Here is a 53,824-nt window from a genome sequence, read left to right on the forward strand (position 1 = left end):
AAAACACAAAACACAAAAAAGAAAAAGAAAAAAGAAGAGCCACGGACTTACAGTCCGTAGTTCTTCGGGTTGAACACGTCCACCTTCTCGGAGTACTCCTTGATGCACTCGTCCATGAAGGCGTCCATGGAGTCTGGGAAGCTCGCCAGCTCCTCGAGTGCCTTGTCGAGCGCCTTCCTCTCGAACTTCGTGAGCTTCAGCTCGCCCTTCTTGTTGGCCTCGTCCACAATCTTTGCGGCGGTCTCGCCCGCAGCCTTTGCCCTGAGGTAGACGTCGTTGCCATTCTCGACGATTGCCTGCCCAACTTTGAAGGCGTTGAAGTATGCGAGCACATAGGGCTGCGGGTCCCTGTACAGGTCGGCTGCCACGTACAGGTCTCTGAGCACCTTGTCCTTGCCCGTCTGCTTTGCGGCGTTCATCAGGGCGACCTCGTATCCGAGAGCCTGTGCCCACACCTGCACCGTGGAGCCACCGAACTCGGAGTGATACTCCACGGACTCGTTGGACCACAGGTCACAGCACTGTGCAATCAGGTTGCCCATGACGTCCGCGTGGGCGCACGTGGCGTCCTTGCCCTCCTGGGCGTGGGGCACACCTGCCACGGCCTTCACGATTGGACCCTCGTATCCACAGTCCTTGCCAGGTCCCTTGGCGCCACACTCGTAGCACACGAGCGTCCTGCCAGCTGCGATGGCCCTGGCGATGATGGCATACACGTGGGGCAGGTTGTTGTCCAGCAGACCGCCAGCCACGAACATGCACGTGTTGGCACCAGAGCAGTTGGTCTCACCGCCGGGTATGCAGCTCGTGCCCGCCTTGTTCACGGTGTCCACTATCTGGCTCCACACCCACTCCATGTCGATGCTGCCCAGGCAGCCGATGCCGAACAGGATGCCCTTGAGGTCCTGCCTGGCCACTGCATAGTCCAGAATCTCCTTGCCGCCCACGGTCTCACAGGAGATGTTGGACGCACCCGCCTTGGCACATGCCTCCACGGTAGCAATCATCTTGTTGGGGTAGTCGTGCTCTGCGTCCTCTCTCAGGCCAGCGGGTGCCAGCTCATCACGCCTGATGTCACCCGGTGTGTGCCTGAGAGCGAGCTTGATGCCATACTCCTCGTTGAACTTCTTCATCAGCTCGAACTGCTTCTTGGTGACCGCCTCGCCCCATGATGGGTCGTTGGTCATCTGGAACACGTGCTCTGTCTCGAGCTGCATGGTGGGAAGTCCAATCGTGACACACCTCTCGAGGATGTCCTTGGTGATGTGTCTGTACTCGTTCACAAGCTTCATCTTGGAGGCCTCAGAGCCGGGCCTTGGTGCGTAGTTGGTCTCTGGCACCACGTATCCTGCACCAAGCTCCAGGTCCAGTCCGTAGTTCTTGATGGGGTTCGGAGCCTCTCCGAACACCATGTCGTCTGGGTTGGTGTAGGCCATCTTGGTGTATCTCATCTTTACAGCCATAGTTCCTCCTCCCAATGGTTTTTTACAGGGGAGTGGTGGAGTTTATTCTGATATAAATGTTATCAATTGTAAGGATTTCACTCTGATTTTACCCTAAATCTTCCCACCACCAGAGCGCCCCCTACAAAATATTAAAATAGCATATGCCTTAGCGTAATGTGGAGGAAAGCAAATGACTGAGATGACACCTAAGGAGCGAGTGCTTGCCGCACTCCAGAAGAAAGAGGTGGATAGGGTTCCGGCTACCTCAGTGACCCAGACGGGCACCGTAGAGTTCATGCAGAAGGCTGGCGTGTTCTGGCCAGAGGCCCACAAGCACGTTGACCAGATGGTAAAGCTCGCCAAGATGCCCTATCAGGAGGTGGGGCTGGAGACCGCCCGTGTGCCCTACTGCCTGACGGTGGAGGCGGATGCCCTTGGCGTGCCAATCAACTGGGGCAACGAGGAGAGGCAGCCCTCGGTAAAGGAGACCCCATACGAGGATGTGGGCGACATCCCCTATGAGGACTTCCTCGAGAAGGGAAGGGTGCCCGTGGTGCTCAAAGCGGTGGAGCAGCTCCAGGCAGAGGTGGGGGATGAGCTGCCCATAATGGCGGGCGTGACAGGTCCAGTGACGCTCGCAGGACATCTCATGGGCGTGGAGAAGTTCATCAGGCAAAGCATGACTGAGCCAGACGAGGCGGACATGTTCGTGGAGCTGGCCACCGAGGTGCTCAAGATGTACGCCGAGGCGCTCGTGGATGCGGGTGCGGATGTGGTGGTGCCCCTGGACCCAGTGGCATCCCCAGATACCATCATCCCCACCTCGTTCGAAACACTCGCCTTGCCCCATCTCAAGGACCTGCACCGCACCATCCATTCCAAGGGCGCGCTGGCGGTGCTGCACATCTGTGGCAACGTGAAGCAAATTCTCACCCTCATGGCAGAGACGGGCGCTGACGGACTGAGCATCGAGGAGAAGGTGAGCATGGCAGAGGCAAAGAAGATGGTGGGTGACAAGGTGGCCCTCGTGGGCAACGTCTCCTCCATAGACCCACTGCTGCTCGGCGACCCAGAGAAGGTACAGTACGCAGTGATGGATGCACTGGATGGCGGCACAGACCTGTGCGCACCTGGCTGCGGCATAGCGCCCAAGACCCCGACCGCCAACCTTGCCGCCTTTGTGGAGGGAGTGAAGGAGTACTTTGCATAAATTGCAAAAATTGTAAAGAGATAAACTTTTTTTTCCTTTTTTCAAATTATTTTGTTTTACTCAATAAGTAATCTATATATAGGGCTGAGTAAAGATGGGGGTTTGTACCACCATTAAGGAGGAGGAAAACATGGCTGAAGTAGACTTTAGTAAAGCAAACACTGAGATGACCTTGGTGAGATATGACATCAAGGCTGAGAAGGAGGTAGCTCCCGAGGAGTTCGCGGCAGACGTGATGCCCAAGGACCCCATGTACAAGAAGATTGCCGAGGCAATGCTCAAGGGAGATGCTGCAGGTGTGGAGGCAGCCGTCAATGAGGCTCTCACAAAGGCAGACGCACTCGACGTGATCAACAATGCCCTGGTGCCAGGAATGGCAGCGGTGAGCAAGCTGTACGATGCAGGTATCTACTTCCTGCCACAGGTGATGATTGCCGCCGACGCAATGGCAGCGGGCATCAAGGCGTGTGAGGAGAAGATGGGCAAGGCAATGGAGAGGAAGGGCACAGTGGTGTGCCACGTCGCCGAGGGCGACATCCACGACCTTGGAAAGAACATCGTCGTAGCACTGCTCAACGCCAACGGCTTCAACGTGATCGACCTCGGCAGGGACGTGCCAATAGAGGAGGTCGTCAAGGCAGTGGAGGAGCACCAGCCCTTGATGGTCACGGGCACCGCACTGATGACCACCACGATGAACGCCTTCCCGAAGATTGCCCAGAGGCTGAAGGAGAAGGGCATCGAGATTCCATTCGTGTGTGGTGGCGGTGCCGTGAACAGAGAGTTCGTGGAGTCCTACGACATGGGCATCTATGGAGAGAAGGCTGCTCAGGGACCCGTGCTCGCAGAGGCTGCCCTCAAGGGCATGTCCTGGAAGGACATCAGAGACAAGTACGAGGAGCTCCTCGGAGTGTGATTTTGACCGGGTGGGCCTTCCCACCCTTTTATTATAAAGGAGGGGAAATAGTATGCATCCAGCTGCACTACCAGTATTGTTGTTCTCACTTGGATTTCTACCGATAGGCCTTGCCGTTGCCGGCAAGGTTCCAGCTAAGGGCGCCCAGTTGCTGGCCATCTTTGTGGGCATCACCACATTCATCACCGCGTGTCTGCTCTACAGCGGCTTTGGAATGGACGCGCCAGACTACCTCAGCGCCGCTGTGGTGGGCACTGCGGGGGTGACCTTCATCGCCGCAGGGCTTCCAGCGTTTGGCGCTGATGGAAAGTCGATGTCTGCCGTGGACGTGTGGACGGGCATCATGCTTCTCGTGGCTGGCGCCTATGTGATGTCCATCGCAGCTGGCTCCACTGCCACGCTGTATGTGGGGCTCGCAGTGTTCGTCTTCGGTATCCTGTGTGAGCTTGCGGCACTACCAGCGTTCGGCATCGGCGGAGCGAGCTTTGGCTGGCTCATTGTGCTGTTAGTCATCGTGAATACGCTGCTGGCATACGCACTGATGCTGGGCCTGTACTGAGCTGACCCCCAGCTCCTTTTCTCTTTTTTGTTTTACGATGTTAAGCGTATAAAAATGGCATTCTCTTACCCATCTCACGATGGGTGTTTGACAAGATAAAAAATCCTCCAACCTCAATCGAGAACCCAAGAAGAATGGCCATGGAGCGCACTCTCCCGATACTAAAATGAGATGAATGGGTGAGTTTAGCAGCGAACTGCAGTTCCCGTGCGCGCGAGCAGCACAGTACAGTGCAGTACGTGGGCGGGCTTATCTTCTGAGTTCGGAATGGGTTCAGGAGTACCCCCGCCGCTATGGCCGCTAAACTCGAGCCTCAAGCCAAGGTCCGGATTCGAACCGGAGTAACATCGCTCTGCAGGCGATTGCGTAGCCGCTCCGCCACCTTGGCAGATGCTGTTTGCCGCAAAAAGCACAATCTGGATTTCGCCTGAGTTGAGGCAAGAGCAGGCTGGCACGGACTTTAGTAGCCGCGGGCTGAACACCTCGTTGCCTTGGTGCTTACACCCCGGCCCTATCAAACTCGTCTTTTACGAGCGTCCTTACGGGAGTCTCTTTTTGGGTGCGGTTTCGGGCTTAGATGCTTTCAGCCCTTATCCGCTGGTGCGTAGCTGCTCGGCATTGCCCTGCCGGACAACCGATCGACCAGTGGCACCGTTGCCTTGTTCCTCTCGTACTAAAGGCAACTTACCCTCAGACTCCCAACACCCCCAGTAGATAGTAACCGACCTGTCTCACGACGGTCTAAACCCAGCTCACGATCCCCTTTAATAGGCGAACAACCTCACCCTTGGCTGCTGCTGCACAGCCAGGATGGAGAGAACCGACATCGAGGTAGCAAGCCACCGGGTCGATATGTGCTCTTGCCGGTGACGACTCTGTTATCCCCGGGGTAGCTTTTCTGTCATCAATGGCCCTCATCAAGAGGGCACATTGGTTCGCTAGGCCCGCCTTTCGGCTCGTGATTTCTTGCTGTGCGAAATCACGTCAGGCCGGCTTATGCCCTTGCACTCTTCTCAGGGTTTCCGTCCCTGATGAGCCGACCTTTGGGCGCCCTTGATATCTTTTCGAGGGCGTCCCGCCCCAGGCAAACTGCCCACCTACCGTTGTCCTCTATACGAGTTAGGGTCACAGCCTCGGAAGGGTAGTATCCCACGGGCGGCTCCACACCCCCTGACGAGGGTGCTTCTACGCCTCCTACCTATTCTGTACATCCAAGACCGTAACCCAGCAGCAGGCTGCAGTAAAGCTCCACGGGGTCTTCACTTCCCCCTGGGGGTCTCCAGACTCTGCACTGAAATGTGAAGTTCGCCGGATTCTGGCTAGGGACAGTGGGGCTCTCATTGGTCCATTCATGCAAGCCGCCAATTAAGCGGCAAGGTACTACGCTACCTTAAGAGGGTTATAGTTACCCCCGCCGTTTACAGGCCCTTCGTCCCGTTGGACCGGGCTTTCAGGTACCTGCACTGGGCAGGATTCACAGACTGTACTAGTCCTTACGGAGTTGCAGTCTGCTATGTTGTTATTAGACAGTTAGAGCCCCCTGGTCACTGCGACCTGCTCTCTTCAGAGCAGGCACCCCTTCTCCCGAAGTTACGGGGCCAATTTGCCGAATTCCCTTAGCCAAAGTACTCCGACACGCCTGGGCCTTCTCAGCCTGAGACACCTGTGTCAGTTCTCGGTACGGCCACTTGACTGCCCTTTTCACGGGCCCCTGGGGTCAGCCGACTTGCGTCATCACGCATTCACCCCCTTCTCGCCATTACGGCTCTCCGGGGGCTTCGGCGCTTGAACAGGCTGGCAACACCTGCTCGGCCTACCCTGAGGCGTCAGGACTTATCGTCAAGTGGTGCAGGAATATTAACCTGCTTCCCTTTCGGCGCACTCGAGTTACGGTGCACCTTAGGACCGACTAACCCTCGGCTGACGAACATTGCCGAGGAAACCTGGCCCTTTCGGCGGTTGGGATTCTCACCCAACTATGCTGCTACTAATGCCAGGATTCTCGTTTCTGCACGGTCCACAGGACCTCATGGCCCTGCTTCTGCCCATGCAGAACGCCTCCCTACTGAATCGCCTCGCGGCGTCCCATGGTATCGGTGGTCGACTTTAGCCCCGTCAATTTTCAGGGCCCCAAACCTCGACTGGTGAGCTGTTACGCACTCTTTAAAGGATGGCTGCTTCTAAGCCAACCTTCCAGCTGTCTTGGGCTTGGGACACCTTTTATCGTTAACACTTAGTCGACACTGAGGGACCTTAACCATGGGCTGGGTTTATCCCCTTACGGACTGGAAGCTTACCCCCCAGCCCGGACTCCGGACTTCTACGACGACGGCGGCTTTGGAGTTTGACAGGGGAGCGAGGGGTTTCCCCCCCGACTTCCCCAATCCGTGCTCTACACCGCCGACTGCCTCCGTCCAGGTCATGCTGCGACATGTTTCGGGAGGAACCAGCTATCACCGGGCTCGATTAATCTTTCACTCCTAGACGCGGGTCAGAGGAGCGATTTGCACATCAGCACCCTTTCGGCCCTCCACGCGAGTTTCCTCGCGCTTCAGCCTGCCCACGCCTAGATCGCCCGGTTTCGGGTCTTGCCCAAGTGACTTCGGGCACTTTTAGTACCCCGTGCCATGCGGGAAACCCGCTACGCACCTGTCGCTTTCGCTTCGGCTCCCCACTTCCGTGGTTAACCTCGCCACTCAGGCAAACTCCCTGGCCCGTTCTTCAAAACGTATGATGTGACGCTGCAACACAGTGCTCGTACTGCCGCCTCGCGACGGGTTCCTTCGCACTGCTGATCCTTCCACGCCACATCCCACTATCACCAGCTGGTTTCAGGCACTTTTCACCGCCCTTCTTGGGGTACTTTTCAGCTTTCGGTCACCCTACTACTGCGCTATCGGTCTCAAGACGTATTTAGCCTTGGAAGTTGATGTCTCCCAGATTCCCGTGTGAATTCCAACACACGGTACTCAAGACACGGGCTCCACCCTCCAACTTACGCCTACGTGGCTATCACACTCTTTGGCGCCCCGTTCCAGGGGACTTCGGCTTCGTTGGGTGGGGTGTTGAGCCCGGCTTACAACACCACATCTCCACATCCTCATCGGATGCGGATTCGGTTTGGGCTGTGCCGCTTTCACTCGCCGTTACTCACGGCATCCCTATTGGTTTCTCTTCCTGCCCCTACTAAGATGTTTCAATTCGGGGCGTTCCCCCTCCCCGAAGGGAGTGATGCCGTAGCATCAGGATGTCCCATTAGGAAATCCCCGGATCAACGATTCCTTGCATCTCCCCGGGGCTTATCGCAGCTTGGCACGTCCTTCATCGGCGCTTGAGCCGAGCCATCCACCAGCTGGTACAGCTGCCAGACTCCGGTCTCACCTCAACTCAGTGGGCGTCCAGATTGCGCTTATACACGGTCTCCCAGCATCAGCCTTGCAGGCTGAGGCTCGACCCTTCCCAGATGAACTGTTGTTCACCTGGTGCACTATGTATCTCGATGGACTCGCTGGGACTCGAACCCAGGGCCTCTGCCTTGCAAAGGCAGCGATCTTCCAGCTGATCTACGAGCCCCTGAGGTTCGTGCTGCAGTCCATCATGACTGCAAGCCCTGATGACTTTTCGGCTTCCAATCGGACTGCTCACGTTTGTGAGCACTTATAGGAGGTGATCCAGCCGCAGATTCCCCTACGGCTACCTTGTTACGACTTAACCCCACTCGCGGAGCCCAAGTTCGAAGATGGCACGAGTCCACCTCCTCACTTAGACCCCACTCGCATGGTTTGACGGGCGGTGTGTGCAAGGAGCAGGGACGTATTCACCGCGCCATTTTGAGGCGCGATTACTACGGATTCCAGCTTCATGAGGGCGAGTTGCAGCCCTCAATCTGAACTACGGTTGGGTTTAGGAGATTACCTTCCCCTCTCGGGGTCGGTACCCATTGTCCCAACCATTGTAGCCCGCGTGTAGCCCGGGGGATTCGGGGCATACTGACCTACCGTTGCCCACTCCTTCCTCCGCTTTAGCAGCGGCGGTCCCCACAGTGTACCCATCGTCCCGAAGGACATGCTGGCAACTGTGGGCGTGGGTCTCGCTCGTTGCCTGACTTAACAGGATGCTTCACAGTACGAACTGACGACGGCCATGCACCTCCTCTCAGCTAATCCGGTAAGGTCTTCAGCCTGACCTTCATCTCGCTGTCGCCCCCGGTAAGCTTCCCGGCGTTGAATCCAATTGAACCGCAGGCTCCACCCGTTGTGGTGCTCCCCCGCCAATTCCTTTAAGTTTCAGCCTTGCGGCCGTACTTCCCAGGTGGCTCGCTTCACGGCTTCCCTTCGGCACCAGGCACAGTCATGCCATGCCTGACACCTAGCGAGCATCGTTTACGGCTGGGACTACCCGGGTATCTAATCCGGTTCGTGCCCCCAGCTTTCGTCCCTGACCGTCGGACCCGTTCTAGTGAGACGCCTTCGCCACTGGTGGTCCCTCAGGGATCACAAGATTTCACCCCTACCCCTGAGGTACCTCTCACCTCTCCCGGTCCCAAGCCTGGCAGTATCCTCTGGACGCCTGACGGTTAAGCCGCCAGATTTCCCAGGGGACTTGCCAAGCCGGCTACGGACGCTTTAGACCCAATAAAAGTGGCCACCACTCGAGCCGCCGGTGTTACCGCGGCGGCTGGCACCGGTCTTGCCCGGCCCTTGCTATCAGATGCTTTTTAGGCATCTGGACAGCCGATGCTATGCATCGGCACTCGAGGTTCCCTTATCACGGTTTCCCGCATTGTAAAGTTTTCGCGCCTGCTGCACCCCGTAGGGCCTGGATTCATGTCTCAGAATCCATCTCCGGGCTCCTGCTCCCACAGCCCGTACCCGTCGTAGGCTAGTAGGTGCGTTACACCCACTACAACCTGATAGGCCGCAGACCCATCCTTGGGCGGGCGGTTGCCCCTTTGAACCATGGCGCCTTCCAGCCTCCATGGTCTATCAGGTATTATCCCCAGTTTCCCGGGGTTATCCCTGTCCCAAGGGTAGGTTATCCACGTGTTACTGAGCAGTGCGCCATGCTCCCCCGAAGGGGAACATACGACTCGCATGGCTTAGTCGAACCCCGATAGCAGTGGCCTCTGGCAGGATCAACCAGAGTGTGCAGGAATTGGTGGTTACTTAACTCCTTGCCCCTTGAAGGGGTGTCCGATTGGAATTAACCGAGTCATCAGGGCTTGTGTCAGACGGAATAATCACTATTCAGTCTCCACGACATCGCTGTCACACGGCTTTGATGCAGCCCTTCACGAAATGGGTATCCCCAACATCCGGGCTGACGCCGAGCGCCGTGTTCTGAGGGACTATCTATTCTCCCTCATTACTATTTAAGGCTTTCGTTGTGCCACCCCAATAGGGGACACACATCTGTTCATGCCCCCACGGAGGTGGGTGCACCTTCCCCACTACATAATCCTATATAAACTTTGCCTTCGCCCTGGGGCTCAAGCCCAACAGGGGTGATGCTCGTGCTGGTGCTCACGGCAATTGTGCTCTCCCTGCCCATGCCCCCCACGTTCTGGATGGTTGCCCTTGGGTACGTGGTGCTCAGCACAGTATCTCCATGGCGATGCTGCTCGCATTCTCAAAGCAAGAGCGAGCTTGCGAGTGGATGATGCCCCGTCCCACAGGAGCGTGCTCACGAGGTACGATGGTGCGTTCTGGACGTCTTCGTGCTGCTCTCGGCCATCAGCGTTTTATAGTGCGCCTGAGATACAGCATTACGGTGGCAGATGGACTGTGAAAAGCTCAGGCTGGACATGCACGTGCACTCGCACTTCTCTCACGACTCCATCAACAGTGTGGAGCGGCTCTTCAAGTCATATCTCAGCACGGGTGTGATTCCCATCGTGTGCGACCACAACTCCATAGAGGGCTCAGAGAGGCTGCGCTCACTCATGAGAAAGAACCGCATCGAGGTGCCCTGTCCCCTTGCAGAGGAAATCGCAACCGCCGATGGAGAGGTGATAGGGATATTCCTCACAGAAGAGGTGCCGCAGGGGTTATCGTGCGACGAGACGCTCGACATCATCCATGAGCAGGGGGCGCTTGCCCTCGTGCCCCATCCCTTCGATGTGTACAGGAGCAAGGTGATAAGAAGGGAGGTGCTCGAGAGGATGATGCCAAGGATACATATCATTGAGGGGTACAATGCCAGAAACGTCCGCAAGAGGCACAACGCGCGGGCAGTGGAGTTTGCAAGGCTGCACCACAAACCCATCTCGGCAGGCTCAGATGCCCACACCCCCTTAGAGCTCGGGCGAACGTACGTTGAGGTGGAGCCGTTCGATACTCCAGCTGAGCTGCTCAAGCACCTCCCCCACGCAAAGATAGTGTTCAGAAAGACCAGCCCAGCCGTTCACATAATCACCAAGCTCGTAATGATGGTGAGAAGATGAAGCTTTTGTGTGGCTTTTCCATGACGCTCACCCTCGGCAAGGGCAGCGAGCTCATCAAGCCATATCTGCTGAGGAGACACAGAGAAGAGCTCGAGCTTGTGCACATCCCATCGAGGATGCCTCGAGTGCCCTATCCCTCTATGGGCGGGAGGAAAAGCTTTAAATTTCATTAGGTAGTGGGGGGTTGCGCGTGTCCGGATGGTGTAGGGGCCTAGCATAGAGCCCTGTCGAGGCTCTGACCCGGGTTCAAATCCCGGTCCGGGCGCTTTTTACTACTGGAGTGGTGAACAGGGGATTTTGCATATGCTGCTTCTAGGGTAACAGCAGTTGATTACTCTGCCTGCGTAAGAACGTCCATCCCGCAGCACTTATGTGACATATATCATGATGAAGGAAGTTCATCCACTTGGGGGTCAGAGCAACCAGAACATGCTGTGGCCAAAGAAACGCCCCGAACCAGTTGCATAAAATCTTAAATATGTGGGTGCCCATGAGTGCAAAACTGTCAGCAGTGGGCTCGTGGTCTAGCAGGTTATGACACTGCCCTTACAAGGCAGAGGTCGGGAGTTCGAATCTCCTCGAGCCCACTATCCAGTGGTGGAGCATGAACGGCATCGAGATGGCACACATCGCGGAGTACATCGCCCGCTGTGCCGATGGAAAGGTGGTGGAAGTGGGGGTGGGACACAGGCTCGAGGTGGCGAGGCTCCTCACCCGTATGGGAATCGAGGTCGTGGCAACGGACGTGCACCCATCATCCCGTGGAGTGCTCATGGACGACGTGTGCGCCCCGAACGTGCGCCTGTATGAGGGGGCATCAGTGGTGTACTCCCTTCGCCCCCCTCCAGAGCTCTGGGTGCCAATCGCGAGGGCTGCGGCGAGGGTGGGAGCCCAGCTCATAATCAGGCCATTTGGCTCAGAGAGCGTCGACCTTTCTGCCATATATGCAAAAAGGCGTACTGTGAGTGGCAGGGGGATGAGGCTGATGCATTTCACCGAGCCAAAACCTATTTATCGAGCCAGCGTGTGCCCTAATGCATGAGGCTCGACTTCGTTGACAGGGCAGTGCTGGTGTGTGCCCTGCTGATGGTGCTCATTCTCGTGGACACCTACGTGTTCGTGAGAGCGTGAGCTATTTCCACCTCTTGAGGCTCGATAAGGGAGTAAGGGCAGCCCTCGCATATGTGCTGGAGCGTCAGGTGTGGACATATGAGCCTATAGGCAATCCTCTATCGCCCTCTTCACCGCCTCGAGGTGCAGCTCGCACGAGCTGTGAATGCCACCTCGCCCACCCCGCCTTGCCCTGCATGGATAGTAGGACACCAGCAGGGACGCCTCCATGGGAGCCCTGTCCACCTCCACCCCCTTGAGCCCCTGTGCCATGAACCACGTGGAGCCACAGGGTGCACCCCTCACCACCTCCACATGCTCAACCCTTCCATGGGCGATGCTCACCTTGAGCACTGGAGAGCCCACGTGGGTAAGCAGCGCCCTGAGCGCAGGGCTCTTGGTGTGCTCTGGAGTCAGGCTGCAGCATATCTCGTGCACGAGCAGCTCCATCTCATGGGCTGAGGCGATTTTTCCTGCCTCTGAAAAGGGTATGTAGCGATACCCCCCAGCCACCACCACCGCCTGTGCTCCTCCCTCGGCAGCCCTCCTTACCACCTCGAGGTTGAGCTCTGGGCTCAGGGCATACGAAAACACCACGTCCGCCGACATGGGGGGAACGTGCGGTTGCTCGAGCGGGGGGGTATCATGCAGCTCCACCATGTCCACACAAGCCACATCGAGCCTTTTCAGGGTATCGTATGCCCTTTTCCCCCACTTTCCCCTGCACACCACCGCCACCCTCATCCCCGCTCCCTCCTCGAGAACCGCATGAGCTGAGAGAGGGCTCCAAGATGCGTGCCATCGAGCAGATAGCACTCGGCATGCTCCACATCGGCGGCTCCGCTCGAAAACAGGGGACCGAGCAGCTCTGAATCTGGGTCGTTGGCCACTACCCCCCCACACAGCGTGCAGAACGCCGGAACGACCACGAGGGGCGTGTCATGGGCATCCGAGCCCAGTGCAATGGAGAGCACCTCTCCCCTCAGAGTGGTGCGGAGCCAGCATGGAAGGGTGACAGTGCACCCGAGCGAGTCCACAAACCTCACGAGCGGGTGGGTGTGGGCACACACGATGATGTCCGCTCCGAGCAGCTCACTGTTCATCCACGCATGGCCATGCACATAGCCCACGCCATCGAGCACCACGCCCCCCGAGGGGTGCACATCAACACCCTCTGGCACCAGCTGGGCGATGCCCGCATCGTGGTTGCCAAGTACGATATCCACGTGGACAAGCTCGCCGAGCCGCTCGAGCACGGAAGGAAGCTCAGCCTTCTCCAGGGGGCTAACGCCCCCAATGGTGTGCTTCACATCCCCGAGCAGCACCAGCCTGTCAAACCCGTATTTGAGCACATGCTCGAGCCGCTCGAGCAGCTTTGGGGTATGGGAGGGAATGTGAACCCCCTCCCTGCGCAGCTCATACTCTATGCCGATGTGCAGGTCTGCCACCACGAGGGCGCGCTCATTGCCCTCCACCACCAGCGCCCGCTCATCCACCACTGGCTGCAGTTCAGCGGTCATTCACATCCTCGAGCTCTCCTGAGAGATACGCATCGTATGCAGAGAGGTCGAGCAACCCATGCCCACTCAGGTTGAACAGCACCGTCCTCTCATCCCCGGTCTTCTTGCACTCTCTGGCTATGTCAATCACCGCCCTTACCGCATGAGAGGTCTCTGGGGCAATCACGATGCCTTCGCTTCTTGCAAAAATGCTGGCTGCCTCAAAGCACTCGCTCTGGCGGTAGGCGACGGCGTCCATGAGGCGCTCGTGCACGAGATAGCTCAGTATCGGAGCATCGCCATGGTACCTCAAGCCCCCTGCATGAATCCTCGGAGGAATGAAGTCGTGTCCAAGAGTGTACATCTTGAGCAAGGGTGTGAGCCCTGCCACATCCCCGAAGTCATACTCATACCTGCCACGGGTGAGGGTGGGGCATGCGGTGGGCTCCACTGCCACGAAGGTGGTCTCACTGTTGCCCGCAAGCTTCTCCCTCATGAACGGAAGCGCTATGCCCGCAAAGTTGCTGCCTCCGCCCACGCATCCCACCACGTAGTCGGGGTAGTCGTCTGCCATCTCCATCTGGATTGCCGCCTCCTCACCTATGATGGTCTGGTGGAGCAGAACGTGGTTGAGCACGCTGCCCAGCGCGTAGTTGGTGTCCTCGTGGGTGGCGGCATCCTCCACGGCCTCGCTGATTGCCACACCAAGGCTGCCCGGGCTGTCGGGGTCTCTCTCAAGCACAGCCCTTCCCGCGTTCGTCCTAGTGCTCGGCGAGGGTATGCACTCCGCACCCCACACATTCATCAGGTACTTGCGATAGGGTTTCTGCTCATAGCTCACCCTCACCATGTACACGGTGCACGCCATGTCGAACAGCTTGCATGCGAGGGCGAGGGCGCTTCCCCACTGTCCAGCCCCCGTCTCGGTGGCCAACCTTCGTATCCCCTCCTTCTTGTTGTAGTATGCCTGAGCCACGGCGGTGTTGGGTTTGTGGCTCCCCGCAGGGCTCACACCTTCGTACTTGTAGTAGATGCGGGCTGGGGTATCGAGGTACTGCTCCAACCTGCGCGCCCTGTACATCGGAGAGGGCCTCCACAGCCTGTATACCTCCATGACCTCTCGAGGGATGCGGATATACCTCTCGGTGCTCATCTCCTGCTCGATGAGCGCCTTGGGAAATATCGCCATCAGGGCCTCCGGGGAGACGGGCTGGCGCGTCTTCGGGTCCAGCGGAGGGTCGAGCGAGGTGGGAAGGTCAGCGAGCACGTTGTACCATGCATCTGGCATGTCGTTTTCATCGAGCACATACTTTGTTCTGTCCATCAGAACTCCTCACAATGTATATTTATGTTGATTGAGGCACGCTCTCGTACTTGTGCGATATAAAGATAGTGGTCATCCAATACCCCATTTCACAACACTTAAATGCGTTCTCGGCATTGGTATGCCGAAATGATAGTATTCTCCAAGCTACTCGCAGACAGAGCCACCGTGTGGGAGGCGCTGAGGGCAAAGGCGGGTCGCCAAAGGAGAAGCGATTTGCTGAGGTTCTCATCTGTGAGCTCCCCGGTGGTGATGTGGAACATTACGAGGGCGTGCAACCTCGGATGCAGACACTGCTACATCGATGCCACCACACCCCATCCAGAGGAGTGGACACTCGAGGAGGGGCTTGCCTTCATAGACGAGCTTTCAGCAATGCACGTGCCCATAGTGATCCTCACGGGTGGAGAGCCCCTCATGAGCCCGCACCTGCTCGAGTATGCCCGCCATGCCAAGAAAAGAGGTCTCAGGATGGTGATATCGAGCAATGGCACCCTCATCACTCCAGAGGTTGCCCAAGAGCTGAGGAAGGTGGGCATACAGTATGTGGGGGTGAGCATAGACTCCGCACACCCAGAAAAGCACGATGCCTTCAGGGGAGTGGATGGGGCGTTCGAGAGAGCCCTCTCTGGCATCAGAGCTGCGAGGGATGCGGGCATACCCACGGGCTTGCGAGTGACGCTCACCAAGCACAACTACAGGGAGCTGCCAGAGCTCATCGAGCTGTGCCTTGCAGAAGGGATACCGAGGTTCTGTGTGTATCACCTCGTGCCCACGGGAAGGGGTAGGTACATAGCCGACTGGGACCTCACCAAGCAGCAGCGAAGGTGGGTGCTCGATGTGCTCTATGAGCGGGCAAAGGCGCTTAAGGATGAGCCCATCGAGATACTCACCACCGACTCGCCGATGGACGGCGTGTACATCCTCGAGCGGCTAAGGAGGGAGGACCCTGAGCGGTTCGAGCTGGCACGAAGGCTGCTTGTGGCAGCTGGGGGGTGCTCCATTGGCCTCAAGGTGGCAAACGTGGACTTTCTCGGAAACGTGTCCCCATGCCACTTCGCGCCCCATGTGAGGCTCGGAAATGCGAGAGAGACGCCCTTCTCCGAGCTGTGGCAGAAAAATCCGTGCGAGCAGCTGTGCATGCTTCGAGAAAAGGAGAGACACCTTACTGGAAGATGTGGACGGTGTGATTACGTGGGCGTGTGCGGGGGGTGCAGGCAGAAGGCATACTTTTACACGGGAGACTTCTATGGCGAGGACCCCACGTGTATATACGACCCAGATGCGGGCCAGCTCGAGCCCCCACTGGACGTTGAGGTGCTATGATTTCATGGCGGCTATGAGCTCTGCGAGGGTTGTCTCCACATCCTCCACGTCCTCCCTCATCTCCACGAGGTTGCCCGTTACAATCGCATGTGCGCCAGCCCTCACCATGCTCTCTGCCGTGCTCGGGTCGCGTATGCCACCGCCCACCACCAGCGTGCACCTCGACGCCCCCCTCACTGCAGATATCATCTCCGGGGGTACTGGAGAGCTCACACCAGAGCCAGCCTCGAGGTACACGAACCGCATCCCCATCAGCTGAGCGGCGAGGGCGTATGCCACCGCTATCTCTGGCTTTGCTCGTGGTATTGGCCTCGCATCGCCAACATAGCCCACCGTGCCCCCGGGCTCGACCACGAGGTACGCCATCGGGATTGCCTCGATGCCATAGCCCACCACGAGGGGCGCTCCCAGCATCTGGTTGCCTACGATGTAGGTGAGGTCTCTGGAGTTCAGCATGCTCATGAAGAACAGGGCATCCGCATGGGGCGTGAGCGAGTGCACCCCAGCGGGAAACAGTATTACGGGAAGGGATGTGACTCGTCGGATGGCATGCACAGTCTCATCGAGCAGCCCTCCAGCCGCATTGATGGAGCCACCCACCATGAACGCATCTGTGCCAGCCCTCGCCGCACCCTCCGCTATCCTTCCAGCCCTCTCGGGTGGCTGACTTTCTGGATCTATGAGGGTGAGGTGAGCCGCACCATCCCTCTCTATCACATCGAGCAGATAGCGCTCAACAGCTCCCAGCATGGCTTATGCTCAGCCCTTAATCTCTCTTGACTTCATCCTGAGCCCCTTGTATCCACACTTTCGACATCGTGTGGCTCTTACGGCGTTGCGGGCGTTGCACTTCATGCATATCTTGACGTTGAGCAGCCTGTTCTCAGCTTCTGGAAACCTCCCCATCGCTCACACCTTCTTCGTGTGGCACATCACCCACACATTTAAAGCTTTTTCTTTGTGGACCAAAAATCACGTCATTCCTTGTGAAATCTTCCTCAAGAGAGTGAGAGCAAGCAGGGGGCTTTTGCGCACCACGTGCATTCCCACCCCTGCGAGCTTCAGGAGTGGATGTCCCCGAAGCCTCGATGTGTCATAGTCTTCGAGCGCTGCCACAAGGGCATCGATTTCCTCATCCCTCATCCTTCTGAGCATCTCGAGGGAGAGCCTGCCCACCACATGCTCCCACCACAGCTCCCGCCTCCATCGACGCACATATGCCCGCAGCATGGCGGCAGATACATCTCCCTTATCCAGCGCCTCTGCAGCCGTCTGGGCTGCGAGCGTTCCAGCCCGAATCCCGTAGGCTATGCCCGACTGACCACACACACCTCCGCACACCATGAGCCCGCCGCACACGAGCTCGTGGGGAAGGGTGGCCACGGGGTCTGCACCCTTCGCCACCGAGAGCACCCTAACGGGGCCGTGTTCTGCCTCAAAGCGTGTTAGGTGGCGCTCGAAGAACGCCGAGACGTCCCTCCCGTGCCTTCTGACATATACACCAATGGTCGCCTCGTCCCCTCCGAGGGGTGTGTAAGTGGCCTTCCAGCCGGGCGCCACGCTGCCCACCGTGTACTCAAAGTACTCGGGCTCTCCCACGCCCTCACCCACCACGTGCGCCTCGAGGGCCCACGCAAGGTCGTGGGGATGGCGCATGGGGGATATACCCGCCAGCCGGGCAAGCCCACAGTCCACACCGCACGCCACCACCGTGATGGCAGCTCGCATGGGCTCGCCGTTAACGACCGCCCCCTCGACTATGCCATCGCTCACCACCAAGCGCTCTGCCCTGTGCTGCCAGAGCACCCTCGCCCCTCTTCGCTCTGCCTCCTCGATGTAATGGGCATCGAGCCTGTCTCTGTGGAGCACACAGCCCCTCGCATCCACCCTGATGCCCCGTCCGGAGGGAGAGCGTATCACCATGCCCTTGAGCCAGCGACGGACGAGGTGGGGCTCGAGGGGCATGTGTGCCTTTTTGGCCATCGCCTCGAACACGGTGTTCGCAGGCGATGGGACGTAGTCGGGTCGCTTGCTGTCCACGAGCACTGTCGCAAGTCCCAGCCTCGCACACTCGAGGGTGCACGCCATGCCCGCCGGGCTTGCCCCTATGACCAGCACGTCAGCCCTGTCCATCGCCCCCAGTTCAACCTTCCCCCTCTTAAACCTACCCAGAAAAGCCTATCCAGAAAAAAGATATACTGGCTAAAAAGAAGTGGTAGTGATGCTCAACCTGCTCGCTTTAGCCCATGAGCTGGAGGCAAAAAAGCATGCCCTGATTGCGTATGAGAGGGAGTCCTCAGAGGAGCTTGGGGCATACAGAGAGCGGCTCTTGGACCTGAATGGCATGTGTCCAGAGCTTCCACGATACTGCGGTGCCGTGCCCCTTGAGAAGGGCGAGCTCATCGTGCCGTTCGATTGTGGCTGGAGCTCGAGGCAGGAGGCGCTTGCGTGGATGGACGAGGTGCTCTCTGGCACGCCAGTTGCGAGCGTGGACGGGAGCCAGATATACGCAAGGCGGGGGCTGGGGATGCCGCTGGCAATCGTGCAGAGTGCGCTCGTGTACAACCCCCACGATGGCTCAGAGGCACAATGCGAGCGAATCGTGCGGCTCATCACCCCAGAGCAGTTCGAGCAGCACAGCATGTATCCATACAGCAACGAACTCGTGGACGCGATGCGCTTCTCCCTCGAGTGTGAGCACGTGATGAGCGCAAGAATCGATTGCCTATGCCTGCTGGACACCTCGCTCGTGCTTTCCCACATAAGCTCGCACGGCGAGAGGATACGCAGCGTGTACCTCGATGCCATAAGGGGACTGCTCTCGGCATCGGAAAACAGGGTACCCATAGCCGCATTCGTGGACTCCCCCAACTCCCACGACCTCGTGAGGATGATGGGACAATGCTTTGAGGAGCTGCCGAAGGGTGTGAGAATCACCGATGCTGCGCTGTTGAGAGGTGCCATGAAATGGGGGGAGCGCACCAAGGTGTTCCTGTGCGACAGGGATGACAGGCGCTACTTCGAGGGCAGCTCAGTCCTCGACCTGTATGGAAAATGGGGAAGGAGGATATGTTTCTTCTATCTGAACACCAGCCCCCATGCTCCGTGCAGGGTGGAGATGCCACTGTGGATGTACGAGCAGGGGCTCACTGACCTCGTGGCAGACGTCATAAGGGGCGAGACAATCATCAGGGGCACCTATCCAGACATCCTCTGGAGGGCACACGAGGCAGCGGTCATCAGAGAGAGGGAGCGTGCGGTGTTCGAGCAGATGGTGAGGGGCTTTTGTGAGCACAATGGCATATTGCTCTCCGAGAGTGCCAAGGACTTTTACAAGCGCTTTGAGGTGAGCTGAGTGCTCGTGGAGATGCTCGGGACGGGTGATGCGGCGGGATGTCCCAAGATAGGGTGCGGGTGCGCTGCCTGCCGTGATGCCCTCAGGGGAGGAAGGAGCAGGCGTGCGAGGTTCTCGGTGCTGCTGCGCACGGGAGAGGGCGTGGTGCTGATAGACACCAGCCCAGACCTGAGAGAGCAGCTGCTTCGTGCCCGCATCCCCAAGGTGGGTGCAGTGCTGTGGACGCATGCCCACTATGACCACTATGGAGGGCTTCCAGAGCTGTTCAGGGTGCAAAGAAGGGTGAGGTGCTATGGCACCCGCGAGATGAGGGACCTGGTGGAGAGCACATTCTCGTTCATGCCCCTGCGCTTTACCACGCTCGAGCCCTTTGAGGAAATCGAGCTATTTGGGCTGCGCATCACTCCTGTGCCAGTGCACCACCCACCCCTGAGGGAGCCCTGTGGGTTCGTGGTCATCGAGAATGACCAGAAGCTGGTGATTACCGGGGACACCTCCATCCACATCCCACAGGAGAGCCTCGAGCTCATGGCAGAGCCAAAGCTACTGATTGCGGACGCCATTCACCCCACACTGAACTTCCACAAGCACATGAACGCAACCGAGGCGCTGGAGCTTGCGGGAATGCTGGGGGCAGAGAGGGTGCTGCTAACCCACCTGAGCCACCTGTACCCACCCCATGAGCATGCCATAAAGCGCTATCCCCTCGCCCACGATGGCATGTGTGTTGCGCTCGAAGCCACGAGGGAAGAGAGTGTGCAAAGCCAGCTCGACAGCTACTCGTGAGGCCCTCTTATATCGTTTTCCTATGCAGATTGAAAAGGTAGCTACGCCCAAAGGCGCCTCAAAGGCGCCTCAAAGGTGCCTAAATGAGCACTACTGCAGATGGCCCTTTGCCGCAAGGTAGTCTCTCAGTGCCTCCCTCCAGTGCCTCATGGCAAGTCCATGGGAACGCAAGACTGGGCTCTCGAGGGCAGAGAAGGGGGGTCTTCTTGCCCTCTGGGAGAGGGACTCGCTTCTTATGGGGGACACGCTGACGTCGAGGCCCACCAACTCCACGATGGTGCGTGCGAACTCGAACCATGAGCACATGCCCGTATTGGTGGCATGGTACACCCCATGGGGAAGCCCCCTCTCGAGCACCTCCCGTATGAGAAGGGCAGCATCCCTCGTGTACGTGGGGCTCATCACCACATCGTCCACCACCGTGAGGCTCTCACCAGCTCTTGCCTTTTTCACGATGGTCTCCACGAAGTTTCCGCCCTTCCCGCTCGCTCCCCTGACCCCGAAGAGGCTCGCCACCCTGAACACATAGTGTCTGCTCACGAGGCGGGTGTACGCCTCTCCCGCGAGCTTGGAGATGCCGTAGGTGTTCAAGGGGGAGGGGCAGTCCTCCTCGGTGTAGGGCTCGCCCTTCGTGCCATCGAACACATAGTCGGTGCTTATGAACACCGCACACGCTCCAATTCTCTCGCACACCTCAGCGATGTTCTTGGCACCAATGGCGTTCACGGCGAATGCCCTCTCGGGGTTCTCCTCACACTCGTCCACCCTGTGATACGCGGCAGTGTTGACCACCACCTCTGGCCGAAGATGCACGAGCTGCTCACAGCTCTTCCTGTCAGAGACCTCGATGTCATCGTGGCAGAGGGGCACCACGTCGTGCGATGAGAGCACCTCCACGAGGTCAGAGCCAAGCTGTCCCCCAGCACCTATCACCACTATCCTCATAGCAGCCTTCCCTCCAGCTCCACCTCCCGCAAGAAACGCTGCATCTCGAGCAGGTGCCGATACCATGCCACAGTAATCGTCCTCGGGTCGTCCTTCACCACCCCTTCCCTCAGGGCGGTGTACACCTCGCGTGCTCCCTCTCTGGGCGTGAGCTCGGGCTTAAAGCCCAGAACCCTCCTGATTTTGTCAAAGCTCACGCGATAGCTTCTGGCGTCCGCAGAGCCATACCACTCGTACTCGAAGGGCACGCCTATGGACTCGGCGATGAGGCGGGCGAGGGGCATGATTTGATAGTTCTGCTCGTTTGAGCCCACGTTGAATATCTGCCCGCTCACCCTGTCCTCCTGTGCCTCCATGCACATGAGAAATGCCCTGCTGGTGTCCCTCACGTGCACAAATGGTCTCCACTGGGTGCCATCCCGCTGTATGGGAATCCTGCCGTGTTTGTAAAAGCCCAGCACCATGCCGTTGATGGCGAGGTCGAACCTCATCCTCGGAGAGAGCCCATACACCGTTGCCTGCCTGAGCACCACGGGTGTAAAGTGCTCATCAGCCAGAGAGAGGCTCTCCTCTGCCATGAGGTTCGCCCTCGCATACGTGGTGAGCGGATTGGTGGGCGAGCACTCATCGAGCACGCCCTCCTGAAAGCCGTACACACTGCACGAGCTTGCGAGGATGTAGCGCTCCACCCCTCTCTCCTTTGCAAGTCTCGCCACCCTCCTTCTGCCCTCACAGTTGATCTCCATCGTCTTTTCTGGCTCGAGCTCTCCCGCTGGGTCGTTGGAGAGAGCTGCCATATCCACCACCACATCTATGGAATCGAGCAGCGATCTTGATAGCTCCTTTAATGCAGACGAAGTAATCAACTTGTCCTCTTTCATGCTTATGCCAAGCTCTAACAATTCCTGGATATGTAATTGACAAGTTTGCTTGAACTATTTCATCCTGAAAAATATCCTCCCAATCCTTACGCATTATTTCAGTAAAAAATCCCCTTTCATCTGCAAATCTCTTTAAGGGCTTGATAACAATACCAGGAAGCATTATACAACCTCCTCCTTTAATATTTTCAAAGCCCTACTGAGTGTATATGGTCTCTCATTCAAATATTTTGTAGCTTTGGATGTATCAAGAGATGAATCTCTCGGCCTTTTTGCAATCCAATTTATCTCATCCATCCTTGAAGGAATAATTAAACTCTCATCTAATCCAAATACTCTTGCAATCTCTTTAACAAATTCGAACCTCGAAACCCTTGTAGCCCCAGCCAAGTGAAAGATTCCTGTAATTTTCCTCTCGGCAATCTCCAGCAACATTCTGGCAAGATTTGTGTTTAGTGTTGGTGTAATATATTGATCAATGACGATTCTAACACTTTCTCCATTTTCAAGCTTGTTGATCAACCATAGAGCAAAATTAACCTTACCGCTTGCTGGCTTCGCCCCGTATATAACACAAGTCCTCGCAATACAGAAGTCTTGACAGTATTTTTCTCCCAACAGCTTTGTATAACCGTAATAATTCACAGGATTCGTCTCATCTTCTTCCTTGTATAATCCTTTATTTCCATCAAAGACATAGTCAGTTGAAATATATATTAAGAATGAATTAAATTTTCTTGCCATCTCTGCTATAATTTTAGTCCCTTCAACATTTATTTTGTAAGCTAAATCCTTATCAACCTCGCATCTATCAACATCTGTCAAAGCTGCCGTATGTATGATCACATCTGGCTTTACATCGTTGATAGCTCTTACAATACTATTAGCATCGGTTAAATCAAATTTAACTGCTTTACCAAATTCTGGCTTATGGTTACAGTATCCAGAGTAGACATCATAACCTCTCTCTAGAGCTATTTCGGCTATTTTATTTCCAAGCAGACCGCTACCGCCCGTAACAAACATCTTCAAGGTTACCACCCTACTACATTACCACTCAAGTTTCCATGGAGTCGGATGCAACACTTTTTCGTCAGCTAAGGGCTTCCACCACCACTCGTTTTCGAGATACCATTCCACAGTCTTTCTTATCCCTTCCTTAAAGCTGTGCTTGGGTTTCCAACCCAATTCTTCTCTTATCTTTGAGGAATCTAAACTGTATCTTATATCGTGTCCCGGTCTGTCTTCAACGAACTCGATCAAGCTTTCATCCTTACCTATGAGATCAAGAATAGTTTTCACGACTTCCAAGTTTGTCTTCTCTTCTCCACTTGAGATATTGTATATCTCACCTTTCTCTCCTTCCCTCATCACCAAATCTATTGCTTCACAGTGATCTAAAACATAAATCCAGTCTCTGACGTTTTTGCCAGTTCCATAAATGGGCACCTTTAGATTCATCGATGCTCTAATAACTGTCTTAGGAATCAGCTTCTCTGGAAACTGATAGGGTCCATAGTTATTTGTGCATCTCGTAATCATAGCGTGCAATCCGTAAGTCCTTACATAGGCTAAAACGAACATATCTGCAGCAGCCTTACTCGCTGAATATGGTGAAGAAGGTTTTAACCTATCTTCCTCTTTAAAAGAACCTTTTATAATATCCCCATATACTTCGTCTGTACCAACATGAACGAGCTTAGCATCTGGATTATTTTTTCTTATAGCTTCTAATATCGTAAAAACTCCAATGACATTACTCTGCAAGAAAGAATATGGATTAGATATGCTTCTATCAACGTGTGATTCAGCTGCATAATTCACCACAATGTCAACATCTCTTACAAGCTTAGACATCAGCTCATAATCTGAAATATCACCTTTTACAAAGGAGCATCTTTCATCGTTCTTGACATCTCTCAGATTGTTCGGGTTTGATCCGTATTTTAGGGCATCTACATTAATAACTTCAATATCCGAATACTTATCCAAGATATACCCTATGAAGTTGCTTCCTATAAATCCCAAACCACCTGTAACCAGCACTTTCATGCTATCACAACACAATGTCTGAATTGTCGCCAACTATAAATCTATATCCTCTCGGTTTGGAATTGCACTCCTGAATCTTAACATTTCTACCGATCAAGCTTTCGACAAATCTTCCAGCATTTATTATCTTGCTTCCGTCCATAATAACGCTATCCTCTATTTCAGTCCCTTCTATCTCGCAGTTGTTGCCTATAGATGTATAGGGGCCTATGTATGAATTTACGATCCGACAGTTCTTACCTACAACGCAAGGTCCCTTAATAACAGAATCTTTTATCACCGTCCCAGACTCAATTACAACTCTACCCATAATCCTTGAATTCTCAGCTTTACCCTCATTTTTTGGCTGTATATCATCCAAGATTAGTCTGTTTGCCTCCAATATGTCTTCTGGCTTTCCTGTGTCTTTCCACCATCCTTCAACAATCGACGCCTCAACCCTGTAGCCGTTATCGATAAGCCATTGGATTGCATCTGTAATCTCAAGCTCATTACGCCAAGAAGGTTTGATGTTCTTACAAGCCTCTATAATTATGGGTTTAAAGAAGTATACTCCAACTAAGGCATAGTTAGACGGTGGAACTTTGGGCTTCTCTACTAGCTTTTTCACTCTACCATTTTCATCTAACTCAGCAACACCAAAACGCTGAGGTTCATCAACCTCTGTAAGCAGGATGAGTGAATCAGGATTCAACTCCTTGAACTTGTTAGCATGATCAACAATACCACCTCTAAGGATATTATCACCCAGATACATTACGAATTCTTCGTTATCAAGAAATTCCTCAGCCACTAAAATCGCATGTGCCAAACCCTTAGGTTCACCCTGGTATATGAATTCTATTTCCGCATCCCAATCAACTGAATTAACTGTTTCCATGACCTGCTCTTTGTTCGGACCTACGATGATTCCTATGTCTTTTATCCCGGCTTCTATTACGTCTTCTATAGCATAGAATAAAACTGGCTTGTTCGCTACCGGAATGAGCTGTTTCTGTTGAGAATATGTCAGGGGACGGAGGCGAGTTCCATGTCCACCGGAAAGAATCAGAGCTTTCATAGTATCACCTCAACTTACGACACTTAGGAGTTAATAAATTTATGGTTAAGTGCACAACATCTTAAACTTATCACCCAAGAACTTCTCAATCCAGCTCTTTGCAAATGATATTGACTTTGTCAGTTTTTTGAAGGCCTTAGCAATCGTCTCCTTCAGTTCTTCCTTATTCAGCGGAGATGTCTCAGAAACAACTCTTTTAACGCTCTTCCAGACGTTTTCAATTGGATTCAAATCTGGAGAATAAGGAGGGGGGTAAACCGGCATAATATTCAGCCTCTCAGCCTCTTCTCTCACCTTCTTAGCATGATGCGTCCTGAAATTGTCTAAAATGATTACGATCCTTTTTTCAGGATTTGCTTCCATTATCCTCCTGAGAAAAGACACGAAATCTTCAGCCTTGTTACTCTCAGGAAACTCTATCAAGCTTTCTCCGTTCAAGCTGTAGAATCCTGAAACCTTAGCTTTGACGTACGTGGCAACCCTTTTAACCGGCTTTCCAAAACTCCACAGCCTTGCTGTATTTGCGTTTGCTTCAACAGCCATCTCATCAACGAATCCTATTACGTCATCGCCGATTTCAGCCTCATCTAAGTTTTTTTAAAGTGTCTTCTGCATTATCTGGTTTCCTGTAGTCCTTCTGATAGGGCTTGGCGTACTTCATGCCAAAAGATTTTAGAATTCTCCTAACTTGCCATGAAGAGTAAGAAACTCCAAACTCAGCCTCAATTAGCTCCTGAACTTCTTTCGTCGTCCATTCTCTCTCCTTGAGTATTTCTTTCAGTTTCTCTTTTTGCTCTTCCGTAAGTTTGGAGGGTCTTCCTCCTCCAAACTCCGGAATTAAGCCTTCGTAGCCGCTGGAATTCCATCTCTTAAGCCATGCGTAGCCTGTCGCTTTCGTAACTCCTACTAAGTCGGCAGCTTCCTCAACGCTCATCCCTCTATAGAGGTGTCTTATGAAGTAAAGCCTCTTCAGAATCCTCGTGTCTTTTTCGAGCTTTTTGATCCTTTTATCGAGTTCTTCTGGTGGCAAGTGCTTTACGACTTCGTAAACTCGCTTTCTGCCCATGTATTCGGTTTGTTATTTTTAGTATAAATAGTTTTGCTCAGGACAATAATACTTTTGAGAGAAGCGACACACTCACCCCATCAAAAGCTACTTGTGCTCATGGCAGAGATGATTGAGCATGGGCATACACACCATCGGGATAGAGAGCACGGGAGAGGTACAGCTGATAGACATCACCCCTCAGGTGGAGGCGCTGTGCAGCCACATACAGGAGGGGGTGTGCGTGGTGTTCACCCGACACACCACCTCTGCCATCGTGGTCAATGAGAACGAGGAAGGGCTAAAGAGAGACTTCATCAGCACCCTCGATACACTGATACCAAAGGACAGAGGATACGCACACGACCGCATAGACGACAACGCCCACTCGCACCTGAAAGCGATGCTTCTGCCCACGAGCGTGAGTATTCCAGTGCACGATGGAAAGCTGATGCTGGGCACATGGCAGAGGGTGTTCTTTGTGGAGCTGGACGGTCCAAGGAGCCGAAGGGTGCTCGTGAGCATCATCAGAGCCGCGTGATTCTCACCAGCGAGAGGACTGGCACGTCATCCACAGCGTCCAGCCCACGCTTGTCTATGAGAACGGCTATCGCGATGGGCTTGGCACCCACTCGCCTGAGCTCGTCCACCATCTCTTCCATCGTGGTGCCGCTGGTGATTACATCGTCCACGACCACACAGGTCTTGCCGCTCACGTCCGCAAAGTTGCGGCTGAACGCCCCCTCTATCTTCTTGCCATCCTCAAACTGCTTCTTGGGAGTGTATACCGCAAGCTTGCATCCAAGAGCATCTGCCACCATTGCCCCTATGGGCACGCCGCTTAGCGATATGCCCACCACGACCTCCACATCGCCATCCTCCGAAATGCCTTCCTGAACGAGGTCAGAAAGGGCCTCGCACATCAGCGAGAGCCTGTATGAGCTCTCTCCGATGGCACTCCAATCCACCGAGATGTCCTTTGGGGCAACCACGCCCCCCTTTGGGCGGGTGAGCAGCCACGTCGCCGTATCCTTCGAGATGTTGAGCTCATCGGCAATCTGCCCAACCGAAAGCCCCTTTTCGCGCAGGAGCACTGCCCTCTCAACCAGCTCGTCTATCCTCCCCATCTCATCACCTCAAAACCTCAAAGCCCGTACTTCTCAAGCTCCTTCATCACGGGACCTGCCACGTCCGTGAACACCTGCACTCCAGATGTCCACATAACGAGCTTTAGCGTTTCGATTATCTCCTGCCTCGTGGCACCGAGCTTGACGAGCCGCTCCACAATCTTCAGAGCGCTCTCGATGTTGTTATTGGATGCCGCGATGGCGAACGCCATGAGGTGCTTGTACTTCATGGGGATGTCCCCCTCACTCCATACCTCGATGTACAGTGAAGAGAGGGCATCGCCCAGCCCCTCATCCATCTTTTCGGCATAAGCAATCGCCCTTGGCATAAAGCCCTTCACGCGTCTTACCTCTTCAGCGCCTCCAGCCACATCGACCACCATTAAACACTAAAGGCTCATGGGTTATAACACTTAACACTCAGAGCATATGAATGCCCCCGAGAGCATATGAATGCCCCTGCCACACTCCTGTGTGCACCAGCGCCCTCGTGCTCACATCCTTCTTGTGGGTACACGTCTAAAACCTCTCAATCTCGTGGCGCTCTATCTCAGGGCGTTTTCTCTCGAGAAACCTGTACACTGCACTGTGGGGAGCTCCGTCCAGCAGCATGCCGATGGCCCTGCGTGCCACCTCTATCTGGTCCGCATAGCCAATCATGCTCACAGTCTTGCCATACACCGAGAGCATCACGTGGGTATTGGCTTCGATTGCCTCCCTCATCCTCCCATTCTTTCCGATAATCCTGCCAGCGAGCCTCTTTTGGCCCTTTGGGGATGACTCCACCTCCGAGAGGTCGATGGAGTCGAAGTAGAGCATCTCATCGTCCAGGAGGGTCAACGCCCTCTCTGGAGAAAAGCCCCTTCCTATCGCCCTTACCACATCCATCGCCCGCATCGCCTCAATGGGGTCAGAGATGTTCACTATCTCCACCTCTCCGGTCTTCGAGTCCACATGCAGCGTTGCACCCACTCGCTCCTCGATAAGCCGCTTCGTGCTGCCCTTTTCCCCTATGAGCACGGCAATGCGCTCGGCGGGTATCTTCATGCTCCATCCTCCCTCACTCTGCGAAGACACTCGTCCACACTGTAGCCCAGACCCTGCCGTGTGGCATATCTCACGATGTTTTCCACATCCCTTTCGAGCAGTTCCCCTGCGCGGGGGTGGTCTGTTAGCACGCCCTGCGCCATGTCGATGATGATGGGCTCGAGGGTCTCTGGGTCAATCAGCACATTGTACTCGCTGAGGTCGCCATGCACCAGCTTTGCCCTGTGGTAGAGAAGGGACACATACTCGAGCAGCGTTTCCACCACGCCCTTAGCCTCCTGCTCTGTGAGAGGAACATCCTTGAGCTGAGGATGGGGTACCTCATCTTTTCCCAGAAACTCCATTGTGAGTATGTTCTGGTAGCAGTCATACACCTCTGGCACCCTAACACCCACTCTGGCAGCGCTCTGGAGGTTTTTGTACTCCTTTCTCGCCCACGCGAATATGATGTGCCGCTTGTCCCGCTTGATGCCCGCAAACCGCCTGTCTGCGAGGATGTAGTCCTTCATGGCGTTGAAGTTGCTCGTGGTAATCATGTATATCTTTACCGCCATATCTCTCCCATCTCGCCGTGCAAAAAACACATTTGCCTCCTTGCCAGCGTTGATGACGCCACCGAGGGCATCGAGCTTTCCCCTGGCAGAGAGCCTGTACAGTCCCATCAGCGTCTGGGTATCGAGCACCTCGCTCTCCACTTTAAGGGCATCGGAGTCCTTTCTCCTTATCCTCAGCTCATCTAGCACCCTATCCATCCTCACCATACGGTCCTTGGAAAGCCCGTCTCTCTTGCCCCTCATGCTCTATCTCATATAGCTCTATCTCATGTAGCCCATTCTCTGTAGCCAGTCCACCTGTGGGCCCGTGTATCGCCACACGATGTCTGCCTTCTCGTCCTGAAATGACCATGGCACCGCAATGACGAGGTCTCCCTCACGCACCCATATCCTCTTCTTCATCTTTCCCGGAATTCTTCCCATCCGCATCTTGCCATCCATACACTTGAGCATCACCCTGTTGGAGCCGAGCATGCTCTCCACTATGGCGAGTATCTCTCCCTCCCCCTTTCTGGGTATGCGTACCCTCTGCAGCTCCTCATGAACATCATCGTTCTTCCTCTTCAGGCTAACACCTCCAGAGCACTCACAAATATGCGGGGGTGAGTATGTAAAGGTTTAGGTGAGATGGTACATCGACAGCTATATAACTCATGAATGTACAAGCACTGTCCCCTAACAACGTTAATCCATGGAGAGATGGTGCATGTCAGAAGGTGTGTTCTATCCAGCGGGCGAGGCACAGATCACGAGGGCAATCGTGGACGAGTTCACACAGATGCTCTCCGAATGCATAGAGAATGATGTCATCGTTGTGGGAGCGGGGCCCAGCGGGCTGGTTGCAGCCATGGAGCTTGCAAAGGAAAGGGTGGATGTGCTCGTTCTCGAGGCGAACAACTACCTCGGTGGTGGCTTCTGGCTCGGGGGATATCTCATGAATAAGGTGACGATAAGGGCACCAGCCCACGAGCTCCTCGCCGACATTGGCGTGCCCCTGAAGCAGCACACTGAGGGTGTGTATGTGGCAGATGGGCCTCATGCATGCTCAAAGCTCATAGCTGCGATGTGTGAGGCGGGCGCCAAGGTGCTCAACATGACGAGATTTGATGACCCTGTGCTGAGGAATGGGAGGGTGGAGGGCTGTGTGGTCAACTGGAGCCCTGTGGCCAGCCTTCCAAGACAGATTAGCTGCGTCGACCCCGTGGCCCTCGAGGCGAAGGTGGTGATAGACGCCACAGGGCACGATGCCGCCGTGGCCCGCACGCTCTCGGAGAAGGGGCTCCTCGAGATGGCGGGCACTGGAGCGATGTGGGTGCAGCAGTCCGAGGATGCGGTGGTGGAGTACACTCGGGAGATATTCCCGGGGCTGATAGCCACGGGCATGGCGGTGTCCACAGTGTTCGGACTTCCAAGAATGGGGCCCACATTCGGAAGCATGCTGCTCTCAGGAAAAAGGGCTGCAGAGGTCGCACTGGACATGCTGAATAGCAGAGCCCTCAGGACCCAGCAGCACTAATCCATCCTCAGGGTGCATCCCGCACCCTGTCCCAACCCCTCGTCCACCCTCACCGAAAGCTCTGTGATATTGGGCATGTGGGACAGCCTCTCTTTGAGCAGCCTGGCGATGTGGGTGCACAGCGCCTCAGAGCTCACCGAGTTCAGGGGTAGCACTACCACGTCATCCCTTGGCAGCACATAGCGCTTTTTGGTATCCCGAACCACCACCTCGCACTCTCGCTCCCCGAGCGTGATGTCCAGCCTGGGGTCGTTGGCGGCTATGAGAATCCTGTGGTCGAGAGAGTCGCATATGCTTCGCACCATGCCTTTCAGCTCAATGAAGTCTATCACAAACTCGCCTCGCGGCTCCCCCGACAGCCTAACACTCACGGCGAACGTATGGCCATGAAGACACCCGCACGTGGGATGGCCAGGGATGAAGTGGCATGCAGAGAACCTGAGCTTTGCCCTCCAGCCATCGAGCTCCACGAACACGCTCATCCGATGTACCTCAGCTCGTCGTTCCTCGGCGTAAGCTCTGGGGGAATCTGCGCCTGCTCCATCTCCCTGACCTTGGCCACGATCATCTCCATCTCCTTTGCCCTCGCATCGAGCTCCCCCATGCTCATCTCTATGCCAAGCAGCTTGGTGAGCACCCTGAGCACTGCTCTGGCGCTCTTGGGGTCCACCATATAGCCAGAGGTCACGCCCATGAGACACGCAGCTGGTATGTGCCTCTCCATCGCAAGCCCGAGCATCAGGCCAGAAATGCCCACAATGCCTCCCGGTGGCTCTCCGGGCTTGAACTCCACACCAGCGGCCTCCAGCTCGTCCCGTAAGGAGACGTCATTCATGGCGCCGAGCACCACCTCGTCCTCCACGAGCTGTCCCACGCCATACCCACCGAGGGTGTATATCCTCCTCACATTCATCTGCTGGGCGATGTCGAGCACGAGGTTGCATATCTCGTAGTGCCCCTCGGCAGTGGTGCTCTGGTAGTCCCCCACCAGTATGAGCAAATCCTTGCCATCCACGTGCTTGTAGTATAGGTCGTTCTTCACCAGCCTCACGGTGCAGTCCTCCTGCACGAGCACCTGTGGCGGGAAGTGATGGGAGGTAATCTCCAGCACGTGCTCGGCCTTGAGCTCGTCCACCATGTGCTCTGCGACGAGCTTGCCCACGTGTCCAACCCCTGGCAGCCCCTCTATCAGGATGGAGCTTTGGGGAGATATCTGTTTGATTGTCTTTATGATTGTGGTCATATCAGAGCTCCCTTGAGTGTGCCTCTTTGAGAAGCATCCTTCTGTATCTGCCATACCTGTCCTGTGGGGAGAACCTCGCTGGTCTGGAAGAAGCGGTGGCTGTACCGCACACGGGACACATCTCCTTCAGGGTATAGCGCCCACACGCTGGACACCTCAGTATCTTGGACCTCATGCTCCAGCACCTCACGCAGGCTCATTGTAGCGCATGAACTTACCACTTCCGCCCTCAGCCACAATGTAGTCGATCGCCCTCTTTGTCGCCCTTCTGAGCACATTCTCGGCGAGCTTGTAGTTCGGGGCTATCACCTTCACACGGTATCTTGGAGCTCCCACATACGTGAGCTCCAGCGAGACTCCACCCTCCTCCACCTTGAGACATTCGTCGAGGGCTCGCTTGATGATGTTCACCCCGTCCGGGGCATCCGAGGAGAGGTCGAGGTAGCCCGTGATATTTACCTGTGGTGCCTTGATGTTCTCTGCAGCCACGGGGGCTATGCCCTGTGCATACTCCTTTGGAACGCCCACCTCCACCAGCGCCTCTGGTCCCCTGAGAGCTACCTCCTCAAACGCCAGATACAGCAGACCAAACTTTTCCCTCAAGAGAGCCTTGAGCCTTGAGACCTCCTCATCTGAGAGGGAGTGCTCTTCTGCAAAGAACGAGAGCCATTTCTCTGCCTTCAGCTCGTTCTTCCACTCCTGTATCTTGGTGCGGCGCTGATGCTCGTTGACGTCCTTTAAGGACAGGTCTATGTGGCGCTTGTGCCTGTCCACGTGGAGCACCTTGCACACGACCTTTTGCTGCTCTCTCACGTGATCCCTGATGTACTTCACCCATCCAGAGGCGACCTCTGATATGTGGATGAATCCCTCCTTGCCTCCGTACTCCTCGAGCTCCACGAACGCTCCAAAGTCTGCCACCTTCTTTACGGTGCACACCACAAACTCGCCAGGCTCTGGCCAGTATTCCTCCTCCATCGTTTCACTCCAGTACCTCGACGATGGTGGTCTTGATGTCTGCCTTGCCGCCCGTTGGCTCCACGAGCGTCCTTCCGCACACCGAGCACCTGACGACGGTGCTGGCGCTGCCAAACACTATCATCTCGTTTTCGCAGTCCACACACTTGACCTTGAGAAACCTGCTCCTGGGCCCTGCGCTCATGCTCCACCTCACACCAGCTCGAATCTCTTTACCCGAAAGCCCTCCCTCTGGTGGGCCTTGCCGCACTCCTTGCACCTGTACCTGAGATAAACCCTCTTCGTGGGTTTATCTCCTCCAGGGACCTTGGAGAACTTGCCAGCATTGCCTATGCCCTGCTGTCTTTGCTTTTGCCTGACAATGCGCGTGAACGGCGAGGGTTGACCCTTTTTTACCTTCTCCACAGTGTGCTCTGTGTGCCTTCTGCACGAGGGGCAGTGTGTGTTTATTATCTTGGGCATCTTCATCGTGATTCACCTTCCGGAGTGCTGATAGAATACCCTTCAGCATGTATTGCCACTGCAAGACCTCTATTTATGAGTACCTTTGCATTTGGAGTTGGAACGGTAGCCACATCCTCTCTTCCGAGAGTATAGATGCGTCCATCGCTACCCAGGAATGTGGGCACAGCCTCCAGTGCTCTCACCACAACATACTTCTCATTTATATCACTTTTGGATGAGGGGAAGAGCTCGGGCTGGACACCCTCTGGCTCTGGGTGCGATGCGCTATCACTGGATGATGGTGTCTGCTGTGCATCCAGTAGCTGCTGCCTTGCCCTCACGATTATGGCGAGCACCTCCTGATAGACTTCCCTTTCCTGCTCTGTCATGCACTCCACCTCGCTCGCCAGCCCCTCCCACTCAGAGGTCGCACCCATCACCGCAAGCCACACGATCCTGGCCATCCTGTTTCTGAACAGCTGCTTGAGCTGTCGCCTTGCTGTCCTGAGCTGGTCCGAGAGCATGCGCGCCTCTCTCGAGCCCTGCTCACACTCCAACAGCTGCCGCTCGAGGTCACAAATCAGCCGCTGCGCGTCCGCATAGAAGCTTGGGCTCTTCAGCCTGCAGAGTCCCTCCCTCTCCCTCGAAAGCCTTGCTACCTCTCCAATATCACTCACTGTGAACGACTCTTCCATCGAACGCGCTATTGAGATACCCTTTATATATATTATCACCTCAGTGCCCGCATGCAACACATCCCCATCACAGACAACCACATCCACCTGTCCCCAAGGGGGCTTGGAGTGGAGGCGATGAGGCAGTTCGAGCGTGCGGGTGGAACGCACGCCATCGTGGTGTGCCTTCCATCGTGGACGATGGGCGTGAAGATAGAGAAAGCCAGCGACTTCAGGAGGGTGTGGGAGCCCACCCTACGGCTGGTCGAGCAGACCAACGCCACCACGTGTGTGCGGGCACATGCCGTGCTCGGAGTGCATCCAGCAGAGCTGCCCCCCCTCGCAGAGCGCATGGGCCTTGAGAGGGCTGTGGACATCATCAAAGGGGGGCTCGAGCTTGCAGCGCTGTGCGTGGAGGAGGGGCTTGCGGTGGGCATAAAGAGCGGAAGACCGCACTGGCAGGTGAGCGATGAGATGTGGGAGGCCTCGTGCGCACTGATGAGGCATGCGATGGAACTCGCAAGAGATGTGAGGTGTCCTGTGCAGCTGCACACCGAGTTGAGCCCCCGGTGCCTTGAGGATGTGGGCTCGATGGCGAGAGAGGTGGGGCTCCCTCCCCACAGGGTGATAAAACATTACTCACACCCCCACATAGACGACTTCCGAAGGGCAGGAGTGTTTCCCAGCGTGCTGTGTATCAAGGGGGCGGTCGAGACAGCTGTCCAGCAGGGAAGCGACTTCTTCATGGAAACCGACTACATCGACGACCCATCGAGGCCGGGGGCAGTGCTCGGACCAAAGACTGTGCCAAGACGCACCCTTGCGCTGCTCGAGGGAAATGAGGAGCTGTTCTGGAGAGTGCACGTGGACAACGTGGAGAGGACATATGAGATAGAGGTGGACGGGTGAGAAGTACGGATGACAGTAGTCATGAAGCAGGGATTTCTCTGAGTTGCTTGCTTTGTAAGCTTCTCAACTTCTTGTCGCAAGGAGGAGCCATCCTCACCACGGCATTCATCGAGTTTCACCGAAAACTTTATATAGGTGTATTCCGCAATATACAACCAGAAATTGACAACTGTAGGTTAACAACAGGAGGTGATGCAAGATGGTGAGGAGGAGACCGTTCAGGGGGTTCTTCAGAGACTGGTTCGAGGATTTCGACATCTTCGATGAGATGGACCGCATGATGGAGGACATGATGGAGAGGATGTGGTCAAGGACTGTGGAGTGGGGTGAGCCCATAGTGTATGGATTCTCCATGGAGATTGGCCCAGACGGTGTGCCAAGAGTGCAGCACTTTGGCAACGTGAGACCCACGGGCAGGGGCATCGTCGAAAGCGGTGTGAGAGAGCCGTTCACGAGCACGATGGTGGACGAGAACGAGAACGTGCTCAAGGTCACGGTGGAGATGCCCGGCGTGAGCAAGGAGAACATATCACTCTCTGCCACTGAGAACAGCCTCACGATAGAGGCAAAGAGCGATGATGGCAAGAGAAAGTACTACAAGGAGCTTACCGACCTGCCGACAGTAGACCCAGACAGCGCAGAGGCAGTGTACAACAACGGTGTGCTTGATGTGACTCTCAAGCTGAGGGAAGCTCCCAAGGAGAAGGGCAAGAGCATCCAGATCAAGTGAGGATGCTCCCCTTTTGCTCTCCTTTTTTTGAGGTGAAGGTATATGGACACGCAGGAGATGTATGTTAAGGTAGCTGAGGCTAAACCTCAGGATGCGGGCAGGGGCCTGATAAGGCTCGACCCGTTGGTGGCAAAGGAGCTTGGTATACGGTCTGGAGATGTGGTCAGGCTCACTGGAAGAAAGAAGACCGCGGCCATCGCATGGCCAGGCTACCCCGAAGATGCCGGAAAGGGCATCATCCGGATGGACGGGGCAACGAGAAGGAACGCCGGATGCAGCATAGACGACAAGGTGAAGGTCAAGAAGATTGAGGCAAAGCATGCCCAGAAGGTGATGCTCGCGCCCACAGAGCCGCTGCGCATAATGGGTGGAGAGCAGTACCTGTCCCAGATTCTCGAGGGCAGGGTGATGATGCGTGGTGATGTGATAGAGCTCAACATCATGGGCAGAAAGATAGAGCTCGTGGTCACTGGGCATCAGCCGCCAGCCGAGGCGGTAATCATGAGCTACTCCACAGAGGTTGTGCTCTCTGAAAAGCCAGCCAAGGAGGAAGAGGTCAGGAAGATTCCTGCCATCACGTATGAGGACATCGGTGGCCTTGAGGACGAGATAAAGAAGGTGCGCGAGATGATAGAGCTCCCGCTCAAGCACCCAGAGCTGTTCGAGCGGCTCGGCATAGAGCCTCCAAAGGGTGTGCTGCTTTATGGCCCGCCAGGCACCGGCAAGACCCTGATAGCCAAGGCGGTCGCCAACGAGGCGGGTGCGCACTTCATATCATTGAGCGGACCAGAGATAATGAGCAAGTTCTATGGAGAGAGCGAGCAGAGGCTCAGGGACATCTTCGAGGAGGCTCAGCAGAATGCCCCCTCCATCGTGTTCATGGACGAGCTGGACTCCATCGCCCCAAAGCGTGAGGAGGTCACGGGCGAGGTGGAGCGGCGCGTGGTGGCGCAGCTGCTCGCCCTGATGGATGGGCTCGAGGAGAGGGGTAAGGTGGTGGTCATCGGAGCCACCAACCGCCCCAACGCCCTCGACCCGGCTCTCAGAAGACCGGGCAGGTTCGACAGAGAGATTGAGATTGGCGTGCCCGACAAGGAGGGCAGGCTCGAGATACTCCAGATTCACACGAGGGGAATGCCGCTCTCGGAGGACGTTGACCTCGAAAAGCTCGCAGAGATGTGCCACGGATACGTGGGTGCAGACCTTGCGGCCCTTGCCAAGGAGGCGGGCATCCGTGCGCTGCGCAGGGTGATACCAGAGATTGACCTCGAGGGGGAGACAGTACCGGCAGAGGTGCTCAACAAGCTGACGGTCACGTGGGACGACTTCTATGAGGCATATAAGGAGCTGCAACCCTCTGCGATGAGGGAGGTGCTCATCGAGAAGCCAAACGTGCGCTGGACAGACATCGGTGGGCTGGATGATGCCAAGCAGGAGCTCATAGAGGTAGTGGAGTGGCCGTTGAAGTACGGAAGGCTGTATGAACGTCTGAAGACGAAGATTCCCAAGGGCATAATGCTCTATGGGCCCCCCGGCACCGGCAAGACGCTGCTCGCCAAGGCGGTGGCTGCCGAGAGCGAGAGCAACTTCATCAGCGTGAAGGGGCCAGAGTTCCTGTCCAAGTGGGTAGGCGAGAGCGAGAAGGCGGTGAGAGAGACCTTCAGAAAGGCAAGACAGGCTGCTCCGTGCGTGGTGTTCTTCGATGAGCTGGACGCCATCACACCCACGAGGGGCGGTGGCTTTGGGGACTCTCACGTGACCGAGAGGGTGATTTCCCAGATGCTCACTGAGCTCGATGGCATCGAGGAGCTCAACGACGTGGTGGTCATCGGAGCCACCAACCGCCCAGACATCATCGACCCAGCACTGCTGAGGCCTGGAAGGTTCGACCGCATGATATACGTACCTCCGCCAGATGAGAGCGCCAGAAGGCAGATATTCGAGATACACACACGGGGTGTGCCCCTCGCCGAGGATGTGGACTTCGAGAAGCTCGTGAATCAGACAGAGGGATACACGGGTGCGGATATAGCGGCGGTGTGCACCGAGGCGAAGATGCTCGCCATCCGAGAGGCGATAGAGGCAGGAAAGACGTCAGAGGAGGATGTGAAGGACCTCAAGGTGGCAATGAAGCATTTCACAGAGGCGCTGGAGAAGGTAAGGCCCATCCCCAAGGATGAGCTGGAGAGGTACATGAAGATAGCGGAGGGGTTCAGGCAAACCTGAGCCCCTCCCCAAAGAGGGATGCCTATGGCAGAGGAGGAGCTCACGCTGGACACACTGCTAAAGCTGGTGGAAAACCCCATCAGAAGACACATCCTGACCAAGCTCGCACAGGAGGAGATATACCCCCTTCAGCTCTCCAAGGAGCTCAGGGTGAGCCAGCAGGCGGTGTCCAAGCACCTAAAGGTGCTCGAGCAAGCCGGGCTGGTGGAGTCGTACTTCGAGAAGAGCAGCTCTGGGCCACCACGGCTGTACTACCGTCCAGTGAGGCACTTTCTCATCAACATCTCCTTTGGGCCAAGCCTGTTCGAGGCAGAGATGTACGAGCTGGAGGACACGCCCTCTCTCGATGGAGGAGTGGAGCAGGTGTTGAACCCAGAGGAGGAGCTAAGACGCCTCCACGACTATATGGAGGAGCTCAACAGGCAAAGGTATGAGCTGTTTTTGAAGAGGTGCAGGCTCATGCGCAGGCTCAGAAGCCTGAAGAATGCGCTGAGGGTGGAAGAGTCTCAAAAAGGCGAGCACTCCAGCCACCCACTTGATGCGCCGATGGATGCGTGAGCTAATACTTCTGGACGCTATCGAAGTCCCTATCCGGCGTGTAGTCTGTGTCGTTCACGATGGTGCATATGCCCCCGCAGCTGGGACACGTGTCCAGGGGAGCCTCACCCCTGTAGGTGTATCCACAGTTGGCACACCTCCACCTGATATCCATCTTCCCTCCTTCCTTCGGAGAGAACTCGTCATCACAGCTCTCTCTCCAGTCGAGCTTCTCCACCCTTTCGTAGGTGTGCTCCTCCCCGCACTCCTCACACACCGTGGGCATCTCTTCCGCCTGCACGATGTGTCCACACGATGTGCAAATCCACTCCACCATTGGGCATCCCCACATAGTGTGTACTGCCACTTAATAGCTTTTTCAGTGCATTCACATTCTCATTTGTCGGGGGTGGGCGTCCCCACAGGAGTGCGTGTTGTGGAAAAGAATCCCCTCGTGCGCCTGCACAGGTACACCAGAAACAGCATAATGGGCACCTCTGTGAGCACCCCCACGACGGTGGCAAGGGCTGCTCCACTCGCCACACCGAATAGAGTGGTGGCAACGGCAATCGCCACCTCAAAGTGGTTGCTGCCCGCTATGATGGCAGTGGGGGCAGCATCCTCGTATCCCAGTCCCACAGCCTTCGAGAGCACATACGCCAGCACAAACACCACGATGATGTTCACGAATATGGGCACCGTTATCATGCCGATTATTAGGGGCAGCTGCACGATCTTGTCTCCCTGAAAGCTGAAGAGCACCACGAGAGTGATGAGAAGGGCGATGATGGAGAGTGTGGAGAGCTTTGGCACGAGCTTCGTCTCGAACCACTCAGTGCCCTTTTTCCTGATGGCATGATGTCTTGTGAGCCAGCCAGCAATCAGAGGTGTCACGATGTACACCAGCACCGCAAGGGCAATGGTTTCCCATGGCACCACGATGCCCGATATCCCGAGCAGCAGCGCAGCGAGCGGCGCATACAGCACCACCATGGTGAGGGAGTTTATCGCAGTCATCACCAGGGTGTGTGCCATGTTGCCCTCCGCAAGATAGCTCCACACGAGCACCATCGCCGTGCAGGGGGCAACGCCCAGGAGAATTAACCCTGCCCTGTACTGGGCAATCTCCTCTGGCCCAAGAAAGCCACCGAACACCACTGCGAGGAAAAGCCATGCAAAGAAAGCCATCGTGAAGGGCTTTATCGCCCAGTTCATGAAGAGCGTGGCGCCTATGGGTCTCGGAGAGGTGGCTGCCCGCTTCACATCCTCAAAGCTGATCTGCACCATTATGGGGTATATCATCCAGAACAGGCAGACTGCTATGGGCACGGAGATGTGGGCCACCTCAAAGCCCGCCAGCGCATGGAAAAACTCTGGAAACGCCTGCCCGAGGGCAATTCCCGCCAGAATGCACAGCGCCACCCACACCGTGAGATACCTGCCCCAAATCCCAAGCCTTCGCTCCTCTGCCATGGTGCTCACATCCTAACTTATTAGCATCTGTTCATATTAAGAAAGTATTATTTAACCATATCGTTGAGTAGGACAGGGAGCGCCCCTGAATTCGTGCCTTGGCACAAACAACATTGTTTGAAGAATGAATGCGCAAGCCTCGGGGGGGATTTGAACCCCCGACCTAGTGATTACAAGTCACTCGCTCTGCCGAGCTGAGCTACCGAGGCATCGGGTGGCACATAGTTGCAACGCACTTGGATATTAGCTTAACGATTCGATATCAACACATTTAAAAACCGGGCGTAAATAATGGCTATTAGCTCCCGGGGGTTTGCATGGACCTTGAGACCTACTACATCGCCGCTCTGACGCTCATTCTCGTCGTGGGTATGGGAGCACAGGTGTTTGGAAGGTTGACGAGGATTCCCAGTATCCTGATACTGCTGCTCATCGGCATCCTCGCAGGTCCAGCTGGGTTCAACTTCGTGAGGCCAGAGCTGTTTGGAGAGGGTATCAGGGCCATTGTAGCCATCGCCGTGGTCATAATAGTGTTCGAGGGAAGCATCAACATCAACATTGGGGCACTTGGGGCACTCTCAAGGGGTATGCTGCTGCTCGTGGGGCTCGGCTCCCTCATAACGTTTGTGGGCTTCACACTAACAGCCCACTACGTGGCTCAGCTCAGCTGGCCCATCTCTGCCCTGCTCGGCTCCATACTCACCGCCACTGGCCCCACGGTAATCACACCCCTCGTGCGCCAGAGTCACATAAAGCACAGAGTTGCCAAGCTGCTGGAGTTTGAGGGGGTGTTCAACGATGCCATCAGCATAATCCTCGCTGCCACTGTGTTTGAGTGGGTGCTGTTTGAGAGCGGGTTGCATGGAGGGCTATTCTCCCTCATTTTCAGGTTGCTGAGTGGACTTGGCATCGGTGTTGCGGGTGGTCTGGTGCTCAGGTACGTGCTCTCCAGCGAGAGCCTCAAAAAGCAGACAGCAAAGCTGTTCACGCTTGCCTTCATATTCATGCTGTACACCATCTCCGACCTTCTGGCAAGCTCCTCTGGGCTTCTGGCAGTGGCATCGTGCGGGCTGATGGTGGGGGTGAGCACGTGCACGCTGGTGAGAAGCGTGGATGTGCATCACAAGGAGAGCATCAGGGAGTTCAAGGAAGACCTCACGGTAATCCTGATTGCGGTGATATTCATCCTGTTGGCTGCCTACTTCAGACCCGAGCACCTCGTGGTAATCGGATGGAGAGGGGTCGTGGTGGTGCTCATGCTGATGTTCGTGATTCGGCCCATCGCAGTGCTCACCTCCACGTATGCCTCCCACGAGTTAAGCTTAAAAGAGAGCCTGTTCATATCGCTCACAGGGCCAAGGGGCGTGGTTCCAACCTCCATGGCGGTGTACTTTGCCATGAGGCTCACGAACAACCCAATGGCCACCTCCATCATGGTGGGAATGGTGTTTCTCACCGTGATATTCACCGTGGTGTTTGCGAGCGTGTTCACAAGGCTCGCAGCATCGAGGATGGGGATGGTCTCGATGGAGATGTGCATAGTGGGTGGGGGCTCGATTGGAAGGATACTCGCCGAGAGGTTTGTCAAGCGGGGAGAACGGGTGGTGGTGATAGATTCAGAGGAGGAGAACTGCCGCATCGCAAAGCAGCTGGGTGCGGAGGCGGTTCACGGGGATGCCGCCGAGGTGAGGGTGCTCAAGAAGGCGGGCATCCAGAGGGCAAAGTACCTGATAGTGACCACCAATCTGGACAACACCAACCTACTGGTGTGCCAGCTCGCCAAGAGCAAATTCGGACTGGATGGGGACAGGATAGTGGCCCGTGTGAACAACCCCGAGAACCTCAAGGCATTCAAGGACATGGGCGTGAGGGCGATGAGCCCTGCCCTCTCCACCGTGATAACGATTGAGAACCTGATAGACAGGCCCGACCTCCTCTCCACCGAGGTCTCGATGGAGCTGGATATAGTCGAGCGCAGGTTGAGCAATCCAGAACTGTTTGACAAGCCCATAAGGGAGCTCGCGCTCGATGAGTGCCTCGTGATTCTCGTGAAGAGGGGGGAGGAGTCATATGTTCCCAAAGGCGACTTTGTGCTAAAGGAGGGCGACTACATCACACTCATAGGAAAGGGCAGAAATGTGCGAGAGGCGGCAGCGCTCATAGGATAGCTTAATCATCACGCTTAGGGGCTCGCCTCCTACTCGCCTCCTATATAGCTATATCATCCCTGAAAACACTCTTCTGGCTGGACCCTCCATGTACACACCATCTGGCTCAAACGACACCGTGAGCGTGCCGCCCTTCGTGATGACACGTATCTCGTCAGAGTGCACCCTTCCCGTGCGCCTCGCGGCTGCCGCACACGCCACCGAGCCCGTGCCGCAGCTTAGCGTTTCTGCCTCCACGCCCCTCTCGAACGTCCTCACCCTGAGGGTGCTGCCCTCCACGAGGGCAAAGTTCACGTTGGTGCCCTCTGGAAAGGCGCTGCTCCAGCGGATGGGTCTCGCCCTCCTCTCTATGTCGAAATCGAGATTCTCCACGAACACCACCGCATGGGGCACGCCCGTGTTCAGGGCGCACACCCTCTCCCCCTCGAGCAGCTCGTCGAGCATCTCACGCTTGGAAAACAGCACGGGCACCCGCTCACAGGAGAACTCGGGAGTGCCCATGTTCACCCTCACGAGGAACTCTCCATCGTGCTCTCTAAAGCTCACGTGCCTTATGCCAGCGCCCGTCTCCACGGCACAGCTCTCCCCAGAGATATATCCATGCTCATACGCACACAGCACCGCACAGCGCAGCCCGTTTCCACACATCTCTGCCTCCGAGCCGTCCTGCTGAAAGAGCCTCATCCTGAAGTGTGCCATACTGGAGGGCTGAATGAACAGGATGCCATCTGCCCCTATGCCCATCCTCCTATCACAGTAGATGGAGGCGAACTGGGGCTTTTGCTCCTCGGGCACCACAGAGCGCTCCATCTCATCTATGACCACAAAGTCGTTTCCGTTGCCGTGCACCTTCTCGAAGCACACACCCTCGAACATCTCAACCCCTCGTTATGAGCTCTGGGTCCACAGTTGCCCTCACGATGCGGGGAAGACTGCCAAACATCGCCACCCTGTCGCCCTTTATCACCATCGCCCCACTGATACGCTTACCTCTCAGGGGGTCAAACACCTCGTCCGAGAGCTCACCCACCACCTCGTTGCCCAGCCTCGTGGCTGCGGCATCGGCGATGGACACGTCGTGAGCGAGCACCGTTGCCGCATCAGCCATGCCAAAGCTGATGGAGTGCCCCAGCGTTCCAGAGGACGTGCATATCCCCAGCACGCGGCTCGTGGGCTGAAGCTCGAACGCAAACCCCTCGACGGCAGAGGTGCCAGCATATATCCCAATGCACAGCGGCTCGTCGGCGATGAGGGCAATGTCCCCCCCGTTGTCCACCACGGCGAGCGTTGCCCCCTCATCCCTCATCGCCTCAGCTGCTAAGGAGGCAATGGTGCCCGCCACCGCAGCCATTGGACCCACCCCCATGTGCCATCCAGCCTCTGCCATCCTGTGCACCACCTCGGGAGCATCCCTCTCCACATCACAGGGCTCGAGGGTGATGGCAAAGAACGGGTGCCGCTGGATGTACCCCTCGAGCTCTCCTCTGTGGTGCACTATGGCAGATATCGCCACAGCTATGTGCTCTCTCTCCCTTGCGAGGATGCTCACAGATGTCTGCTTCAGTCTGAACGTGTGCCTGATGTACATCGGCTCACTTCCTGTGCAGCACGAGGATGCACCGTGTGAGGCTCCTGTGCACCCTCATCACAAAGCACCTCTCCACATCAAAGCCCGCCCTCTGTGCCATTTCTGGTATGGGCTCCCCCTTATAGAGATTTTGGGCATACACCACCACCGCCCTTGCATCCCCTCGCAGCACCCTCGCAAGCTCCATCAGCGAGCCACCATAGAGTGCCTCATCGCTGCTGCCCATTCGTCTTGCCGACCTGCCGTATGGAGGGTCGCATGCAGCCCCATCCATGGTTCCATCGGAAAAGGGAAGGCATGTGGCATCGAGCTCGAGCAGCTGGGCATCGAGCCCGAGGCTTCTGAGGTTCATCCTCGCTCCCCTCACCATGCGAGCTTGGGCATCCCCTCCCACGGACACGCACCCCACCCTTGCCGCCTCTATGAGCAGACCCCCTGTACCGCAGAAGGGGTCGAGCAGCCTTCCGCCCTCACGGGTCTCGGTCAGGTTGACGACTGCCCTTGCCAGCACGGGAAGCATCACACCCGGATGAAAGAACGGCCGCTCATGAGGTCTTTCCCCAAGCAGCATCCTTCTGGCAGTGTGTGAGACGACCCTGCCGAGCACCCGCACATCCCTCCCCACGAGCGCGCGAAGCACCGTGTCTGGATGGGAGAGCGATACCCGCCTTCCGGTGTGCTGGCGAACGATGGCACCCACCGTTCTCTCCACGTGCTCGCTGTTGATTCTCACCCCTCCAATGCCGCGCGCCCGCACACAGAAGCTCTCTCCGATGTCCTCTCCATCGAGCTCGCGTAGCATGCTGAAAAAGGTGCTTTCAGGGCCCATGGACATGGAGAGCACGAGCAGCACACATCTCGAGAGGGCAAGCCTCGATGCGAGCGTGCGCAGCACCGCTGGTGGAGCATCGACCTCAACCACGAGCAGCCCATCGGTGTGGAGCATCCGCTCGTGAGGAATGCCAAGCGCCCTCAAGCTCGCAAGTGCCTCTGCAGCAGGGAGCTCTGGATGCTCGCCCGAGAGCTCAAATGCCACCAGCATCGCTACTGTATGCCATCATGTGTGATTGTGAACTCGCACAGCTCGCCCTCTGGGCGGGACCTGTGCTTGACGATGGTCGCCCTTCTCCTGGCGCCCTCGAGCTTGTCCAGCCTGATGACCGCCTTGGAGATGTGCTCGATTGCCACCCCTCCAATGGGGCACAGCTCACCAGTGGCAACATCTGTGTACACCTGATTTGTGATGAGCACTGCGAGCATGTGAGTTCTCGCCAGCCTCTGCAGTATGGACAGCTGCACTGCCAGCTCCCTGCGCCTTTCTATCTCTGAGTATTCATCGGTGCACAGCCTGTAGAACGAGGTGGCAGAGTCCAGTATGATGAGGGAGAGCTCTTCCATCTGAGAGGCTGCCCGCTCCACCTGCCTTATCCTCTCGCTCTGGTCTGAAAAGTCGAGGGGCTCGTATACCACCACCCTGCCCGCCACCTGCGAGAGCCGCTCCTTTGCTATCTGGGCAAGCCTCTCCATGGAGAAGCCCTCGGTGTCGATGTAAATCACCCTGTCACCATCGAGGGCTGCATTCACCATCGTCTGGAGGCACACGTTGGTCTTGCCACTCCCAGCCCCCCCATACACCTGACTCACCACTCCCCTCTCAAAGCCCCCGCCCAAGAGGCTATCGAGGGGCTCACACCCTGTCCTGAGCCTCGGCACGGTGGCGGTTATGCGCTCCTCTTCCATCGTAAAAGCTACTCCTCTATCACCTTGGATGCTGCCTCAACGCCCCTTCCCATCTCCGAGAGCAGTCCGTGGGCATAGAGCACCTGCTCGAGCACGGAGAGTGCCCCCAGCACCTCACGGTAGGTAAAGTTGCCCATCGTGCCAAGCCTGAATATCCTGCCCTTGAGGTGCTCCTGCCCGCCAGAGACAAACACGCCCCTCTGCTGAAGCCCTCCCCGAAGCTCCTTGTCCGAAATGCCCTCTGGAATCTTCATCGCACACACGGTGTTGGAGTATGCGCTGGGTGGCTCGATGCTGGGAAACATCTCGATGCCAAGGGCGTCCATTGCCGCACGGATGGCGCTCGATGCCCTCCTGTGCCTCTCGATGCGCCTCTCTAACCCCTCCTCCTCTATGATGTGCAGCGCCTCCTCGAGCGCGAAGAACAGCGAGAGTGCGGGAGTGTAGGGCGTCTGGAGCTTGGCATGGCTCTTTCTGTATGCCGCCAAATCGCAGTAGAAAGGTCTAAAATCGGAGAGCTGCTCCCATGCCCTCTCGGAGACCGACACAAACGAGAGCCCGGGCGGAATTCCAATGCACTTCTGCGAGCCGAGCACCGCCACGTCCACCCCCCACTCGTCCACGCGCACATCGTCCCCCCCAATCGAGGTTATCCCATCCATTATGAGCAGGCAGTCGTGCTCCTGTGCAATCCTCCCAATCTCCCTCGCTGGGTTCTTCACCCCTGTGGAGGTCTCGTTGTGCACGAACGTGATGGCCTTGGTGTTGGGTGTGATGGCCTCCTCCACCTTCTCGATATCAAAGGAGCTTCCCCATTCCACCTCCACCAGCCTCGGGGAAGCATACCGCTGGGCGATTTTGTAAAAGCGGTCTCCAAACTTGCCGTTCACGAGGCACACCACCTCGTCATCCTTCTCGAGGAAGTTGGACACTGCCGCCTCCATGCCCAGCGTTCCAGTGCCACTGAGGATGTACACATCGTTCTGCGTGCCAAACAGCGGCTTTAGCCCCTCGGCACAGTACTCATACAGCCTCGAGAACTCGCTGCCCCTATGACTTATCATGGGCTTTGCCATTGCCCTCAAGATACGGGATGCCACGGGCACTGGTCCCGGTATCATCAGATAGGTATCGTCCATACTTCTACTCCTCCTCATTTTCAGCCCAGCGCTCTGACGCTAACTTCATCAGGTCGTGCTTTGTCAGTATTCCCACCACCTTTCCCTCATCGTACACGAGCACGGCACCCCTCGCCTCCAGCAGATGGGAGGCGAACTCAGCCTCCATGGTGGGAGGGATACTGGGAAACACCTCCTCCATCAGCTCCTCGACCTTTTTATTCTTTATGTCCTCGCTCTCATGCCCGATGATACATCTCGATATCGCGTCCACCGACACGCTGCCCACAGGCCTGCCATCCTCGAGCACTGGAAGCTGGGAGAACCCATACTTCTCCATGAGCTCCATCGCCTTGGCAACGCTGTCAGTCCTCGACACACTCACCACGGGAGTGTGCATTATGTCGCTCACCATTGCCTTCTTTCCCTCAATTTCGTTGAGGGCTCTTATGATCTTTCCGAGAGTGGACAGCCTCGGGTCAACGCCCCCTGCCTCTATGCGGGCTATTAATGGCTGGCTCACGCCTGCCAGCTTGGCAAGGTCAGCCTGGGTGAGGTTGAGCTCCCGTCTCTTTTTCTTTATATCATCTGGGGTGGGGATGTTCAGCATACATGACAGAGTGAGCGCCCACGCCTTTTAAATGTTTTCGAGCTGTTGCTTACGGAGCAATCAACAATTCAACAATTCGAAAGAATTAAATGCCTGCTCGACAATAAAGAAGTGAGCGAACATGGTATTTTACACCCAGGATGACTCAGTCAAAAAGGTGGGTAGGGGACGTGAGCTAAAGACCCCAACGCCTGCAACCATCAGGCGTCTGGTTTTGGATGTGCTAAAGCCCCATCAGCCAAGTATTCTCGACCTCGCACAGGCCCTTGGAAGCCTCGAGGGTGTGCTCGGCGTAAACCTGAGCCTCTATGAGGTGGATCAGGAGACCGAGAACGTGAGGATTACCATAGAGGGGAACTCCATAGATTACACGGCAGTGGAGAGAACGCTCAACGAGCTCGGGGCAGTGGTCCACAGCATCGACGAGGTGGCAGCTGGCACAAAGCTGGTGGAGGTCGTGGAGACCCTGCAGGACAGGTGAGCCACACGGGTGAGCCACACGGGTGAGCTACACCCTCTCCCCAAACGCCAGCGTGCCAGACACTTTCTTGATTCTCACCTTGAGCTTTTCCCCTTTCCGTGCGCCCGGGACGAATATGGTGTACCTGTCGAGCTTTGCCACGCCATCTCCCTTGCTGCCCACATCCATAATCATGACCTCGACCTCGCTGTCCCTCTGGATGGCCTTTGCGCTGACAGTGGGGGGAGCCTTTCTCTTCCTGACAGACCTGTGGGCTCCACAGGCATCGCACTTGATCATGAGTATGCGCTCCTCCCGCACCAGATGGGTGTCTGGCTTGCCACACTCAGAGCACAGCACATACTCCTGCACATAGGCGTTTATGTGCTCCTCTATGAGCTCACCGGAGAAGTTGCCCTGAAACACCGCCCTCGTGCCATCGGTCTTGCCGGCAGTTCCAAGCTCCCCGAGCAGGTACTTGAGGAGATGGTCCGGGTCTCGGTTCAGTGTGCTCGCTATCGAGGCAAAGTTCTCGAGCACGGTGGTCTTGCCCTCTGCAAACACGTGGGGCTTGGGAACGGTGAACCGCTCATCTGTGCCCCCTATCTTGGGAAGCTTGCTAAGTGCCCTGTCGAGGTAGCTCTCATAGTCCATGTTCTCCCTCTATACCACTGCCTTCTCGTGCGCCACGATGCGCACTGGAGATGGAAGCTTGTGTCCAGCCCTCTGCAGCGCCCTGCGAGCCGCCTCAACGTGCTGTGGGTTCACCCTCAGCGTAAACACAGTCTGGCCTGCATGCACCTGGGCGGCAGAGCCCACGGGCTTTCCAAACGCCTTTCGCATTCCATCGGACACCCTGTCCGCACCAGCACCCGTTGCCTGCTTATTCTCCCGTATCACATGGTGGGGATACACGTTGAGCTTCAGGTGATAGTTTGCCCTCCCAGCACTGGAGAGCATGAGCTTGTTGGCAATCACCCTCGCAGCCTCGAGGGCTCTATCCCTTATCTGACAGCTCTCCTTTACCTTGAGCTCGAGCACCACGGAAAAGTCACCGTTCGGGTTGCCCATGTCAAAGTGGACAATCTTGAGCCCTGGAACGCCACCCATGAACTCCCTTCTCGTGTATGGGCGCTCAAGCCTTCTGTACATTCTCGCAGGTTTTCTCGCCATATTTCTCCACCATCATTCGAGCGTATGGAGATATCCCATACCCTATCACCTTATAAAGCTGTTGGCATTACCGGGAAGTGATGACACACGATGCGATGGTGATGGGCGGGACTGCGAATATAGTGGATGTGGACGAGACGCTGAAAAGAGTGGAGGCAGTGGCTGGGGAAAGACTCGTGCAACTCTTTGATGCCAGATATGTGGCGGGAGAGGAGCACCTGCTCTCTGCCCTTCAGAAGGCTAAAAGGGCATTTGAGCGAGAAGAGAACATCTCGCAGGACATCAGGCTCGAGGTGATGCTGTATGCCGCCGCCACAAGACAGCTCAAAAGGGCATTCGAGATGGGCATAAAGCAGGGCTCGTGCAGCATAGTGGTGCTCATCGAGGCAGAGGATGTACTGGAGCTTTCTGAAAAGGTGGAGAGGGTGCTCTCTCTGAGAAGGGACGATTGTGTGGTGGAGTGCTCGCCAGATAAGCGGGATGTGCTGTGCGAGTTCTTCGACATCCCTGAAGAGGAGCTCTCCTGTGTGGGCGAGGAGAGGCTGTGCCAGCTCGTGCTCGAGAGGGTGGCGCTGCTCGACGTGGAGAAGTGAGCACCCACTCGATTCTCACTTCCTCCAGTAGCCCTTGCAATGCCCAAACAGATTTATACCAATCACCAGAAATAACCATCCGTGAGGCTCGCGCTCGCTCTTGCCATAGCTCTTCTTGTGGCTTTTCCACCCGCCGTCGCACAAGACCTCTCCCCACAGGAGCACAAGAGCATTGTGCTCGTGATACTGGATGGGGTGGGGGCGTATTACGTGATGGACGGGCTCACGCCCCACTCCTTGAGTGGAGAGCCGCTGAAAAAGGCAGAGGTTCCGAGCTACCTTGGAAAGATGCACGCATATACCGTGCCCACGATGGTGCCAAAAACCACCCAGTCCCATGCAGTGCTGTTCACGGGCTGCTCGCTGGCAGAGCCAGAGACGGTGGGGTTCGAAAATGCCAGCATATTCGATGTCGCAAGGTCAGAGGGATACCGTGTGTATGCCATCATGCAGCAGGGAGACACCTCCGAGGTCATAGCAGAGCAGGACGCCATATTGTACTTCGCAGAGGGGCTCAAGGCAGAGGACGTGCGCGTGGTGTACTCACCCTTGGCACGTGAGGTGGGTGAGTTGATGGAGGCGCACGCGCTGACATACGATGGCACCGAGGAATGGGTCGTGCGGTGCGCTCTCGACGTGATGAAAAGCTCCAAGGAGCCCTTTTTGCTCACGATAAACATCGCGACGTGCGACCATGCGGCCCATGTGAGAAACCTCACCGCCTATGTTGGAGCGATAGAGCATACGCTAAGGGCGCTGGAGCCGCTGGTTAGTGAGTGTGCCCGCAGAGGGTACGTGCTGGCAATCACATCAGACCATGGGATGGCGTTCTGGAGCGAGAGGGCGAGGGGTGGCCATGCGTCATCTGACTATGCGGCCACCCCTGAGGCGACCACGTGCATACTCTACCTGAACGAAATGCCCCAGGAGAGCATAAGGGCACAGCAGGACATCGCTCCAGCCATTCTCACGCTCGCCGGCATCCATCGGATGCCAAGGTATGCCGACGTGGTGTCCTCAAGGAGCGTGCTCGAGAAATTCAGAGAGCCCAAGCGCATTCCTGCATGGAGGGTGTGGGTGGGTGCAGCCATGGTGGGTGCAATCAACGCCATGGGCATCGTGCTACTCAGAAGGCTGCTTTAGCAGCATGTGCATGCACTCGTCTATCAGGTCATCCACGTCCACCCCGTGCTTCTTTGCCACCAGCAGCGCCACCACCTGCCTGTGCACCATCCCCTTGAGCTGCCCATGGGTGTGCTCTATCTCCTCGAGAACAGCATCTCTCTCCATCCTCTCCGATAGGCGCCTCAGCACCTCGCCGAGCACGTCCCTCTTTGGTGGTGAGGAGAACACCTCGGCCGATGGCGAGTACATCGCTGGAAGCTCGTGGGCATGCACATCAAAGGATGGAGCGAGCACATCGTCCTCTCTCGTCATCAGCCCAATGGAGACGGCGCTGTGGATGAACCTGCGGGCGGCTTCTGGGGAGCACCACCCAAATCCAAACGAGAGGGCGAGCACGAACTCACCCTCGCCCATCGAGGGCTTGCCCACCTTTCTGAACACGCTGGCTATCACGTTCTTCATCTCACTCATATTCATATCAAATGCCTCCTCAGGGCATCCACCACCATCTGAGCCACCATGTCCTCTCTCGTCCTTCCAAGCCCATCCACGAGACATATCCTTAGTGTGAGCACATCCATGTCGAGGTCTGCCCTCAGGAGGAACACGTCCTCCTTGAAAGACACCCTGTCATATCTCTCGTTCAGATAGCTGTAGGACAGCGCAAGCTCGAGGTCTATGCTGGAAACATCTCTCTCCATAAAATCCGAGAGCTCCCCCACGTGTACGAACCCCCCACTTTTTGCATCGAATATCCTCAGCGAGATGTCCCGCCTTGCCCGAATGAGCCTTCCATCCATGTGAGGGGACTCGGTGATGAAGGTGTCGAACGTGCCATCCAGCCTTGTCATGGCGTGCAGAAAGCCAGTGAGGTCCGAGTAAAACCTGTAGCGCTTCACAAAGTCGGCGTGGGATGGAAAGTCGGGATACTCGAACCTGCCGGAACTCATCGGGTTGATATTGGTATCCATTGATAATAAATACTCCTGCCACGTGAACTACTCACCGTCAAGACGGTGAGCTTCCCCCAGATAAACACGCCGCTACGGCCGGGGTCGGGCTGTTCACGAGCCCCGATGCCACCCATCTCACCTTCCTCAAAGCGGGAAGTCTTTTGATGGGTGGCACAGTTTCTTTCAGATACACAGTTTCTTTCAGATATATCAAGCCTCTCTTAGCTATGTTCACTGAAGCGACTCTGTCTGCATGGTCTTGCAGTCCGCAGCTGCATCTGAAAAGCCTCTTTCTTCTTACTCCTCTACACCCGCATACTTCTGATGATTTCATCTATATCGTGTTTCTCATTACCCCTAACAACCCTGTTAACTTTTCTGAGTTCTTTTATTAACTTTAAAATTTCTATAAATCCTTCTCGTTTAAGATGGTTTTTTGATTCCACAATGGAGATGTATTTTTGGAGGATTTCTAAATGTGGTTTCTTCAGTATGACATGATCTTTCATTAGCACTATAAATTTTTTAACATCTTCTATAGACTGGATGTTAAGTTCAATTGTATGTCTATCTACATGAACCCTTCCAACACCAATAACCTCTTTAATTCTCTCTATAACCTTCACCATCAAAAAATCCACCAATCCAGTCAAGCGATATCTCCCGCATAGTTAATACTATGTTAGATTGAGTATAAATAATGTGCCCACCCTCCTCCCCTACGCTCACCCACCGTTTGAAAACGGTGGTACTCTTAGCGACATCTTTATAGACACACCCCATACGAAGGAAAGTGGTGTTAACCATGGAGGAGATGTACGACATCGTAGAGAGGCTTTCTAACGCCCATGGGGTGTCAGGCTACGAGGACTCGGTGAGAGACATCGTGATGGAGCTTGCACGCCCCTACTGTGATGACGTGAGTGTGGACGCCATGGGAAACGTGATATGCACGAGGGGCAGTGGAGCTCCATCGGTGATGGTGGCAGCCCACATCGATGAGATAGGGCTCATGGTGAAGCACATAGAAGACGAGGGGTTCTTGCGGTTTGCTCGTCTTGGAGGCTGGTTTGACCAGACACTTCTGAACCAGAGGGTGGTGGTGCACTCCGACAAGGGTGATGTGTATGGAGTGATAGGCTCCAAGCCGCCCCATGTGATGAAGGAGGAGGAGAGAAAGAGCGTGGTGAAGGCAGAGGACATGTTCATCGACGTGGGTGCGAAGAGCGCCGAGGAGGTGGAGGAGATGGGCATTCACGTGGGCACGCCCATCACCCCAGATAGGCACGTGGTGAGGCTTGCGGGCAACAGGATAACTGGCAAGTGCTTTGATAACAGGATAGGGGTGGCGTGTGCCCTGTATGCCCTAAGGCTGCTCTCAGAGTGGGGGGTGAGCACCCGCCTGTACCTCGTGGGCACTGTGCAGGAGGAGGTGGGGCTGAAGGGTGCCAGGACCTCGGCATATCAAATAGAGCCAGATGTGGCGCTTGCGGTGGACACTGCCATACCCGGAGACCACCCGGGCATAACGAAGAAGGAGGCTCCAGTAGAGATTGGCAAGGGGCCCATCATCATGCTGGTGGACGCCTCTGGCAGGGGGCTCATAGCCCACCCAAAGGTGGTAAGGTGGCTCAGGGAGTGTGCGAAAAGACACGACATTCCAGTGCAGCTCGATGTCTCCGAGGGCGGCACCACGGACGCCACCGCCATCCATCTCACCAAAGGAGGGATACCCACGGGATGCATCGGCATTCCCGTGCGCTACATACACTCACCAGTCGAGGTGGCGGACCTCGAGGATGCAGTGCATGCCTCGAGGCTGCTGGCAAGGGCGATTGAGTGTGTGGGTGAATACTTCTAAGCTTCTAAGGGATGGGCGGTACGCCCATCCTCACGCCCATCCTCATAAGAGCCATTCCCTTCATCCGGGTGGCTCCCTACTCATCCCCTCTGGGAAACAGGTAGTCCTGCACGTCCTTTCCCAGCCTTCCGATGGCGTCTGCACGGCACTGGCGGCAGTGCTTCATCTGCTTGACGTACTTTCCGCACTCCCGCTGGATACGGTCCCTCTCCTCTGGGCTCGGCGGTGAGAGGTGGGAGAACTTGTACTGGGGAATCAGGGGGATGATGTTCTGCATGTACACCCCAATCTCGCGTATTGTTCTGGAGATTTCCACCACGTGCTGGTCGTTGACGGTGGGTATGAGCACGGTGTTCACCTTCACGATTATTTTCCTCTCCACTGCCATCTTCAGCCCTTCGAGCTGGTTTTCGAGCAGAATCTGTGCACCTTCTCTGCCCGTGTACGTTTTTCCATGATAGTGCACCCACGAGTATATCATCTCCCCAATGGCGGGGTCCACCGCATTTAGCGTCACGGTGATGTTGCCCACGCCAAGGGTGTCAATCTCATCCATCCTCTCGGGAAGCAGAAGCCCGTTGGTGGACAGGCACAGGTGAATCTTGGGGAACTCATCCCTCACGAGCCGAAGCGTCTCGAACGTCTCCTCGTTGAACAGGGGCTCTCCGGGCCCCGCCACCCCCACCACCTTTATGTATGGATGCTTGGCGAGCACCTCCCTCGTGCGCTCCAGCGCCTCCTTCGGGGTGAGCACCCTGCTGGTCACCCCCGGACGGCTCTCGTTCACACAGTCGAACTTGCGCACACAGTAGTTGCACTGGATGTTGCACTTTGGAGCCACCGGAAGGTGCATCCTCCCAAAGAGGTGGCACGCCTCTTCTGAAAAGCACGGATGCTCCTGAATCTTTCTCAGCTGTGCCGCATCCCATGGAACCTTCCTTCCCTCTACATCAGCCGTGGGATACTTCTCAGAGCCCATGAAAAAGACCTCTATGTAGCGAGAGTGTGCGCATTATTTCAAG

At 56.0% G+C, this 53,824-nt stretch carries 62 protein-coding genes, 5 tRNA genes and 3 rRNA genes; 23 read left to right on the forward strand and 47 right to left on the reverse strand.

Going from position 1 to position 53,824, the window contains the following annotated elements; genetic code table 11:
- Positions 1–47: 47 nt before the first annotated feature.
- Positions 48–1,463 (reverse strand): methanol--corrinoid protein co-methyltransferase MtaB, encoded by a 1,416-nt coding sequence (gene mtaB, locus BP07_RS00280; RefSeq protein ID WP_042684251.1) that lies wholly within the window; start codon positions 1,461–1,463, stop codon positions 48–50.
- Positions 1,464–1,635: 172 nt separating this feature from the next.
- Between mtaB and BP07_RS00285 the strand changes: the two genes are divergently transcribed.
- The 3 genes from BP07_RS00285 to BP07_RS00295 all read left to right on the forward strand — a co-directional run bounded on the left by BP07_RS00285 (position 1,636) and on the right by BP07_RS00295 (position 4,130).
- Entirely contained in the window at positions 1,636–2,655 is a 1,020-nt protein-coding gene (locus tag BP07_RS00285) for an MtaA/CmuA family methyltransferase (protein WP_042684254.1), read from the forward strand.
- 130 nt (positions 2,656–2,785) lie between these two features.
- Positions 2,786–3,571 (forward strand): methyltransferase cognate corrinoid protein, encoded by a 786-nt coding sequence (locus BP07_RS00290; protein ID WP_042684257.1) that lies wholly within the window; start codon positions 2,786–2,788, stop codon positions 3,569–3,571.
- Positions 3,572–3,623: 52 nt separating this feature from the next.
- The gene (locus BP07_RS00295) at positions 3,624–4,130 is read left to right on the forward strand and encodes a hypothetical protein (RefSeq protein ID WP_157203006.1); all 507 of its coding nucleotides are present in this window, start codon (positions 3,624–3,626) and stop codon (positions 4,128–4,130) included.
- Positions 4,131–4,313: 183 nt separating this feature from the next.
- Here BP07_RS00295 and rrf read toward each other — a convergent pair.
- The 5 genes from rrf to BP07_RS00320 all read right to left on the reverse strand — a co-directional run bounded on the left by rrf (position 4,314) and on the right by BP07_RS00320 (position 9,275).
- Positions 4,314–4,435: ribosomal RNA gene (gene rrf / locus BP07_RS00300) — 5S ribosomal RNA — on the reverse strand.
- A gap of 11 nt (positions 4,436–4,446) precedes the next feature.
- Positions 4,447–4,518: transfer RNA gene (locus tag BP07_RS00305), tRNA-Cys, on the reverse strand.
- A 55-nt stretch (positions 4,519–4,573) separates the two neighbouring features.
- Positions 4,574–7,503, reverse strand: a 23S ribosomal RNA gene (locus BP07_RS00310).
- A 127-nt stretch (positions 7,504–7,630) separates the two neighbouring features.
- A tRNA-Ala gene (locus BP07_RS00315) sits at positions 7,631–7,703 on the reverse strand.
- Positions 7,704–7,791: 88 nt separating this feature from the next.
- A 16S ribosomal RNA gene (locus tag BP07_RS00320) occupies positions 7,792–9,275 on the reverse strand.
- The 16S, 23S and 5S rRNA genes sit together here with 2 tRNA genes alongside, the layout of an rRNA operon.
- Before the next feature lie 361 nt (positions 9,276–9,636).
- Here BP07_RS00320 and BP07_RS08695 point away from each other — a divergent pair.
- The 6 genes from BP07_RS08695 (at position 9,637) to BP07_RS00345 (ending at position 11,614) form a co-directional block, all read left to right on the forward strand.
- Positions 9,637–9,789, forward strand: a complete 153-nt coding sequence (locus BP07_RS08695; protein ID WP_157203007.1) for a hypothetical protein — start codon at positions 9,637–9,639, stop codon at positions 9,787–9,789.
- 117 nt (positions 9,790–9,906) lie between these two features.
- Positions 9,907–10,572, forward strand: a complete 666-nt coding sequence (locus tag BP07_RS00325) for a PHP domain-containing protein (protein WP_052353040.1) — start codon at positions 9,907–9,909, stop codon at positions 10,570–10,572.
- Positions 10,569–10,745: a hypothetical protein gene (locus BP07_RS08700; RefSeq protein ID WP_157203008.1), complete on the forward strand. Its 177-nt coding sequence runs from the start codon at positions 10,569–10,571 to the stop codon at positions 10,743–10,745. Before BP07_RS00325 ends, BP07_RS08700 begins: the two co-directional genes overlap by 4 nt.
- A gap of 19 nt (positions 10,746–10,764) precedes the next feature.
- Positions 10,765–10,837 (forward strand) — tRNA-Asp (locus BP07_RS00330).
- A gap of 248 nt (positions 10,838–11,085) precedes the next feature.
- Positions 11,086–11,159, forward strand: a tRNA-Val gene (locus BP07_RS00340).
- Positions 11,160–11,176: 17 nt separating this feature from the next.
- Positions 11,177–11,614 carry a UPF0146 family protein gene (locus BP07_RS00345; RefSeq protein ID WP_052353041.1) on the forward strand — a complete coding sequence of 146 codons (438 nt, stop codon included), beginning with the start codon at positions 11,177–11,179 and terminating at the stop codon, positions 11,612–11,614.
- A 173-nt stretch (positions 11,615–11,787) separates the two neighbouring features.
- Here the strand turns inward: BP07_RS00345 and BP07_RS00350 are convergent, their stop codons facing one another.
- From BP07_RS00350 to BP07_RS00360, 3 genes are read right to left on the reverse strand one after another with little or no spacing between them, the layout of a single operon-like run.
- The gene (locus tag BP07_RS00350; RefSeq protein ID WP_052353042.1) at positions 11,788–12,426 is read right to left on the reverse strand and encodes a DUF166 family protein; all 639 of its coding nucleotides are present in this window, start codon (positions 12,424–12,426) and stop codon (positions 11,788–11,790) included.
- Complete coding sequence (locus BP07_RS00355) at positions 12,423–13,202, reverse strand: metallophosphoesterase (protein ID WP_042684263.1); 780 nt, start codon at positions 13,200–13,202, stop codon at positions 12,423–12,425. The genes BP07_RS00350 and BP07_RS00355 overlap by 4 nt, the downstream gene beginning before the upstream one ends.
- On the reverse strand, positions 13,192–14,505 hold the full coding sequence (locus tag BP07_RS00360; protein WP_042684266.1) for a TrpB-like pyridoxal phosphate-dependent enzyme: 1,314 nt from the start codon (positions 14,503–14,505) through the stop codon (positions 13,192–13,194). Before BP07_RS00360 ends, BP07_RS00355 begins: the two co-directional genes overlap by 11 nt.
- 129 nt (positions 14,506–14,634) lie before the next feature.
- Between BP07_RS00360 and BP07_RS00365 the strand changes: the two genes are divergently transcribed.
- The gene (locus BP07_RS00365) at positions 14,635–15,831 is read left to right on the forward strand and encodes a radical SAM/SPASM domain-containing protein (RefSeq protein WP_042684268.1); all 1,197 of its coding nucleotides are present in this window, start codon (positions 14,635–14,637) and stop codon (positions 15,829–15,831) included.
- Here the strand turns inward: BP07_RS00365 and BP07_RS00370 are convergent.
- From BP07_RS00370 to BP07_RS00380, 3 genes are all read right to left on the reverse strand, one after another.
- Complete coding sequence (locus tag BP07_RS00370) at positions 15,826–16,581, reverse strand: geranylgeranylglyceryl/heptaprenylglyceryl phosphate synthase (RefSeq protein WP_042684270.1); 756 nt, start codon at positions 16,579–16,581, stop codon at positions 15,826–15,828. The two genes, BP07_RS00365 and BP07_RS00370, sit on opposite strands and share 6 nt — an antisense overlap.
- A 9-nt stretch (positions 16,582–16,590) precedes the next feature.
- Positions 16,591–16,737, reverse strand: coding sequence for a 50S ribosomal protein L40e (locus BP07_RS00375; protein ID WP_042684271.1), 147 nt, complete (start codon positions 16,735–16,737; stop codon positions 16,591–16,593).
- A gap of 66 nt (positions 16,738–16,803) precedes the next feature.
- The gene (locus BP07_RS00380) at positions 16,804–17,964 is read right to left on the reverse strand and encodes an NAD(P)/FAD-dependent oxidoreductase (protein WP_042684273.1); all 1,161 of its coding nucleotides are present in this window, start codon (positions 17,962–17,964) and stop codon (positions 16,804–16,806) included.
- A gap of 88 nt (positions 17,965–18,052) precedes the next feature.
- On the opposite strand from BP07_RS00380, the gene BP07_RS00385 reads away from it, so the two are divergent.
- Both BP07_RS00385 and BP07_RS00390 read left to right on the forward strand, forming a co-directional pair.
- Entirely contained in the window at positions 18,053–19,186 is a 1,134-nt protein-coding gene (locus BP07_RS00385) for a DNA double-strand break repair nuclease NurA (RefSeq protein ID WP_042684275.1), read from the forward strand.
- On the forward strand, positions 19,187–19,972 hold the full coding sequence (locus BP07_RS00390) for an MBL fold metallo-hydrolase (RefSeq protein WP_052353043.1): 786 nt from the start codon (positions 19,187–19,189) through the stop codon (positions 19,970–19,972). It abuts the gene before it with no gap.
- 90 nt (positions 19,973–20,062) lie between these two features.
- On the opposite strand, the gene rfbD (BP07_RS00395) is transcribed toward BP07_RS00390, so the two are convergent.
- The 7 genes from rfbD (BP07_RS00395) to BP07_RS08515 all read right to left on the reverse strand — a co-directional run bounded on the left by rfbD (BP07_RS00395) (position 20,063) and on the right by BP07_RS08515 (position 25,976).
- Positions 20,063–20,917 (reverse strand): dTDP-4-dehydrorhamnose reductase, encoded by an 855-nt coding sequence (gene rfbD / locus BP07_RS00395; RefSeq protein ID WP_042684278.1) that lies wholly within the window; start codon positions 20,915–20,917, stop codon positions 20,063–20,065.
- Positions 20,914–21,744, reverse strand: a complete 831-nt coding sequence (locus BP07_RS00400; RefSeq protein ID WP_394296284.1) for an NAD-dependent epimerase/dehydratase family protein — start codon at positions 21,742–21,744, stop codon at positions 20,914–20,916. Before BP07_RS00400 ends, rfbD (BP07_RS00395) begins: the two co-directional genes overlap by 4 nt.
- Positions 21,647–21,961 carry a dTDP-4-dehydrorhamnose 3,5-epimerase family protein gene (locus BP07_RS09185; protein WP_276623919.1) on the reverse strand — a complete coding sequence of 105 codons (315 nt, stop codon included), beginning with the start codon at positions 21,959–21,961 and terminating at the stop codon, positions 21,647–21,649. Before BP07_RS09185 ends, BP07_RS00400 begins: the two co-directional genes overlap by 98 nt.
- Positions 21,961–22,824, reverse strand: a complete 864-nt coding sequence (gene rfbD / locus BP07_RS00405; RefSeq protein WP_245597024.1) for a dTDP-4-dehydrorhamnose reductase — start codon at positions 22,822–22,824, stop codon at positions 21,961–21,963. The genes BP07_RS09185 and rfbD (BP07_RS00405) overlap by 1 nt, the downstream gene beginning before the upstream one ends.
- 24 nt (positions 22,825–22,848) lie before the next feature.
- Complete coding sequence (gene rfbB, locus BP07_RS00410; protein ID WP_042684280.1) at positions 22,849–23,850, reverse strand: dTDP-glucose 4,6-dehydratase; 1,002 nt, start codon at positions 23,848–23,850, stop codon at positions 22,849–22,851.
- Positions 23,851–23,854: 4 nt separating this feature from the next.
- A complete protein-coding gene (locus tag BP07_RS00415; protein WP_042684281.1) occupies positions 23,855–24,910 on the reverse strand; it encodes a glucose-1-phosphate thymidylyltransferase in 1,056 nt (351 codons plus the stop codon).
- 45 nt (positions 24,911–24,955) lie between these two features.
- Positions 24,956–25,976, reverse strand: a protein-coding gene (locus BP07_RS08515) for an IS630 family transposase (protein WP_157203009.1) whose coding sequence is annotated in 2 segments (ribosomal slippage) — positions 24,956–25,507 and positions 25,509–25,976 — 1,020 coding nt in all. Because the reading frame shifts where the segments join, the coding sequence is not laid out codon by codon here.
- A gap of 118 nt (positions 25,977–26,094) precedes the next feature.
- On the opposite strand from BP07_RS08515, the gene BP07_RS00430 reads away from it, so the two are divergent.
- Positions 26,095–26,496: a secondary thiamine-phosphate synthase enzyme YjbQ gene (locus BP07_RS00430; RefSeq protein WP_042684287.1), complete on the forward strand. Its 402-nt coding sequence runs from the start codon at positions 26,095–26,097 to the stop codon at positions 26,494–26,496.
- Here BP07_RS00430 and BP07_RS00435 read toward each other — a convergent pair.
- From BP07_RS00435 to eif1A, 5 genes are all read right to left on the reverse strand, one after another.
- Positions 26,483–27,082, reverse strand: coding sequence for an orotate phosphoribosyltransferase-like protein (locus tag BP07_RS00435; protein WP_042684288.1), 600 nt, complete (start codon positions 27,080–27,082; stop codon positions 26,483–26,485). The genes BP07_RS00430 and BP07_RS00435 overlap by 14 nt on opposite strands.
- 17 nt (positions 27,083–27,099) lie before the next feature.
- Entirely contained in the window at positions 27,100–27,465 is a 366-nt protein-coding gene (locus BP07_RS00440) for a carboxymuconolactone decarboxylase family protein (protein ID WP_042684289.1), read from the reverse strand.
- Between the two features lie 136 nt (positions 27,466–27,601).
- A complete protein-coding gene (locus tag BP07_RS00445) occupies positions 27,602–28,129 on the reverse strand; it encodes a KH domain-containing protein (protein WP_042684290.1) in 528 nt (175 codons plus the stop codon).
- On the reverse strand, positions 28,126–28,926 hold the full coding sequence (locus BP07_RS00450) for a serine protein kinase RIO (protein ID WP_042684291.1): 801 nt from the start codon (positions 28,924–28,926) through the stop codon (positions 28,126–28,128). The genes BP07_RS00445 and BP07_RS00450 overlap by 4 nt, the downstream gene beginning before the upstream one ends.
- A gap of 18 nt (positions 28,927–28,944) precedes the next feature.
- Entirely contained in the window at positions 28,945–29,250 is a 306-nt protein-coding gene (eif1A, locus tag BP07_RS00455) for a translation initiation factor eIF-1A (protein WP_084174005.1), read from the reverse strand.
- Between the two features lie 139 nt (positions 29,251–29,389).
- On the opposite strand from eif1A, the gene BP07_RS00460 reads away from it, so the two are divergent.
- A complete protein-coding gene (locus BP07_RS00460) occupies positions 29,390–30,199 on the forward strand; it encodes a sulfide-dependent adenosine diphosphate thiazole synthase (RefSeq protein ID WP_042684295.1) in 810 nt (269 codons plus the stop codon).
- Here the strand turns inward: BP07_RS00460 and BP07_RS00465 are convergent.
- The 7 genes from BP07_RS00465 to BP07_RS08235 are packed head-to-tail and all read right to left on the reverse strand — an operon-like array spanning position 30,196 to position 33,559.
- Entirely contained in the window at positions 30,196–30,681 is a 486-nt protein-coding gene (locus tag BP07_RS00465) for a 6-pyruvoyl trahydropterin synthase family protein (protein ID WP_052353045.1), read from the reverse strand. The two genes, BP07_RS00460 and BP07_RS00465, sit on opposite strands and share 4 nt — an antisense overlap.
- A complete protein-coding gene (locus BP07_RS00470; RefSeq protein ID WP_042684297.1) occupies positions 30,678–31,442 on the reverse strand; it encodes a proteasome assembly chaperone family protein in 765 nt (254 codons plus the stop codon). The genes BP07_RS00465 and BP07_RS00470 overlap by 4 nt, the downstream gene beginning before the upstream one ends.
- A gap of 1 nt (position 31,443) precedes the next feature.
- The gene (locus BP07_RS00475) at positions 31,444–31,617 is read right to left on the reverse strand and encodes an RNA-protein complex protein Nop10 (protein WP_042684300.1); all 174 of its coding nucleotides are present in this window, start codon (positions 31,615–31,617) and stop codon (positions 31,444–31,446) included.
- 11 nt (positions 31,618–31,628) lie between these two features.
- The gene (locus tag BP07_RS00480) at positions 31,629–32,420 is read right to left on the reverse strand and encodes a translation initiation factor IF-2 subunit alpha (RefSeq protein ID WP_042684302.1); all 792 of its coding nucleotides are present in this window, start codon (positions 32,418–32,420) and stop codon (positions 31,629–31,631) included.
- Between the two features lie 4 nt (positions 32,421–32,424).
- Positions 32,425–32,604 (reverse strand): 30S ribosomal protein S27e, encoded by a 180-nt coding sequence (locus BP07_RS00485; RefSeq protein ID WP_042684304.1) that lies wholly within the window; start codon positions 32,602–32,604, stop codon positions 32,425–32,427.
- 8 nt (positions 32,605–32,612) lie between these two features.
- On the reverse strand, positions 32,613–32,888 hold the full coding sequence (locus BP07_RS00490) for a 50S ribosomal protein L44e (protein ID WP_042684307.1): 276 nt from the start codon (positions 32,886–32,888) through the stop codon (positions 32,613–32,615).
- Positions 32,885–33,559 (reverse strand): hypothetical protein, encoded by a 675-nt coding sequence (locus BP07_RS08235; RefSeq protein WP_157203010.1) that lies wholly within the window; start codon positions 33,557–33,559, stop codon positions 32,885–32,887. The genes BP07_RS00490 and BP07_RS08235 overlap by 4 nt, the downstream gene beginning before the upstream one ends.
- Before the next feature lie 51 nt (positions 33,560–33,610).
- Between BP07_RS08235 and BP07_RS00500 the strand changes: the two genes are divergently transcribed.
- The 4 genes from BP07_RS00500 (at position 33,611) to BP07_RS00515 (ending at position 37,961) form a co-directional block, all read left to right on the forward strand.
- A complete protein-coding gene (locus BP07_RS00500; RefSeq protein WP_042684309.1) occupies positions 33,611–34,447 on the forward strand; it encodes a TatD family hydrolase in 837 nt (278 codons plus the stop codon).
- Between the two features lie 199 nt (positions 34,448–34,646).
- Entirely contained in the window at positions 34,647–35,177 is a 531-nt protein-coding gene (gene hsp20, locus BP07_RS00505; protein ID WP_042684310.1) for an archaeal heat shock protein Hsp20, read from the forward strand.
- A 42-nt stretch (positions 35,178–35,219) separates the two neighbouring features.
- On the forward strand, positions 35,220–37,403 hold the full coding sequence (locus BP07_RS00510) for a CDC48 family AAA ATPase (protein ID WP_042684312.1): 2,184 nt from the start codon (positions 35,220–35,222) through the stop codon (positions 37,401–37,403).
- A gap of 24 nt (positions 37,404–37,427) precedes the next feature.
- Entirely contained in the window at positions 37,428–37,961 is a 534-nt protein-coding gene (locus tag BP07_RS00515; RefSeq protein ID WP_052353047.1) for an ArsR/SmtB family transcription factor, read from the forward strand.
- 1 nt (position 37,962) lies between these two features.
- Here BP07_RS00515 and BP07_RS00520 read toward each other — a convergent pair whose 3' ends face one another.
- From BP07_RS00520 to BP07_RS00530, 3 genes are all read right to left on the reverse strand, one after another.
- Positions 37,963–38,277 (reverse strand): rubredoxin-like domain-containing protein, encoded by a 315-nt coding sequence (locus tag BP07_RS00520; RefSeq protein ID WP_042684315.1) that lies wholly within the window; start codon positions 38,275–38,277, stop codon positions 37,963–37,965.
- Positions 38,278–38,336: 59 nt separating this feature from the next.
- A complete protein-coding gene (arsB, locus tag BP07_RS00525; RefSeq protein ID WP_042684316.1) occupies positions 38,337–39,413 on the reverse strand; it encodes an ACR3 family arsenite efflux transporter in 1,077 nt (358 codons plus the stop codon).
- 135 nt (positions 39,414–39,548) lie between these two features.
- Positions 39,549–39,622 (reverse strand) — tRNA-Thr (locus BP07_RS00530).
- A 108-nt stretch (positions 39,623–39,730) separates the two neighbouring features.
- Between BP07_RS00530 and BP07_RS00535 the strand changes: the two genes are divergently transcribed.
- The gene (locus BP07_RS00535) at positions 39,731–41,581 is read left to right on the forward strand and encodes a cation:proton antiporter domain-containing protein (protein WP_042684318.1); all 1,851 of its coding nucleotides are present in this window, start codon (positions 39,731–39,733) and stop codon (positions 41,579–41,581) included.
- 48 nt (positions 41,582–41,629) lie between these two features.
- Here BP07_RS00535 and dapF read toward each other — a convergent pair whose 3' ends face one another.
- The 6 genes from dapF to BP07_RS00565 are packed head-to-tail and all read right to left on the reverse strand — an operon-like array spanning position 41,630 to position 46,637.
- Positions 41,630–42,457, reverse strand: coding sequence for a diaminopimelate epimerase (dapF, locus tag BP07_RS00540; RefSeq protein WP_042684319.1), 828 nt, complete (start codon positions 42,455–42,457; stop codon positions 41,630–41,632).
- A 1-nt stretch (position 42,458) separates the two neighbouring features.
- On the reverse strand, positions 42,459–43,169 hold the full coding sequence (locus BP07_RS00545) for a UPF0280 family protein (RefSeq protein WP_052353048.1): 711 nt from the start codon (positions 43,167–43,169) through the stop codon (positions 42,459–42,461).
- Positions 43,170–43,173: 4 nt separating this feature from the next.
- Positions 43,174–44,211 carry a methyltransferase domain-containing protein gene (locus BP07_RS00550; RefSeq protein WP_042684322.1) on the reverse strand — a complete coding sequence of 346 codons (1,038 nt, stop codon included), beginning with the start codon at positions 44,209–44,211 and terminating at the stop codon, positions 43,174–43,176.
- 2 nt (positions 44,212–44,213) lie between these two features.
- Positions 44,214–44,909, reverse strand: a complete 696-nt coding sequence (gene radB, locus BP07_RS00555; RefSeq protein ID WP_042684324.1) for a DNA repair and recombination protein RadB — start codon at positions 44,907–44,909, stop codon at positions 44,214–44,216.
- Between the two features lie 8 nt (positions 44,910–44,917).
- Positions 44,918–46,048 carry a pyridoxal-phosphate-dependent aminotransferase family protein gene (locus BP07_RS00560; protein ID WP_042684326.1) on the reverse strand — a complete coding sequence of 377 codons (1,131 nt, stop codon included), beginning with the start codon at positions 46,046–46,048 and terminating at the stop codon, positions 44,918–44,920.
- A 4-nt stretch (positions 46,049–46,052) separates the two neighbouring features.
- Positions 46,053–46,637, reverse strand: coding sequence for a CBS domain-containing protein (locus BP07_RS00565; protein WP_338045878.1), 585 nt, complete (start codon positions 46,635–46,637; stop codon positions 46,053–46,055).
- 157 nt (positions 46,638–46,794) lie between these two features.
- Here BP07_RS00565 and BP07_RS00570 point away from each other — a divergent pair, with 157 nt between their 5' ends.
- Positions 46,795–47,118, forward strand: a complete 324-nt coding sequence (locus tag BP07_RS00570; protein WP_245597005.1) for a DUF211 domain-containing protein — start codon at positions 46,795–46,797, stop codon at positions 47,116–47,118.
- A 27-nt stretch (positions 47,119–47,145) separates the two neighbouring features.
- On the opposite strand, the gene BP07_RS00575 is transcribed toward BP07_RS00570, so the two are convergent.
- Positions 47,146–47,751, reverse strand: a complete 606-nt coding sequence (locus BP07_RS00575) for a translation initiation factor IF-2 subunit beta (protein ID WP_042684329.1) — start codon at positions 47,749–47,751, stop codon at positions 47,146–47,148.
- A gap of 9 nt (positions 47,752–47,760) precedes the next feature.
- Entirely contained in the window at positions 47,761–48,270 is a 510-nt protein-coding gene (locus BP07_RS00580; protein ID WP_042684332.1) for a 50S ribosomal protein L16, read from the reverse strand.
- 80 nt (positions 48,271–48,350) lie between these two features.
- Between BP07_RS00580 and cgi121 the strand changes: the two genes are divergently transcribed.
- Both cgi121 and BP07_RS00590 read left to right on the forward strand, forming a co-directional pair.
- Positions 48,351–48,863, forward strand: coding sequence for a KEOPS complex subunit Cgi121 (cgi121, locus tag BP07_RS00585; protein WP_052353049.1), 513 nt, complete (start codon positions 48,351–48,353; stop codon positions 48,861–48,863).
- 81 nt (positions 48,864–48,944) lie between these two features.
- On the forward strand, positions 48,945–50,006 hold the full coding sequence (locus BP07_RS00590) for an alkaline phosphatase family protein (RefSeq protein ID WP_042684334.1): 1,062 nt from the start codon (positions 48,945–48,947) through the stop codon (positions 50,004–50,006).
- Here the strand turns inward: BP07_RS00590 and BP07_RS08240 are convergent.
- Genes BP07_RS08240 through BP07_RS00605 form a run of 4 tightly spaced genes read right to left on the reverse strand, consistent with a single transcriptional unit; the run spans position 49,986 to position 51,594 of the window.
- The gene (locus BP07_RS08240) at positions 49,986–50,465 is read right to left on the reverse strand and encodes a DUF2240 family protein (protein ID WP_169736221.1); all 480 of its coding nucleotides are present in this window, start codon (positions 50,463–50,465) and stop codon (positions 49,986–49,988) included. The genes BP07_RS00590 and BP07_RS08240 overlap by 21 nt on opposite strands.
- Positions 50,462–50,938 carry a hypothetical protein gene (locus tag BP07_RS00600; protein ID WP_052353051.1) on the reverse strand — a complete coding sequence of 159 codons (477 nt, stop codon included), beginning with the start codon at positions 50,936–50,938 and terminating at the stop codon, positions 50,462–50,464. Before BP07_RS00600 ends, BP07_RS08240 begins: the two co-directional genes overlap by 4 nt.
- Before the next feature lie 58 nt (positions 50,939–50,996).
- Entirely contained in the window at positions 50,997–51,275 is a 279-nt protein-coding gene (locus BP07_RS09190; protein ID WP_084174013.1) for a zinc ribbon domain-containing protein, read from the reverse strand.
- A complete protein-coding gene (locus BP07_RS00605) occupies positions 51,247–51,594 on the reverse strand; it encodes a hypothetical protein (RefSeq protein ID WP_157203011.1) in 348 nt (115 codons plus the stop codon). Before BP07_RS00605 ends, BP07_RS09190 begins: the two co-directional genes overlap by 29 nt.
- A 152-nt stretch (positions 51,595–51,746) precedes the next feature.
- Here BP07_RS00605 and BP07_RS00610 point away from each other — a divergent pair, with 152 nt between their 5' ends.
- Positions 51,747–52,802 carry a M42 family metallopeptidase gene (locus tag BP07_RS00610; protein WP_042684344.1) on the forward strand — a complete coding sequence of 352 codons (1,056 nt, stop codon included), beginning with the start codon at positions 51,747–51,749 and terminating at the stop codon, positions 52,800–52,802.
- Between the two features lie 76 nt (positions 52,803–52,878).
- Here BP07_RS00610 and nifB read toward each other — a convergent pair whose 3' ends face one another.
- Positions 52,879–53,781: a nitrogenase cofactor biosynthesis protein NifB gene (nifB, locus tag BP07_RS00615; RefSeq protein ID WP_042684347.1), complete on the reverse strand. Its 903-nt coding sequence runs from the start codon at positions 53,779–53,781 to the stop codon at positions 52,879–52,881.
- Between the last annotated feature and the right edge of the window lie 43 nt (positions 53,782–53,824).

The organism is Methermicoccus shengliensis DSM 18856, assembly GCF_000711905.1.
Lineage (GTDB): Archaea > Halobacteriota > Methanosarcinia > DSM-18856 > Methermicoccaceae > Methermicoccus > Methermicoccus shengliensis.

Bases quoted from the DNA above. Each gene is read 5' to 3' on its own strand.
- mtaB (WP_042684251.1), bottom strand. From the start codon at position 1,463: ATGGCTGTAAAGATGAGATACACCAAGATGGCCTACACCAACCCAGAC.
- BP07_RS00285 (WP_042684254.1), top strand. From the start codon at position 1,636: ATGACTGAGATGACACCTAAGGAGCGAGTGCTTGCCGCACTCCAGAAG.
- BP07_RS00290 (WP_042684257.1), top strand. From the start codon at position 2,786: ATGGCTGAAGTAGACTTTAGTAAAGCAAACACTGAGATGACCTTGGTG.
- BP07_RS00295 (WP_157203006.1), top strand. From the start codon at position 3,624: ATGCATCCAGCTGCACTACCAGTATTGTTGTTCTCACTTGGATTTCTA.
- BP07_RS08695 (WP_157203007.1), top strand. From the start codon at position 9,637: ATGCTCGTGCTGGTGCTCACGGCAATTGTGCTCTCCCTGCCCATGCCC.
- BP07_RS00325 (WP_052353040.1), top strand. From the start codon at position 9,907: ATGGACTGTGAAAAGCTCAGGCTGGACATGCACGTGCACTCGCACTTC.
- BP07_RS08700 (WP_157203008.1), top strand. From the start codon at position 10,569: ATGAAGCTTTTGTGTGGCTTTTCCATGACGCTCACCCTCGGCAAGGGC.
- BP07_RS00345 (WP_052353041.1), top strand. From the start codon at position 11,177: ATGAACGGCATCGAGATGGCACACATCGCGGAGTACATCGCCCGCTGT.
- BP07_RS00350 (WP_052353042.1), bottom strand. From the start codon at position 12,426: ATGAGGGTGGCGGTGGTGTGCAGGGGAAAGTGGGGGAAAAGGGCATAC.
- BP07_RS00355 (WP_042684263.1), bottom strand. From the start codon at position 13,202: ATGACCGCTGAACTGCAGCCAGTGGTGGATGAGCGGGCGCTGGTGGTG.
- BP07_RS00360 (WP_042684266.1), bottom strand. From the start codon at position 14,505: ATGGACAGAACAAAGTATGTGCTCGATGAAAACGACATGCCAGATGCA.
- BP07_RS00365 (WP_042684268.1), top strand. From the start codon at position 14,635: ATGATAGTATTCTCCAAGCTACTCGCAGACAGAGCCACCGTGTGGGAG.
- BP07_RS00370 (WP_042684270.1), bottom strand. From the start codon at position 16,581: ATGCTGGGAGCTGTTGAGCGCTATCTGCTCGATGTGATAGAGAGGGAT.
- BP07_RS00375 (WP_042684271.1), bottom strand. From the start codon at position 16,737: ATGGGGAGGTTTCCAGAAGCTGAGAACAGGCTGCTCAACGTCAAGATA.
- BP07_RS00380 (WP_042684273.1), bottom strand. From the start codon at position 17,964: ATGGACAGGGCTGACGTGCTGGTCATAGGGGCAAGCCCGGCGGGCATG.
- BP07_RS00385 (WP_042684275.1), top strand. From the start codon at position 18,053: ATGCTCAACCTGCTCGCTTTAGCCCATGAGCTGGAGGCAAAAAAGCAT.
- rfbD (WP_042684278.1), bottom strand. From the start codon at position 20,917: ATGAGGATAGTGGTGATAGGTGCTGGGGGACAGCTTGGCTCTGACCTC.
- BP07_RS09185 (WP_276623919.1), bottom strand. From the start codon at position 21,961: ATGCTTCCTGGTATTGTTATCAAGCCCTTAAAGAGATTTGCAGATGAA.
- rfbD (WP_245597024.1), bottom strand. From the start codon at position 22,824: ATGTTTGTTACGGGCGGTAGCGGTCTGCTTGGAAATAAAATAGCCGAA.
- rfbB (WP_042684280.1), bottom strand. From the start codon at position 23,850: ATGAAAGTGCTGGTTACAGGTGGTTTGGGATTTATAGGAAGCAACTTC.
- BP07_RS00415 (WP_042684281.1), bottom strand. From the start codon at position 24,910: ATGAAAGCTCTGATTCTTTCCGGTGGACATGGAACTCGCCTCCGTCCC.
- BP07_RS00430 (WP_042684287.1), top strand. From the start codon at position 26,095: ATGGGCATACACACCATCGGGATAGAGAGCACGGGAGAGGTACAGCTG.
- BP07_RS00435 (WP_042684288.1), bottom strand. From the start codon at position 27,082: ATGGGGAGGATAGACGAGCTGGTTGAGAGGGCAGTGCTCCTGCGCGAA.
- BP07_RS00440 (WP_042684289.1), bottom strand. From the start codon at position 27,465: ATGGTGGTCGATGTGGCTGGAGGCGCTGAAGAGGTAAGACGCGTGAAG.
- BP07_RS00445 (WP_042684290.1), bottom strand. From the start codon at position 28,129: ATGAAGATACCCGCCGAGCGCATTGCCGTGCTCATAGGGGAAAAGGGC.
- BP07_RS00450 (WP_042684291.1), bottom strand. From the start codon at position 28,926: ATGAGGGGCAAGAGAGACGGGCTTTCCAAGGACCGTATGGTGAGGATG.
- BP07_RS00460 (WP_042684295.1), top strand. From the start codon at position 29,390: ATGTCAGAAGGTGTGTTCTATCCAGCGGGCGAGGCACAGATCACGAGG.
- BP07_RS00465 (WP_052353045.1), bottom strand. From the start codon at position 30,681: ATGAGCGTGTTCGTGGAGCTCGATGGCTGGAGGGCAAAGCTCAGGTTC.
- BP07_RS00470 (WP_042684297.1), bottom strand. From the start codon at position 31,442: ATGACCACAATCATAAAGACAATCAAACAGATATCTCCCCAAAGCTCC.
- BP07_RS00475 (WP_042684300.1), bottom strand. From the start codon at position 31,617: ATGAGGTCCAAGATACTGAGGTGTCCAGCGTGTGGGCGCTATACCCTG.
- BP07_RS00480 (WP_042684302.1), bottom strand. From the start codon at position 32,420: ATGGAGGAGGAATACTGGCCAGAGCCTGGCGAGTTTGTGGTGTGCACC.
- BP07_RS00485 (WP_042684304.1), bottom strand. From the start codon at position 32,604: ATGAGCGCAGGGCCCAGGAGCAGGTTTCTCAAGGTCAAGTGTGTGGAC.
- BP07_RS00490 (WP_042684307.1), bottom strand. From the start codon at position 32,888: ATGAAGATGCCCAAGATAATAAACACACACTGCCCCTCGTGCAGAAGG.
- BP07_RS08235 (WP_157203010.1), bottom strand. From the start codon at position 33,559: ATGGAAGAGTCGTTCACAGTGAGTGATATTGGAGAGGTAGCAAGGCTT.
- BP07_RS00500 (WP_042684309.1), top strand. From the start codon at position 33,611: ATGCAACACATCCCCATCACAGACAACCACATCCACCTGTCCCCAAGG.
- hsp20 (WP_042684310.1), top strand. From the start codon at position 34,647: ATGGTGAGGAGGAGACCGTTCAGGGGGTTCTTCAGAGACTGGTTCGAG.
- BP07_RS00510 (WP_042684312.1), top strand. From the start codon at position 35,220: ATGGACACGCAGGAGATGTATGTTAAGGTAGCTGAGGCTAAACCTCAG.
- BP07_RS00515 (WP_052353047.1), top strand. From the start codon at position 37,428: ATGGCAGAGGAGGAGCTCACGCTGGACACACTGCTAAAGCTGGTGGAA.
- BP07_RS00520 (WP_042684315.1), bottom strand. From the start codon at position 38,277: ATGGTGGAGTGGATTTGCACATCGTGTGGACACATCGTGCAGGCGGAA.
- arsB (WP_042684316.1), bottom strand. From the start codon at position 39,413: ATGGCAGAGGAGCGAAGGCTTGGGATTTGGGGCAGGTATCTCACGGTG.
- BP07_RS00535 (WP_042684318.1), top strand. From the start codon at position 39,731: ATGGACCTTGAGACCTACTACATCGCCGCTCTGACGCTCATTCTCGTC.
- dapF (WP_042684319.1), bottom strand. From the start codon at position 42,457: ATGTTCGAGGGTGTGTGCTTCGAGAAGGTGCACGGCAACGGAAACGAC.
- BP07_RS00545 (WP_052353048.1), bottom strand. From the start codon at position 43,169: ATGTACATCAGGCACACGTTCAGACTGAAGCAGACATCTGTGAGCATC.
- BP07_RS00550 (WP_042684322.1), bottom strand. From the start codon at position 44,211: ATGCTGGTGGCATTTGAGCTCTCGGGCGAGCATCCAGAGCTCCCTGCT.
- radB (WP_042684324.1), bottom strand. From the start codon at position 44,909: ATGGAAGAGGAGCGCATAACCGCCACCGTGCCGAGGCTCAGGACAGGG.
- BP07_RS00560 (WP_042684326.1), bottom strand. From the start codon at position 46,048: ATGGACGATACCTATCTGATGATACCGGGACCAGTGCCCGTGGCATCC.
- BP07_RS00565 (WP_338045878.1), bottom strand. From the start codon at position 46,637: ATGCTGAACATCCCCACCCCAGATGATATAAAGAAAAAGAGACGGGAG.
- BP07_RS00575 (WP_042684329.1), bottom strand. From the start codon at position 47,751: ATGGACTATGAGAGCTACCTCGACAGGGCACTTAGCAAGCTTCCCAAG.
- BP07_RS00580 (WP_042684332.1), bottom strand. From the start codon at position 48,270: ATGGCGAGAAAACCTGCGAGAATGTACAGAAGGCTTGAGCGCCCATAC.
- cgi121 (WP_052353049.1), top strand. From the start codon at position 48,351: ATGACACACGATGCGATGGTGATGGGCGGGACTGCGAATATAGTGGAT.
- BP07_RS08240 (WP_169736221.1), bottom strand. From the start codon at position 50,465: ATGAATATGAGTGAGATGAAGAACGTGATAGCCAGCGTGTTCAGAAAG.
- BP07_RS00600 (WP_052353051.1), bottom strand. From the start codon at position 50,938: ATGAGTTCCGGCAGGTTCGAGTATCCCGACTTTCCATCCCACGCCGAC.
- BP07_RS09190 (WP_084174013.1), bottom strand. From the start codon at position 51,275: ATGAAATCATCAGAAGTATGCGGGTGTAGAGGAGTAAGAAGAAAGAGG.
- BP07_RS00610 (WP_042684344.1), top strand. From the start codon at position 51,747: ATGGAGGAGATGTACGACATCGTAGAGAGGCTTTCTAACGCCCATGGG.
- nifB (WP_042684347.1), bottom strand. From the start codon at position 53,781: ATGGGCTCTGAGAAGTATCCCACGGCTGATGTAGAGGGAAGGAAGGTT.